The 57,671-nt window shown below is 36.2% G+C and carries 47 protein-coding genes (2 of these 47 cut by a window edge); 25 read left to right on the top strand and 22 right to left on the bottom strand.

Annotation, left to right across the window (positions count from 1 at the left end; translation table 11 throughout):
- The 4 genes from ACE1OF_RS03305 to ACE1OF_RS03290 all read left to right on the top strand — a co-directional run.
- Positions 1 to 456, top strand: the 3' portion of a protein-coding gene (locus ACE1OF_RS03305) for an acyl-CoA dehydrogenase (RefSeq protein WP_448892784.1). It extends 1,350 nt beyond the left edge of the window; the window shows 456 of its 1,806 coding nt (coding positions 1,351–1,806); the start codon falls outside the window, past its left edge; the stop codon is at positions 454 to 456.
- Positions 457 to 522: 66 nt separating this feature from the next.
- Positions 523 to 984: a MaoC family dehydratase gene (locus ACE1OF_RS03300; RefSeq protein ID WP_448892782.1), complete on the top strand. Its 462-nt coding sequence runs from the start codon at positions 523 to 525 to the stop codon at positions 982 to 984.
- Positions 985 to 1,015: 31 nt separating this feature from the next.
- The gene (locus ACE1OF_RS03295) at positions 1,016 to 1,933 is read left to right on the top strand and encodes an SDR family NAD(P)-dependent oxidoreductase (RefSeq protein WP_448892780.1); all 918 of its coding nucleotides are present in this window, start codon (positions 1,016 to 1,018) and stop codon (positions 1,931 to 1,933) included.
- A gap of 66 nt (positions 1,934 to 1,999) precedes the next feature.
- Entirely contained in the window at positions 2,000 to 3,670 is a 1,671-nt protein-coding gene (locus ACE1OF_RS03290) for an AMP-binding protein (protein WP_448892778.1), read from the top strand.
- Positions 3,671 to 3,820: 150 nt separating this feature from the next.
- On the opposite strand, the gene ACE1OF_RS03285 is transcribed toward ACE1OF_RS03290, so the two are convergent.
- From ACE1OF_RS03285 to ACE1OF_RS03265, 5 genes are all read right to left on the bottom strand, one after another.
- The gene (locus ACE1OF_RS03285; protein WP_448892776.1) at positions 3,821 to 4,096 is read right to left on the bottom strand and encodes a YkgJ family cysteine cluster protein; all 276 of its coding nucleotides are present in this window, start codon (positions 4,094 to 4,096) and stop codon (positions 3,821 to 3,823) included.
- A gap of 358 nt (positions 4,097 to 4,454) precedes the next feature.
- Positions 4,455 to 7,604, bottom strand: a complete 3,150-nt coding sequence (locus tag ACE1OF_RS03280) for a bifunctional diguanylate cyclase/phosphodiesterase (protein ID WP_448892774.1) — start codon at positions 7,602 to 7,604, stop codon at positions 4,455 to 4,457.
- Positions 7,605 to 7,805: 201 nt separating this feature from the next.
- Positions 7,806 to 8,666, bottom strand: a complete 861-nt coding sequence (locus tag ACE1OF_RS03275) for a crotonase/enoyl-CoA hydratase family protein (RefSeq protein ID WP_448892860.1) — start codon at positions 8,664 to 8,666, stop codon at positions 7,806 to 7,808.
- A gap of 5 nt (positions 8,667 to 8,671) precedes the next feature.
- Entirely contained in the window at positions 8,672 to 9,367 is a 696-nt protein-coding gene (locus ACE1OF_RS03270; RefSeq protein WP_448892859.1) for a crotonase/enoyl-CoA hydratase family protein, read from the bottom strand.
- Between the two features lie 127 nt (positions 9,368 to 9,494).
- Positions 9,495 to 10,157: a nitroreductase family protein gene (locus ACE1OF_RS03265; protein WP_448892772.1), complete on the bottom strand. Its 663-nt coding sequence runs from the start codon at positions 10,155 to 10,157 to the stop codon at positions 9,495 to 9,497.
- 244 nt (positions 10,158 to 10,401) lie between these two features.
- On the opposite strand from ACE1OF_RS03265, the gene ACE1OF_RS03260 reads away from it, so the two are divergent.
- The 3 genes from ACE1OF_RS03260 to ACE1OF_RS03250 all read left to right on the top strand — a co-directional run bounded on the left by ACE1OF_RS03260 (position 10,402) and on the right by ACE1OF_RS03250 (position 11,515).
- Entirely contained in the window at positions 10,402 to 10,707 is a 306-nt protein-coding gene (locus ACE1OF_RS03260; RefSeq protein ID WP_448892770.1) for an Mpo1-like protein, read from the top strand.
- Positions 10,708 to 10,809: 102 nt separating this feature from the next.
- Positions 10,810 to 11,205, top strand: coding sequence for a universal stress protein (locus ACE1OF_RS03255; RefSeq protein WP_448892768.1), 396 nt, complete (start codon positions 10,810 to 10,812; stop codon positions 11,203 to 11,205).
- A gap of 97 nt (positions 11,206 to 11,302) precedes the next feature.
- Complete coding sequence (locus ACE1OF_RS03250) at positions 11,303 to 11,515, top strand: hypothetical protein (protein WP_448892766.1); 213 nt, start codon at positions 11,303 to 11,305, stop codon at positions 11,513 to 11,515.
- Between the two features lie 154 nt (positions 11,516 to 11,669).
- On the opposite strand, the gene ACE1OF_RS03245 is transcribed toward ACE1OF_RS03250, so the two are convergent.
- Complete coding sequence (locus tag ACE1OF_RS03245; protein ID WP_448892764.1) at positions 11,670 to 13,406, bottom strand: thiamine pyrophosphate-binding protein; 1,737 nt, start codon at positions 13,404 to 13,406, stop codon at positions 11,670 to 11,672.
- Entirely contained in the window at positions 13,406 to 15,052 is a 1,647-nt protein-coding gene (locus ACE1OF_RS03240; protein ID WP_448892762.1) for an FAD-dependent oxidoreductase, read from the bottom strand. The genes ACE1OF_RS03245 and ACE1OF_RS03240 overlap by 1 nt, the downstream gene beginning before the upstream one ends.
- Positions 15,053 to 15,183: 131 nt before the next feature.
- Between ACE1OF_RS03240 and ACE1OF_RS03235 the strand changes: the two genes are divergently transcribed.
- Positions 15,184 to 16,167, top strand: coding sequence for a response regulator transcription factor (locus ACE1OF_RS03235; protein ID WP_448892760.1), 984 nt, complete (start codon positions 15,184 to 15,186; stop codon positions 16,165 to 16,167).
- Between the two features lie 190 nt (positions 16,168 to 16,357).
- Here the strand turns inward: ACE1OF_RS03235 and ACE1OF_RS03230 are convergent, their stop codons facing one another.
- The 3 genes from ACE1OF_RS03230 to ACE1OF_RS03220 all read right to left on the bottom strand — a co-directional run bounded on the left by ACE1OF_RS03230 (position 16,358) and on the right by ACE1OF_RS03220 (position 21,134).
- A complete protein-coding gene (locus ACE1OF_RS03230) occupies positions 16,358 to 16,606 on the bottom strand; it encodes a DUF3297 family protein (protein ID WP_448892758.1) in 249 nt (82 codons plus the stop codon).
- Positions 16,607 to 16,699: 93 nt separating this feature from the next.
- Complete coding sequence (locus tag ACE1OF_RS03225) at positions 16,700 to 19,180, bottom strand: bifunctional diguanylate cyclase/phosphodiesterase (RefSeq protein ID WP_448892756.1); 2,481 nt, start codon at positions 19,178 to 19,180, stop codon at positions 16,700 to 16,702.
- Positions 19,181 to 19,559: 379 nt separating this feature from the next.
- Complete coding sequence (locus ACE1OF_RS03220; protein WP_448892754.1) at positions 19,560 to 21,134, bottom strand: nitrilase-related carbon-nitrogen hydrolase; 1,575 nt, start codon at positions 21,132 to 21,134, stop codon at positions 19,560 to 19,562.
- 244 nt (positions 21,135 to 21,378) lie between these two features.
- Here ACE1OF_RS03220 and ACE1OF_RS03215 point away from each other — a divergent pair, with 244 nt between their 5' ends.
- On the top strand, positions 21,379 to 22,758 hold the full coding sequence (locus ACE1OF_RS03215) for an ATP-binding cassette domain-containing protein (protein WP_448892752.1): 1,380 nt from the start codon (positions 21,379 to 21,381) through the stop codon (positions 22,756 to 22,758).
- A gap of 19 nt (positions 22,759 to 22,777) precedes the next feature.
- On the opposite strand, the gene sfsA is transcribed toward ACE1OF_RS03215, so the two are convergent.
- Positions 22,778 to 23,488 (bottom strand): DNA/RNA nuclease SfsA, encoded by a 711-nt coding sequence (gene sfsA, locus ACE1OF_RS03210; protein ID WP_448892750.1) that lies wholly within the window; start codon positions 23,486 to 23,488, stop codon positions 22,778 to 22,780.
- A gap of 112 nt (positions 23,489 to 23,600) precedes the next feature.
- Positions 23,601 to 23,996 carry a hypothetical protein gene (locus ACE1OF_RS03205; RefSeq protein ID WP_448892748.1) on the bottom strand — a complete coding sequence of 132 codons (396 nt, stop codon included), beginning with the start codon at positions 23,994 to 23,996 and terminating at the stop codon, positions 23,601 to 23,603.
- Positions 23,997 to 24,274: 278 nt separating this feature from the next.
- Here ACE1OF_RS03205 and hrpB point away from each other — a divergent pair, with 278 nt between their 5' ends.
- The 4 genes from hrpB (at position 24,275) to ACE1OF_RS03185 (ending at position 30,571) form a co-directional block, all read left to right on the top strand.
- Positions 24,275 to 26,836 (top strand): ATP-dependent helicase HrpB, encoded by a 2,562-nt coding sequence (gene hrpB, locus ACE1OF_RS03200; protein WP_448892746.1) that lies wholly within the window; start codon positions 24,275 to 24,277, stop codon positions 26,834 to 26,836.
- A 30-nt stretch (positions 26,837 to 26,866) separates the two neighbouring features.
- A complete protein-coding gene (gene mrcB, locus ACE1OF_RS03195) occupies positions 26,867 to 29,224 on the top strand; it encodes a penicillin-binding protein 1B (RefSeq protein ID WP_448892744.1) in 2,358 nt (785 codons plus the stop codon).
- Between the two features lie 227 nt (positions 29,225 to 29,451).
- Entirely contained in the window at positions 29,452 to 29,817 is a 366-nt protein-coding gene (locus ACE1OF_RS03190) for a YebG family protein (RefSeq protein ID WP_448892742.1), read from the top strand.
- Positions 29,818 to 29,839: 22 nt separating this feature from the next.
- Entirely contained in the window at positions 29,840 to 30,571 is a 732-nt protein-coding gene (locus ACE1OF_RS03185) for a M48 family metallopeptidase (RefSeq protein WP_448892740.1), read from the top strand.
- Here ACE1OF_RS03185 and ACE1OF_RS03180 read toward each other — a convergent pair.
- Entirely contained in the window at positions 30,551 to 31,231 is a 681-nt protein-coding gene (locus ACE1OF_RS03180) for an FMN-dependent NADH-azoreductase (RefSeq protein WP_448892738.1), read from the bottom strand. The genes ACE1OF_RS03185 and ACE1OF_RS03180 overlap by 21 nt on opposite strands.
- Before the next feature lie 123 nt (positions 31,232 to 31,354).
- Between ACE1OF_RS03180 and ACE1OF_RS03175 the strand changes: the two genes are divergently transcribed.
- On the top strand, positions 31,355 to 32,245 hold the full coding sequence (locus ACE1OF_RS03175) for a LysR family transcriptional regulator (RefSeq protein WP_448892736.1): 891 nt from the start codon (positions 31,355 to 31,357) through the stop codon (positions 32,243 to 32,245).
- A gap of 189 nt (positions 32,246 to 32,434) precedes the next feature.
- Here the strand turns inward: ACE1OF_RS03175 and ACE1OF_RS03170 are convergent, their stop codons facing one another.
- From ACE1OF_RS03170 to ACE1OF_RS03150, 5 genes are all read right to left on the bottom strand, one after another.
- On the bottom strand, positions 32,435 to 33,916 hold the full coding sequence (locus ACE1OF_RS03170; RefSeq protein ID WP_448892734.1) for a winged helix-turn-helix domain-containing protein: 1,482 nt from the start codon (positions 33,914 to 33,916) through the stop codon (positions 32,435 to 32,437).
- Between the two features lie 127 nt (positions 33,917 to 34,043).
- The gene (locus ACE1OF_RS03165; protein ID WP_448892732.1) at positions 34,044 to 36,344 is read right to left on the bottom strand and encodes a carbohydrate binding family 9 domain-containing protein; all 2,301 of its coding nucleotides are present in this window, start codon (positions 36,342 to 36,344) and stop codon (positions 34,044 to 34,046) included.
- A gap of 168 nt (positions 36,345 to 36,512) precedes the next feature.
- Positions 36,513 to 38,237, bottom strand: coding sequence for an alpha-amylase family glycosyl hydrolase (locus ACE1OF_RS03160; RefSeq protein ID WP_448892730.1), 1,725 nt, complete (start codon positions 38,235 to 38,237; stop codon positions 36,513 to 36,515).
- Positions 38,238 to 38,302: 65 nt separating this feature from the next.
- Positions 38,303 to 38,560 (bottom strand): hypothetical protein, encoded by a 258-nt coding sequence (locus tag ACE1OF_RS03155; protein WP_448892728.1) that lies wholly within the window; start codon positions 38,558 to 38,560, stop codon positions 38,303 to 38,305.
- A 432-nt stretch (positions 38,561 to 38,992) separates the two neighbouring features.
- Complete coding sequence (locus ACE1OF_RS03150) at positions 38,993 to 39,550, bottom strand: helix-turn-helix domain-containing protein (protein ID WP_448892726.1); 558 nt, start codon at positions 39,548 to 39,550, stop codon at positions 38,993 to 38,995.
- Positions 39,551 to 39,615: 65 nt separating this feature from the next.
- On the opposite strand from ACE1OF_RS03150, the gene ACE1OF_RS03145 reads away from it, so the two are divergent.
- The 5 genes from ACE1OF_RS03145 (at position 39,616) to ACE1OF_RS03125 (ending at position 44,538) form a co-directional block, all read left to right on the top strand.
- On the top strand, positions 39,616 to 40,803 hold the full coding sequence (locus tag ACE1OF_RS03145; protein WP_448892724.1) for a benzoate/H(+) symporter BenE family transporter: 1,188 nt from the start codon (positions 39,616 to 39,618) through the stop codon (positions 40,801 to 40,803).
- A gap of 218 nt (positions 40,804 to 41,021) precedes the next feature.
- Positions 41,022 to 41,840: a helix-turn-helix domain-containing protein gene (locus ACE1OF_RS03140; protein ID WP_448892722.1), complete on the top strand. Its 819-nt coding sequence runs from the start codon at positions 41,022 to 41,024 to the stop codon at positions 41,838 to 41,840.
- Positions 41,841 to 41,932: 92 nt separating this feature from the next.
- Complete coding sequence (locus ACE1OF_RS03135) at positions 41,933 to 42,307, top strand: carboxymuconolactone decarboxylase family protein (protein WP_448892720.1); 375 nt, start codon at positions 41,933 to 41,935, stop codon at positions 42,305 to 42,307.
- 129 nt (positions 42,308 to 42,436) lie between these two features.
- A complete protein-coding gene (locus tag ACE1OF_RS03130) occupies positions 42,437 to 43,333 on the top strand; it encodes a TlpA family protein disulfide reductase (RefSeq protein ID WP_448892718.1) in 897 nt (298 codons plus the stop codon).
- A 437-nt stretch (positions 43,334 to 43,770) separates the two neighbouring features.
- Positions 43,771 to 44,538: an EAL domain-containing protein gene (locus ACE1OF_RS03125; protein ID WP_448892716.1), complete on the top strand. Its 768-nt coding sequence runs from the start codon at positions 43,771 to 43,773 to the stop codon at positions 44,536 to 44,538.
- Between the two features lie 124 nt (positions 44,539 to 44,662).
- Here the strand turns inward: ACE1OF_RS03125 and ACE1OF_RS03120 are convergent, their stop codons facing one another.
- Positions 44,663 to 45,256, bottom strand: coding sequence for a LysE family translocator (locus tag ACE1OF_RS03120; protein ID WP_448892714.1), 594 nt, complete (start codon positions 45,254 to 45,256; stop codon positions 44,663 to 44,665).
- 101 nt (positions 45,257 to 45,357) lie between these two features.
- Between ACE1OF_RS03120 and ACE1OF_RS03115 the strand changes: the two genes are divergently transcribed.
- From ACE1OF_RS03115 to ung, 5 genes are all read left to right on the top strand, one after another.
- On the top strand, positions 45,358 to 46,227 hold the full coding sequence (locus ACE1OF_RS03115; RefSeq protein ID WP_448892712.1) for a LysR family transcriptional regulator: 870 nt from the start codon (positions 45,358 to 45,360) through the stop codon (positions 46,225 to 46,227).
- Between the two features lie 609 nt (positions 46,228 to 46,836).
- Complete coding sequence (gene thrA / locus ACE1OF_RS03110; protein WP_448892710.1) at positions 46,837 to 49,323, top strand: bifunctional aspartate kinase/homoserine dehydrogenase I; 2,487 nt, start codon at positions 46,837 to 46,839, stop codon at positions 49,321 to 49,323.
- The gene (gene thrB / locus ACE1OF_RS03105; RefSeq protein ID WP_448892708.1) at positions 49,305 to 50,312 is read left to right on the top strand and encodes a homoserine kinase; all 1,008 of its coding nucleotides are present in this window, start codon (positions 49,305 to 49,307) and stop codon (positions 50,310 to 50,312) included. Before thrA ends, thrB begins: the two co-directional genes overlap by 19 nt.
- A 54-nt stretch (positions 50,313 to 50,366) precedes the next feature.
- Complete coding sequence (thrC, locus tag ACE1OF_RS03100) at positions 50,367 to 51,671, top strand: threonine synthase (RefSeq protein WP_448892706.1); 1,305 nt, start codon at positions 50,367 to 50,369, stop codon at positions 51,669 to 51,671.
- A 10-nt stretch (positions 51,672 to 51,681) separates the two neighbouring features.
- Complete coding sequence (ung, locus tag ACE1OF_RS03095) at positions 51,682 to 52,359, top strand: uracil-DNA glycosylase (protein ID WP_448892704.1); 678 nt, start codon at positions 51,682 to 51,684, stop codon at positions 52,357 to 52,359.
- A gap of 46 nt (positions 52,360 to 52,405) precedes the next feature.
- Here ung and ACE1OF_RS03090 read toward each other — a convergent pair whose 3' ends face one another.
- Positions 52,406 to 53,023 carry a GNAT family N-acetyltransferase gene (locus tag ACE1OF_RS03090; RefSeq protein ID WP_448892702.1) on the bottom strand — a complete coding sequence of 206 codons (618 nt, stop codon included), beginning with the start codon at positions 53,021 to 53,023 and terminating at the stop codon, positions 52,406 to 52,408.
- Positions 53,024 to 53,028: 5 nt separating this feature from the next.
- The gene (locus ACE1OF_RS03085) at positions 53,029 to 55,479 is read right to left on the bottom strand and encodes an Ig-like domain-containing protein (RefSeq protein WP_448892700.1); all 2,451 of its coding nucleotides are present in this window, start codon (positions 55,477 to 55,479) and stop codon (positions 53,029 to 53,031) included.
- 111 nt (positions 55,480 to 55,590) lie between these two features.
- Here ACE1OF_RS03085 and ACE1OF_RS03080 point away from each other — a divergent pair, with 111 nt between their 5' ends.
- Entirely contained in the window at positions 55,591 to 56,955 is a 1,365-nt protein-coding gene (locus ACE1OF_RS03080; protein WP_448892698.1) for an NAD(P)/FAD-dependent oxidoreductase, read from the top strand.
- A 114-nt stretch (positions 56,956 to 57,069) separates the two neighbouring features.
- On the opposite strand, the gene ACE1OF_RS03075 is transcribed toward ACE1OF_RS03080, so the two are convergent.
- Positions 57,070 to 57,671: the 3' portion of a D-2-hydroxyacid dehydrogenase gene (locus ACE1OF_RS03075; protein ID WP_448892696.1), read on the bottom strand. It continues 370 nt past the right edge of the window; the window shows 602 of its 972 coding nt (coding positions 371–972); its start codon lies beyond the right edge, outside the window; it ends in the stop codon at positions 57,070 to 57,072.

The following is a 57,671-nucleotide window of genomic DNA, read 5'->3' as shown; positions in this document are numbered from 1 at the left end:
GATCTAATTACCCGTAAAGTACCCATGAATAAAATGAAAGGCTATTTAGCAACGTTAGATGAAATAGATAAAACTATCGAACAGGTAAAAAAATACCCTAGTTTGAATGAATTCACCGAACAATTAGCGGCCGCAGTTGAAACATTAAAAGTCACTACACAAGCTGTATTAACTTCTATGGCAACTCAAAATATTGATTTAGCGTTAGCTAATTCAGTTAAATACCTAGAATTGTTTGGTCACGTGATTATTGCTTGGTTATGGCTAAAACAAGGGGTTGTTGCAACGAAAGCGTTAGCTGAAAAACCGCACCAAGAGGATCAGTTTTTTTACCAAGGAAAACTACAAGCACTGCAATATTTTTATCGTTTTGAGTTACCAGAAATCACCTTATGGTCAAATTTATTGCTGTCGTCAGACAGCACCAGTTATGACATGCAAGTTGAATGGTTTTAAACGTAAATTAGCTAAGCTCTAATTAACTAGGTTAAAACAAGAATAACAACATAATGGAAGAATAAAATGCCGACAATAATCAACAAAAACGACATAGCAAATTACATTAACTTTCAAGCACAACCAACAGCTTGGCATACAGTAACACAAGCGCAAATCAATAAATTTGCTGACTGCACGCTTGATCATCAGTTTATTCATGTTGATGAAGAAAAAGCAAAACAAACGCTATTTGGCTCAACCATCGCCCATGGTTTTTTATCGTTGTCTTTGTTATCTCATTTTGCCGAAGATTTTAGTGTCATTATTGATGGCTTTTATATGGGGCTAAATGCAGGATTTGACAAAGTAAGATTTTTGCAGCCAGTGAAAGTGAACAGCCGCATTAGAGCGCATGCAAAAACATTATCCATTGAAGAAAAAAAGCCTGGCCAATACCGTTTATGTACAGAAGTTACCGTAGAAATTGAAGATTGTGATACCCCAGCATTAGTTGCTGAATGGGTGTCAGTACAAATGGTCAAATAAAAATAGATTAGTTAAGTTTAAGGAATCAATAATGAGTATTAGTTTTGAAGGTAAAGTAGCCATAGTAACTGGCGCAGGTAATGGTTTAGGTCGCTCTCATGCGCTGGCATTAGCGGCTCGCGGTGCTAAAGTTGTTGTTAATGATTTGGGTGGCGCAAGAGATGGAAGTGGTGCGTCGTCTAAAGCCTCTCAAGATGTGGTGCGTTTAATTGAAGAAAGTGGTGGTGAAGCAATCAGCCATGGTGCAAACGTTGCGAATTTTGACGAAGTACAAGATATGGTTCAACAAACCATGGACAAATGGGGACGTGTCGATATTCTCATTAATAATGCGGGTATTTTACGTGATAAATCATTCACCAAAATGAGCTTAGATGATTTCAAACTCGTCATGGATGTTCATGTAATGGGCTCGGTAAATTGTACCAAAGCCGTGTGGGATATTATGCGTGAGCAAAATTACGGTCGCATCGTTATGACAACGTCATCAAGCGGTATGTACGGTAACTTTGGCCAATCAAATTATGGCGCAGCGAAAATGGCGGTTCTAGGTTTGATGAATACGTTAGTGATTGAAGGTGCTAAAAATGATATTCGTATTAACGCGTTAGCGCCAACGGCAGGTACGCGTATGACCGAAGACTTAATGCCAGAAGAAATTGTCAAAGCCTTTGCTCCAGAAGCAGTAACAGCAGGTATGTTAACGTTATGTGACGATGAAGCACCTAACCGTTTTATTTTATGTGCAGGGGCAGGCGGTTACTCAAGTGCAAGCATGTTTGAAACTGAAGGGTGCTTTATTCCCAAAAATGCCCAAAACCCAGAAACCGTTCGTGAGCAGTGGGGGGAACTAACAGAGCAAACTAATCAAGCAGCATTAGAGTCGGGCGCTAAACAAGGTGAGAAATTTGTCATGAAAGCTATGGCGTACATGCAGTCACAAAAATAAGTATTAAAATAAGTATTAAAACAAGTGTAATAATTATCATTGTTCATTTAGATAAAGGAGATCACCATGGAAAAAATCTGGCTTGAAAAAAGTTACCCCCCTGGCGTTGAATATGAAATTGATCCTGATAAATACAATTCGTTAGTAGATTTATTTACCAAGTATACCAAGTTGTATCAACATAATATTGCGTTTGTTAATATGGATGCAGAACTAACCTATGGTGAATTAGCACAACAAGCAACAGACTTTGCTGCTTATTTGCAACAAGATCTGGGTTTGATGAAAGGCGATAAATTTGCCATTATGATCCCGAATTTATTGCAATATCCTATCGCTTTGTTTGGTGCTTTAATGGCAGGGTTAACCGTGGTGAATGTTAACCCATTATATACAGCTCGTGAACTGCAACATCAGTTAAAAGATTCTGGTACTAAGGCTATTCTTATATTAGAAAATTTTGCCAACGTACTTGAGAAAATTGTTACAAAAACTGATGTTCAACATGTTATTTTAACTGGCGTGGGTGACCGTCTAGGTACGATTAAAGGTGCATTGGTTAATGGCGTTCTGAAATACGTAAAAAAACAAGTACCCGCCCATTCTTTATCAAACACTGTTAAGTTTAATGCGGCTTTGAATAAAGGAGCTAAATTAACATTTAAGCCCATTGAAGTAACAGGGCAAGATCTTGCTTTCCTACAATACACTGGTGGAACAACAGGACCATCAAAAGGTGCTATGTTAACGCATCGTAATATGGTTGCTAATGTAGAACAATCTAATGCTGTAACTAAAAATGTTTATGAAGTTGGTAAAGAAATTATGGTAACGGCATTACCGCTCTACCATGTATATGCATTAACGTCTAACTGCTTATGTTTCATCCCTTTTGGTGGAATTAACTTATTAATCACTAACCCAAGAGATATGCCTGGGTTTGTTAAAGAATTAGCGAAGTATCCTTTTACAGGGATAACGGGTGTAAATACATTGTTTAATGCTCTACTTCATACGCCGGGCTTTGAGCAACTCGATTTTAGTTCACTAAAGTTGGGTTTTGGTGGTGGAATGGCTGTACAACGACCTGTGGCAGACCTGTGGGAGAAAGTAACAGGTACACGCTTATTGGAAGGGTACGGTTTAACCGAATGTGCACCGTTAGTTACCATGAGTCCTTATAACCAAGAATGCTTCAATGGTTCTATTGGTATTCCTGTGTCTTCAACAGATATTCGCTTAATAGGTGATGATGGAGAAGAAGTGGTCTTAGGACAACCTGGGGAAATGTGGGTTAAAGGTCCTCAAGTGATGAAAGGGTATTATAATAGACAGGATGCAACTGATGAGGTATTAAGAAATGGTTGGCTGGCCACGGGTGATATTGCCACGATGGATGAGAATGGCTTTTTTAGAATTGTTGATCGCAAAAAAGATATGATCAATGTTTCAGGGTTTAATGTTTTCCCAAATGAAATTGAAGAAGTTATTGTAATGCATGAGGGGGTGCTTGAAGCGGCAGCTATTGGTGTTTCAAATGAAGCAACTGGTGAGGCAGTGAAAGTATTTATTGTACGTAAAAACCCTAATTTGACTGAACAAGATATTTTTGACCACTGTAATGAAATGCTAACAAACTATAAGCGTCCTAAAATTGTTGAATTTTTAGATGAATTGCCAAAAACCAATGTGGGTAAAGTGTTACGTAAAGAATTACGTTCTAACAATAAAATTTAATGGTATGTTGTTAATAAAGTAAAATTAAATTTTGCATTATATTAGCAAAAAAACTGGAGTGAAATTACTAAAAAAACTTAAAAATATAAGACTTACTATGCCTAGGTGTTTTAATGAGATAGCTTTGCTATTAGTAAAGCTAACGGGCGGCTATGTTTTTTTTAGTCGCTCATTGATACATTCATAAGAACCCATTTCAAATTCACGACAAACCCATGGTCTATTTTCGTATATTGAACATCTTAAGGTATTGCGATCTAAAGCTGAGCACCAGCCATCACTTGAGCGTAACATTGACTCATTACCATACTCATCAATGTTAATATAATGTGTAGGCACGCCAGTATCTGAAATTATTCTCGCTTCTAAACGACAACAACATGCTTGGCAAGTTGAGCAGGTAATTTCGACAGTGGGTATGATCATACATAAAAACAGTAAATTCAATTGACGCTAGCTTACCTTAGCCCAGCGTTTTTTACGAGATAATAGTAATACCAATTTGATTAAATTTCTTCCCAACTCATAGCTTCATTAGCGAGCTTAGAACAAGGAAAATTGATTAAACATAGTTTATTCTATATTTCTTCAATTTTGTGATGTTATCAGTTTGCTAATGAGCTCCCAAAGGGCGAGTTTAAAAGGCTTATATGCGGCGTTATTGATTTTGACAAGGGAATGACCATTCTCTTCAATCAATGCCTTGCCTCTAAGCCTTTTAATTCTCGCTGAGTGGGCAAGAACTTAATCAACTTGGTATCACCCAACAGGCATGATAACTTTTTTAATGTTGGCTTGCGCTGGTGTTATTTTTTTTAATAAATCGACCTGCTGCCTCACTTAATAATGGCTTACTAAAATAATATCCTTGTATTTCATTACAATGATATTGAGTTAGTATGTCATATTGTTGAGCGGTTTCTACGCCTTCAGCAATAACCGTTAAATTCAGCGAATGTGCTATGCCAATAATTGCTTGAACAATAGCTAAGTCGTCCAAATCATTTGGTAGCCCATCAACAAAAGACTTATCAATTTTTAGTTTATTCAGTGGAAAACGCTTCAAATAGGATAATGACGAATAGCCGGTGCCAAAATCATCTATAAATAATTGTACGCCCAATCCCTTGATTTGATGAAGTGTTTCAATGGTTTCTTCAATATTTATCATCATCATACTTTCAGTGATTTCAAACCCTATTTTTGACGCGGGTACACCTGAACTATTGATAGCAGTTTCAATAGTGTAGAGTAAATCCTTTTGAAAAAATTGCCTTGCTGAAAGATTAATAGACATCGTTAGTTGCTCAGCGCCTTCAGAGCGCCAGTGTGCCAACTGTTGACAAGCTTCGTTAATAATCCACTGGCCTATTGGTACTATTAAACCTGTTACTTCGGCCACGGGAATGAAGGTGTCGGGTGGAATTAAACCTTTTGTGGGGTGCTGCCACCGTAATAAAGCTTCAACACCAATAATTTGGTTAGTTTTAACGTCAAATTGTGGCTGATAATGCAATACAAATTGATCATTTGTGAGAGCATCGCGTAGGTCTCTTTCCAAAACTACACGTTCATGAGCATCAATTTGCATTTGCTCAGTATAAAAATGACAACTAGCGCGACCGCTATTTTTTGCACTATACATGGCATTGTCTGCACAGCTGAGTAAACTTGAAGCATCTTTAGCATTATCAGGGTAAATACCTACCCCAATACTTGCGCTTATTGTTACTTCGCAGCTTAATAAAGCAAAAGGTGAGAGTAGTGAATCAAGAATTTTATTAGCAACCTCAGAAACTTCTTCGATAGTTTCAATACAAGGAATCAGCACTGTAAATTCATCACCGCCAAAACGAGAAATAATATCGTTAGAACCAATAATTTCTTTAAACCTTAAAGCTACTTGTTGTAATAGCTCGTCACCTACTGGGTGGCCTGAGGTATCATTAATTAGTTTAAAGTGGTCTAAATCAATGAACATTACTGCTAGACGGTAGGTTGAATGTGCTGCGGTAATAATGGCATCATTAAGCTGTTTATGAAACGCAGCTCTATTGGGTAATTGCGTGATTAAGTCATTATGTGCTAATTGAAAAATATGTTCCTCGGCCTTTTTCTTCTCAGTTATATCACTAAAAATACTCATGTATCGTTGTATATTGCCAGTGCTATCTTTTACGGCTTTTATAATTTGCCAAGAAACAAAGTTTTCTCCATTCTTACGTTTGTTGGTTATTTCACCTTGCCAAAATCCTTTTTCAATAATAGAAACCCAAATGTTTTTATAAAAATCATTAGAATGAATACCTGATTTTATGATTGAAGGTTGACAGCCCTTCACTTCACTTAATGAATAGCCTGTGATTTTTGTAAATTCGGGATTAACACGAATAATGTTAGTGTTAGCATCACAAATTATAATTGCTTCAAGACTTTCATTAAAAACACTTGCCGCTAGCTCAAGCTCTTCTGTAATTTTTCGTCTTTGTACCTCTAAAGCAACTTTATTAGCAAATAAACCCAAAATTGACTTTAATGAATTTTCAATCAACAAAGGCTTAGTGTCCATGATGGCAATAATGCCAATAATATCTCCTGTAGAGGTTTTTAAAGGAGAACCAAAAAAACTCTCTACGCCTAGAGATGCCAGCAATTTGTCATTAGGGTAAAGCTTAGTAGCATGCTCAGGTATAATTTCGACAGTATTATTTAAAATGTCTCTACAAGGGCTTTCTAAATGTGTGTAGGTAAAATTTTTGCCAGCAGTACCTTTATTCCAAAAGGCTAATGTGTGGCTTGCCGTTTTTTTGTCATCAGTAAATAGCCCTATGAAGGCATACTTCGCATTATAAGTTGTTGTTAAAGCTTGTGCGCAGCGACTGTAAAAATCTAAATTTGCAGAATTATCAATATTATACAGTAATGCTTTTAATGAATCGGTCACTTGCCTTTGTTGTTGCATTTCTTTTGCAAGTAGCTCATTAGAAACATTCAAAGCTTGAGTACGAGATTTAACGGTAGCTTCTAAATTTCTTCTACTCAAACGTACAAGTCGATAAGCTTGTTGTCGTTCTGCCTGGCTAGCTGTTAAAAGTAGTGTTGTGAACATCACTGCACCCATATAAATTTGTAAGGTGAACAGTGACTCGCTCCCATTAATTAGAGCAAAGGAACCAAAGGTATTTTCTGTACCAAGAACAGCGGCAGTTGAAATAATGATAACAACTAACGTTGCGCCATGATGATGAAACCGTAAAATGGACCATGCAAGAATGGGTAACAAGACAAAAATCATTAGCTCATTAGAAATATAAAATTGACTCCATTGACTAAAAAAAAGGCTAAGTACGCAAAGAATGGTAAATAACAAAAGTAATGCTTCAAGTAACCGTTTTTTTGTAAAATCTTCACTGGGTACAGAAAGCCAAGTTAATAAAAATGGGGTGAGGATCAATCCACCCACTAAATCACGAAGCCACCAAGTTTTCCACACCAATAAAAGGTTATTTTGTTGAATTAGGTCAGCAAAAAATAAGCTACCGACACCAATAGATGCACTGATCATGGTAGAGCCGAAAAGTGCAATGATAAAAACTGCTGTATGAATGGTCTTGAAAAATGGTCTAGCGCTGGCAAAACGTAAAATAAAGTAACTTGCAGTAACCACTTCTAAAGTATTACCTACCGCGATACTTAAGCTTAATGGTACTGATAATGAATCATATAGACAGGTCAATAGGGCACCGATAAAAATACCTGGCCATAGACGTAAACCACCCCAAAGTATTGCCGCTAACGATAAACCTGTTGGTGGCCATGCAGAATTAACATTACTAGGTTCAAAAGCAAGTAATAGCCCCAATTTAGCAGAAATGATATAAACGAGAGCAAGTAATATTATTTGTGTTATATGCCTAGAAAAAGATAAGTTCATTTCTGATAAATACCGCTATAAAAATATATCTAGTGTTTTATCAGCTTACAAAAAAAGAGTTTGAAAATCAAACAATTAAATAAAGTAAAATAAGTTAAGAGGTTGATCTATAGCAATAATATGGTGATCATAATGTGGTTGACCACCATAAACACTGGCGTGGAAGAGATTATTTAACAAACATTTTTTATCTGATAAGTTTTATAAAATATTTGAATCATCAATTTCATTCAGGTTATCAAATTTAGGCACTCTTTTTTCTGCTTTAGCACTAAAAGTTTCCATCATGTCTGTTTGCGGTTGAAACATACCACTTTGCCAAACAGCCATGTAATCCAAGCTATCACTTATTGAGTGATCGCGCGCGTAGTTGATCATTTCTTTACAGCCTAAAACGGCTAATGGTGAACGAGAAGCAATTTCTGCGGCAATATCCATTACAGCAGCTATCATGCTTTCTTGATCTGGGTACACGTTATTGACTAGCCCTACAGATTCTGCCTCTGTAGCAAGCATTCGGCGCCCAGTATAGGCTAACTCTTTAACTATGCCTGTTGAGATTAATTTAGGTAATCGTTGCAGTGTACCTAAATCAGCTGTCATCCCCAATTTGGTTTCTTCAATACTAAAAAAGGCGTTTTCAGTACAGTAACGGCAGTCGGCAGCACTTATCATATCTACTGCACCACCAATGCAACCACCTTGAATAGCCATTAATACTGGCATACGGGCTTTTTCAAGGGCATTAAAGCAGGCTTGTAGTTTTAAAACAATGTGACGGAGCTGTTCATGCTTCCGCCCAAGCTCTAAGCTTTTGTCTTTTTCACTTTGAGTGAATACAGCTAAGTCCATGCCAGCACAAAAGTGTTTCCCTGTGGACGATAAAACAATTACACGGGCGGCAGCACTATTACTCAACTCATTAATAACGTTTGGTAATTCGTGCCAAAAATCGATATTCATGGTGTTAAAAGCATCAGGACGATTCAATACGATGTGCGCTATATTGTTCTCTATGGTTACTGTCATGCTTTTGTGAGTAGTATTGTTGAGCATCTTAATATTACCTATATAGCGAAGTTCATTTTAGAATCAAGTACTATGGCTGCATCTAAGGCAGTTAATATTGCTTCTCGCTCTTTTAACTTGGTTGCATGGTGTGCAGTCATATTTAATGTTAATAGTTGCTTAGCTGTTGCTATTGCGGTTGTCATTAATTGCTCATGTGTGACTACCGTGTCAACAAAACCAGCTAATATTGCCGTTTCTGGATCGAATAATTCAGCATTGATTACTGAGCGGGTTAAATAGTTAATAGGCACTCTATTTCGTGCTAATTCGATACCTGCTTGGTGCATGGTCATGCCAATAGCTACTTCATTTAGTCCTATTTTAAATGGCCCCTTGCTGGCAATGCGTATGTCGCAGCTTAATAGCAAAAATGCCCCTTTAGCAATAGCGTGGCCTGAGCAAGCACCAATGATAGGAAAAGGGAATGATAACATGCGACGAGCCAAGGTTGAGCCAGCGGTCACTAAGCCAACGGCAGCGGCTGAACTTTCTTTCATGGTGACTAAATCGTAGCCGCCTGAGAAGATGCCTTCTCGACCTGTAAAAATTACCACAGCTTCAGCGGCTTGTGCTTGATCTAATGCATCGTTTATTTCTGAAATTACCTGATGAGAAATCGCATTTACCTTACCATTCTTTAAGGTGATAACTGCCACTCTGTCATTGATCTCTAAATTGATTGATTCCATTATTTTTCCTAAGATTTTATTTTTATATAATCAGTTAGCTTATTATCTATAACTTACCTTTTTTAAGTAAGTGTATTTGTTGAATAGTGGTCATACAAGTAATGATTACTTTTCATTTAGCCTAGATTACTTAACTAAAAAAAGAAACTGCATTGTCAATGTTCTCACGATCTGTTCTGGTGCTATTGATAGCAGATTTTTCATCAGCGTAACCAAAAGACATGCCAAATAAAATTCCACGGTCTTCAGGCAAGTTCAATGCTTTTTTAACAGGATCTGGAAATTGACCTAGGGCGCCTTGCATACAACTTGAAATGCCGTATTCCATCAAAATTAAAGACAAAGTTTGCGCATAAATACCTAGATCTACTGCGCCCATAATATCGAGATATTTGTCCATGGTGAAAAAGGCAACATGAGGTGCATCAAAAAACTGCCAGTTTCTCACCATTGCTAATTGTCGGGCGTGTTTATCTTCACGGCTTACACCAATAGAGCTGTATAAAGCGTTTGCAGAGCCAAACTGACGGTCTCTGTGAATTCCTGCATATTTAGGTAACCAGTTAAAATCAGGGTTTGGCGATGCACCGCTCATCACCACTTTGAGTAACTCGCTTTTTAATGATTCCTTTGTTTTACCTGACACTACATACGTTTGCCATGGTTGAACATTGCAATTTGAAGGCGCACGCTGTGCTTGCTTGAAAATAGTGTTTAAAAGCGATTGTGATACTTGAGTATTCAAATACGCACGCGTTGAATAACGTTTTTCTAGCATAGCGGTTACAGACATAAAAGCCCCTTTATAAAAATTAATTTTGTGATGATGTGACTCAAAACAGCCAACAATAATTAGGCGAATTAATAATGCTAAAGCTGATAGATTTATAAAACCAATGAATAATAGTAATAATTATCTATTCGCAATACATATAGTAAAGGTGGTTAACAGATTAAGTATTGTTATCGTTTAATAGTAAATGTATTTTAAACAAAGTGCTCAAATTCAAGATCATTCAAGCTTTAAGGTGATTGTAATGACAAAAAAATATAACAATTTTACAGAGTTTTATCCGTTTTACCTCAGTCAGCACGCTAACTCGACGTGCCGTAGGCTTCATGTTTTTGGTTCTTGCTGTATTATTTTATTGGTAATTTATGTTGTTATCTTTGGTGGCGTACATTTATTATGGTTTATTCCTTTAATTGGCTATGGTTTTGCTTGGCTGGGACATTTTAGGTATGAAAAAAATAAACCTGCAACGTTTCAATATCCTATTTATAGTTTAATAGGTGACTGGGTTATGTTTAAAGATATCATTATTGGTAAAATAAAATACTAAATTTAATGGCTTAATTATCAATTGATCAACGTAGAAAAAAGGCAGTATTGAACTACAATTAACGAATTATTTATTTTTACTTATTATAGTTAAGGATATCATATGTATAACACTATTCTTTGTGCAATTGAAAACAGTGATGAAGCAGAACAAGTGCTAGAAAAAGCATTTGAATTGTCAACGTTATGCAACGCTAAACTATTCATTACGCACGTTATACCATACACCTTACTACCTAATGATTATCAAAAAGAGTTAAAAGAAAATGCTTTACCTTCAATAGAATCAAAAGCGTTATCTTTAGGGCTATCTTTAAAAAATGTAATGATAAAGTTTGGTAAACCGCATGAGCAAATTTGTGCCTTGGCAGAAAAGAAAAATGCTGATTTAATTGTGCTTGGCACACACTCTAAAAAAGGGCTGCAAGCATTGATAGGGTCTACAGCCAATGGTGTAGCTAACTATGCCAAGTGTGATGTGTCACTTATTAAAGTATGATTTTAGGCTTTACTTTATCATTAATTTTTTGAACTTTATTGGTAATATACCACTCTATTGATAGTAATTTTACACATCTATTTTTTGGCTTATTATAATGAATAAATTTATCAGTTTACTTTTTCTGGGGATATTACTGGCAGGGTGCAGCAATAAAGACTTATACCAAGCTGGGCAAGGGTATCAAAAAAGTAAATGTATTAATCAAGCACAAACAGCAGAACAACATAATGAATGTCTTAATGAGAAAAGAGAGTCTTATGAAGATTATGAAAAAGAACGTCAAGCGGTTGTGAAAAAGTCGCTGTAAAAAGTAAGTGTGTGATTTCCTCATACATCAAATAAAATACGTTACAGGTTTAGATAAGTGGCTTTGCTTTTTTATTTGAAAACAAAGCCTTAAAACAAAGCCTTTGTGACTTTTTATTATATCGCTATATTTTTAACTCATAAAATAATGTTTGCTAGCCTGTCATTTTTCTCACCATAGCTCTGCCAACCATACGTACCTTAGTTGGCAATGGCATACGTTTTAAGTTGGTTTTTACTGCACCTTCTGTAAAGGCCGTCGCTTTAGAGTAATCAATATTAATATCTAAAATCACCGTTTTGTTTTTTTGGGCAAGTTTTCGAGCCTTAGTTAGCTTTTCTTTGATGTTATCATTGTTTTCCATTCGAATATATTCTGCGCCAGTAGCCATGGCTAAACCTTTTAATTTGGTTTGTGGTAGCACGGTACAGGTTTTACGGTTATAAGGAATTTGTTGTGCTTGGGCAATTTGCGATAATTCACCGTCGTTAAACACACTTACCACTAAACCTAAATTTTGGCTTACCGCCGTTGCTAGTTCTGTTGCTGTCATCATAAAGGCGCCATCGCCAACAATAGCGTGCACCTCTTGTTGTGGTTTAGCCATTTTTACGGCAATAGCTGCAGGGGTAGCATAGCCCATGCAGTTAAAGTCTGTAGGCGAAATAAACCCATACGCCTGATGTATTGGCATCAGTTCAGCGGTTAAAAAAGTGTGGTTTCCATCATCAACAACAATATGTGCATCATCGCTAAGTTGTGATCTTAATTCGTCAAAATACAAAACAGGATTAACTTTCTCTTTAGAATCATGTTGATACCAACTTTCACGATAGTCTTTTTTATCACGGGCAATCTGTGCTTTTGTCTCGGTTGCCTCTTTAGGTGAGCCTAGCGCTGTTAATTCGCTAAGTAATTGTTGGCAAATTTGTTTTGAATCGCCCTCAATGGCAATAGCGGTTTTGAAATTGGTATTAAACACTTGCGGGTTAATATCAATATGTATTAAATTTTCGGGTAGATCTCCTCCAAAACTACCTGTGGCAATTTCGCCAAAGCGCGTTCCAATGGCTAATACACAATCTGCCTTATTAAAGGCTTTTTGTGCGGCAGGAGCCGCGGCAGGGCCAAAGCAAAAACCAGCATGTAAAGGGTGGTTGGCTGGAAAAACACTGATTCCTTGTAAAGTGGTAGATACCGCGCTACCTAGATGTTCACTCATTGCGATAAGTTTATCGCTTGCATGCATTGCGCCCCAACCAGCAAATATAACGGGATTTTTGGCTTGCATTAACAGGCTTGCTGCCTCTTTAATTTGCGTGATAGTGTTTGCTGATAAATCAGGTTGTGCAGGTTTTGTGTAGGTGGGTAAATCATTTATAGTTGCTTTATCAAGTTGTAAATTAACAGGAAGCTCGATAAGAACAGGGCCTGGCTCGCCTGATGTGGCAATATTATAAGCGTTGTAAATTGTTTCAATAACGTCGTTGTGACTATTTATTTTAAAAGCAGCCTTGGTAAAGCCCGCTACTAATTTTAATTGGTTTATTTCATGAAGTTGATAACCAAATTTAGAGTCATTGCGAATGCCACCTGTAATAATTAGCATAGGTATTCCATCAAGATAAGCTTCAGCAATACCACTCGCTGCGTGGGTAACACCCGCTGCGGGCACAATGACAAGCGTACCAATTGAGTTGGTTACTCGGCTAATAGCATCTGCCATAAAGCCACCATGACCTTCATGCATTACTAAGGTAGGTGTAATTTGCTGTGAATTATTTAATTCATCATAAAGTTCAGTATTATGAACGCCAGGAATGCCAAACGTGAACTTTACGTCTATTTGCTCTAGTGCGTATCGTGTTAACCATGCGGCTGTTTTTTTCATTATTTAGTTTCCTTGTGTTTAGATACCTTTATTATTGCTTTGGCTGCTTGTTGGGCTGTTAATATGCAACCAGCTAAAAATGTACCTTCTAATGACTTTTCACCGTTTGAGCCACCGCCGCCAAAGCCTGATGCTTCACCAATAGCATATAAACCATTGATTGGAGTTGAGTCATTGCCAAGTACTTGTGCGTTGAGGTTGGTTTGTATGCCGCCTAAACTTTTACGGCAAATAAGTGCAATTTTAATGGCGATAAGTGGGCCATGCTTTTTATCTTGAATTGGGTGAGGCTTACAGGTTCTTAATTTGTCAGTATTCCATTTTCTTGTGTGTTCTATACGCCTTATTTGATCATCATTCCACTGTGAGGGAGGCCTTGCTAAAATAGCATCATAATCATCAAGGGTTTGCTGTAGAGCTGCTTCACTAATTGAGTTTTCAGGTGTTATCGCGTTCATTTTTTGGGTTAACTCACTTACAGAGTTGGCAACAAGAAAATGATCACTTTCTGTTTGCATTTGTTTTACAAGCCGATGATTGCCTAATATGGTTTCTTTGAGCATGGTAAAGAATTTTTTATCGCGAATCATTGGATTATGTTCAGCTCCAGAAATAGCAAATTCTTTGCTGGCTATTTTCCAATTGAGTACTTGCCAAGCATAACCTTGTCTTTGTTGACTCATACGACGACATAACTCATGGGTGTCAAAGCCTGTAACCATAGGTTCTGGACCCATTCGTTTTCCTTGGCTATCTAACCAAAGTGCTGACTTAGAAGGAATTAAACTTAATCCTTGTTGTTCAAATGTTGCTTTCGGGTTTGGAATACCAGCCGCATAATTCCACATTTTATCTAGGTGAGTAACATTTCCACCTATAGTAGAAACCTCATCATGCATAGCGCCATCACAACTGGGATGAGTACCGTTGAGTAAATTATCAGGAGCAGGGGAGAAATGTTTTGGCCAATTTGCTTTAACTTTAGCTAAGTTTCCAGTATAGCCACCTGTGGCAATAATGGTGTTGCTGGCAAAATATTGATTGTTGTTGCTATCTTGGCAGCCAATAATACCCTGCTTAGAACTAAGCAACTTGCTGACTTTGCAGTTAAAATTAAAATGAATATTTTTACCCTTAAATGGGGCAATTGCCTTGAGTATTTTATTGACTAACTCTAGCGATGTTCCCCATATAATATGATAGCGTGGCACTGAATTACCCTCGCCATATGAACCACGCTCTACCCAGTTAACTGCAGGTAAAAATTTTACCCCCAGCTTTTTTACATAGAGATATATATCTTGGTAGCTTCGTTCAACATACAGTTTTGCCCATTGCTTTGGAAAAACATCATCGGCTGAAAAATTAGCAAAGCTATACCAGTCTTTTAATGCTATTTCAGCATTATCTGTAATACCATTACGTTTTTGTTCTGGTGTACCAATAAGCGCCATACCACCAAAAGCACTGCGAGCTAAGCCGCCAATTTTATCTTTATCTTGTGAATCAAGTAGCAATACTTGTTTATTTTGTTTAGCTAATTCGAACGCAGATGTTAATCCAGCTATTCCTGCCCCAATGATTATGGCATCGTAAGATGTTTGAGGTTTTTTATTCTTAGCGCTCTTGTTACCTGATAGAGACATATCACTTGCATCATTTTGGTTGGCATAGCATTATCATAGTACGTGACATATATAGCGCTATAGTAAAAATGACCCAATGCTCATTTACGTAGCGATTATTTACCTTGAATTGATAAGAAGAAGTGGCTTTTGTGCAACTAGAACAATTAAATCAATTTATTGCGACGCTTTATTTAGCAACCAGTAAAATAGAGTTAACTGAATATCGCGACTGGGCTTTAGCTCAACTACAAAATTTAATAGATTTTGACGGTGCTATTTGGAGTAATGGGCATCAACAAACAGTGCGTTTTCATAATCATACGTTAGTTAATGTGCCTGAATCGTTAACTCAGTCATTACTTGAATATTTATCGATAAATCCCATAATAAATAAGCTGTTTGAGCATATGGGATCGCCAATTGACATGCGTGATTTAATCACAGATGAAGACTTTTATCGCTCTGAAATTTATCTTAAATGTTTTAAACCCCACAAAATTGAAAGAATTTTATCTTCTATTCACCTTGATGAGCGTACAGGCTTATTTACCTTGTTAACTCTCTATCGCTTTGAACGAGATAAACCTTTTACTATGCAAGATAAGCAATTGCAAAAGCAAGCCTTATATCATTTACTTACGGCGGCTAAACATGCTCTTTTTCTTCAACTAGAGCATTCGAGTGACAGTCAAAATACAGCGTATAAGGTCACAACATATAAAAATAGTTATAAAGCAATTTGTGATAATCAAGGTTATTTTCATCAAGTACAAACAAGTTTTATTGATTTATTGGAACGTTGTTATGGCAATAAAGGTGGGTCTTCAATGAGTATGCTCAAATTGCCTTTTACATTAGATCTCACTAAAACTGAGTATGAAATTGATGGTTTGCAAGTTAAGCTTAAGTCACTGAAAGATTTGTTTCTTGTTGAAATTTGGCCTCAAGGCCCCTTAGATAGTTTGTCACAACGAGAGCGAGAAATTGTACAAACACTGGCCAAAGGCTTAACTTTCAAAGAGGCAGCTAGGGAGTTAGGTTTATCGCCATCCACTGTGTCAAATCATCTTTATCGAGTGTATCAAAAGCTAAATATTGGCAGTAAAAGTGAGTTGTTGCAGTTATTGGTATAAATTAACCTGAAATTGGCTGAATGAATGCTTTTTTAGCTGGTGTTTATCAAGCTTCATCGTTAAATGTATTTGACGTTAAATTAGATGCACGTGTCTTTACGCGAAAGGAACGGACAATAGCAGAGAAAACGTAACGCCCATTTAGCTATTTTAACTTTTGGCCAAGTAATGAGCGTTAAGAGTTTAACTTTTAACGATAAAACGCTTCAACAGTGCCTTTTACAGTCATTAATAATGGCTGACCACGGCGATCTAATGCTTTGCTTGATGCTATTTTAACCCAACCTTCACTAATACAATACTCATCAACATCGAAACGTTCTTTGCCGTTGAGTCGAATACCTATTTCGTGTTCAAAAATTTCTGCAACATGGTGTGGACTACGGGGATTACCCGAAAGGCGATCGGGTAACTCTGGTAGAGATTTAGTATCGTTCATGTTTGTAACCTACTGTAAATAAAAACTGCGCTATTGTAGATAATCTAAAGCTACCCCTCAATAGTTTGCGTAATAAATGTTTGCCAGGATCTCTTATTTATATTTTGTCGTAAGCACCTCTATGGAGAGTGGGCGATCAAAATAATATCCTTGAATTTTATCACACTTGAGGTGAATGAGGCGTTCATATTGTTCTTTAGTTTCAACACCTTCAGCAACAACAGTCATTTGATAAAGTTGGCCGATTGCGATAATTGTTTTAACTAAAGATTCACTTTGGTTATTAGTTAGCAGCTGATCAATAAACGACTTATCTATTTTGATTTCATTAATGGGTAGATTGTTTAAATAGAACAAAGAAGAATATCCTGTACCAAAATCATCAAGCGACAATTTAAAGCCTGCATTTTTAAGTTGTTGAATAACAGGTTGTACTTTTTTTACATTAGCAATTAATACATTTTCTGTAATTTCTAATGTAATTAATCGATTATCAAAACCTATGTCTTTAGTTGTTTGAAGAAGTTGTTCGACAAACTGAGGCTCAACCAATTGCTTAGGAGAAATGTTAATAGATAACCTAATTATGGTAGCATTTTGTTGATTAAATTTTAAAATATCCAACATAGACTGTTTTATTACGAAGTGGCCAATTTCATTTATCATACCTATATCTTCTGCTACATGAATAAATTCGTCTGGTGATATAGGCCCTAATAATTTATTATTCCATCGAGACAAAGCTTCAACACTCACAAGTTTGCCAGTTTTTACGTTAATTTGTGGTTGATACAGAATAGTTAATTCATTATTGATTAATGCTGCTCGTAACTGTGTGTCAAGAATAAAATCCCGCTTAACTTGCTTGTTAATCTTGTCATTAAAAAATAAAAAGTGTCCTTTTTGTTGCAATTTTGACTTATAAAGAACGATATCAGCTTTACTGATTAGATCTTCTGCTTTATCCCCATCATTTGGATACATGGCGACACCGATACTGCAGCTAGAAGATATTAATTTCCCGTCAATAATGAAATCAGTATTGAAAATTTCACGAATACACTCAACCTTGTGTTCAGCGTCGGATAAGTTATCTAATTCAGGAAAGCAAAAAATAAATTCATCACCGCCAAAACGAGCAACACTTTCACCAGCACTTAGCAGTAGTTTAAACTTTCCTCCCAACACTTTAAGCAAACTGTCGCCGATAGAGTGGCCATAAAGATCATTAATTTTCTTAAAATCATCAAGATCAACAAACACCACAGCAAGACTTTTGTCTTTTTGTTTTGATAATGCCATTCCTTGAGTTATACGATCATCTAACAAGGCTCTGTTGGGTAGTTGAGTTAAAGAATCATGTAATGCTTGGTATTGTAATTGTTCTTTTATTTTATTTAACTCAGTGAAGTCTTTATTTATTTTGCTTTCAAATAATGAAAACCGACGCGCTAAATAATTAGATAACATTATAGAAAGTGTGATAAAAAATAGCGTGAGGAACAGGCTAAGAAATAATATTTTTAGAAATTCACTTTTATTTTGTTCGCTAATATATGCTTCTCTTTTTGCTAAATAACTTTCTATTTCACTAATATAAGTACCAGTACCAATAGCCCACTCCCAATCAGGTAAGCCTTTTATAAAGCTAATTTTTTCTGCTGACTTACCTGTACTTGGCATAATATAGCTAACATAGTTAAGAAAGCCTTCACCCTGTTTAGCAACCTTTATTATATCTTCAATGTTTGAAATACCTTGTGCATTACGTACGTTCATTCTGTTGGTGCCAACAAATTTTTTATTATAGTTAGATAAAATGTTTCCCTGATAATCCAAGACAAAAATATATCCATTGTTACCATAACGAATGCTGTCAATTCGCTTTAATAAACGAGTTTTTATATCATTTTCGACATCAATGACATATTCACCTGTGCCAATAAACCAATCGTAGGGCGCAAAATATTTGCCAAAACCAATTTTTTCAAATTCTTGTCCTTTGTTTTGAGGTTTTACAAACCACCAGTGATAAAATGCTTCGCCTGCTTGTTTGACTATTTTTCCCATATCTCGAACGATGTAATTTCCACGTGTATCTTGTAAATCTCCTTTATAATGTCCCTCCATTGCAGGCAATACAGGGTGCATTACATTAAGGCCCGTTGTTTTGTATATGAAAAAATATCCTCTACCCTGATTAAAACGAATGCTTCTCAGGGCATCGGTGATTAATTTGGTTACTGCAGCTTCGGATTTATGCTTATTTTGTTGGTATATCGTGGTGGCTATGTTATATGCTTGATATATTTGATTTTTAATGTTTTCTTTTAAGGTGTTTTCGGTGTTGTTAATTTCGTAGTTTATCTGTTGGTGAAGTTGGTTAATTTGTGCTTTTATTGTTTCCTTTTCTGTTTCAATAAAATTTTGCTGTAAGGTTTTGATGTCATGGGAAAGCTTGATCTTATTGTCATTAATCACGATAAAATTTACCCAAATAGCAAAAGCCACTACAATGATAGGAGGTATGACTTTAATCAACCTGAGTAGCGTCAGATCTTGGGCTTTACGCATTTGAATATGTTCCTAAGTGAGTAACTAATAATACCAATTTAATTAAATTTCTTCCCAACTCAGAGCTTCATTAACCAACTTGGTATAACCATGTCTAAAGGTACAAAAATTAGTATTATCAATCTATTTCGTCAATAATACTTTAGTCAGCATACTAATTAAATACGGTTATTACAGAATTATTAATTAATGAGAGGTAGTGTGATCTGGGTTAAACTTAGTTTATTACAAGTCGCCATAGGATAAACCAAGGCTTTGGTGATTTTTCCTTGTTGATATTTGACCAAAGGTTGGTTGATAAAGCTGTTACATTTAGTTATTTTGAATGATGATAAACTTTGTTGAGGTAAGAAAGAGAAATCTTTAGCTAAATTGGCTATTAATCCCGTAAATTTCGCACTTTAGTCTTGTTGTTTTTGTCAGAAAAAGCTTGAGTAAAGCTTTTTTCATGACTTGCGGCAATAATGCAAATTCTATGTTCAGCAGCTCGAGATAATAAACTATGTTCAACCTCATTTGGATTTTGAATATCAAAAGGAACCAGTAATAAGTGAATACCTTTTAAGGCTACTAGGCTGACTAATTCAGGTATATTCGCATCGTCAGCCGTTAACATTGCTACTTTAATACAGCCTTGCTCTAAAGGAAGTTCAATAATATTGATATTGTTACCTAGCGTTGTCCATTGATACCTTTGGCAAAAATGCAATTGTGGCTGTAAGGCTATAACTCCACGTTCACTGATTAATACCGATTGGTGTATTCTATTAATAATTAAGCTTGTACAGACGTATTGAAAAGGTCTTAGTACTGCGCTTACCTTTGTAATCATTAATTTGCTTAGTGTTTCTATTTTAATTCGCTGTGTCGCATCAAGAGTGCTTGTTTTGTCAGCAACAAAAAAGAGTTCAGGTAATTGAATAATATCACTTAGGTTGTTATCAATGTAATGGCAGACATCTTCAATTGCCTGCTCGTTAGGTTTGTAAGTAGCAAATATTGCTGCATTGGTAGTTTTTGGCGTATCTTGAGCAATAAAATCACTACTGTCAGCTTTGTTTTGGTTAGTTTGTTTTATTTCTGCTGTAAGTGCTTGATAAAGTTCAGGTCGACGCTGCTTAGCGAGCAGTGTGCCATCTGGACGGCGCTTGTTGTTAAAGCCTATTTCTGAGTTATTGCTATCTAAAGCGATATCGATAAACGCAATACCTTCTTTATTATGGTTTATCTTTACTAATACCTTACCTTCTTGAGATAAAATTTGGCTTTTACCCATTTTATTTGCACTTGCGATGAACAAGTTGTTTTCACACGCTCTAGCTGCATTATGTAAATTGCATTGGTCTAAAGTTGAAGTACACATTGAATGACATAGTAATTGTGCCCCCTGTAATGCAAGGTGTCTAGGTAAGGCAAAAGTCATGCTATCGTAACCTGATAAGAAGCCCAGTGCTCCTATAGAGGTTTTTACCACCTCGGCTGCCTTATTTGCGCTAATAAAATACGTGCTTTCATGCTCTGTTAATGTTTGTTTGTCAGCTTGATGAATAAGTTTTCCAAGAGGGCAAAATAAACAGGACGTTACACTTATCGCTGGCTTTATCGTATGTTCTTGCGAAATAGTGGAAAATTCATTTAAAAGCTCACGTTTTAAGGTGACATTAATGACAATATAACAGTGATGTTTTTTGGCTAGCTTGGCGATACTTTGTAAAAAAAAATCATTAATTGAGAGCGCTTCATTCCAGGCTTGATAGTGGTCAACGTAGCCATTTTGATTATTCTCAAGAAATTCATCTCCAGGGTAAGCATTATGAAATAGCGTATTACAATATTCGGGAAGAACAATGATTGACGGTTTACATACTGCGGCTTCATTTATTACACGAATACAGCTTGCGAGATTTTCTTGAACATTTGAGGTGGTAACAAACTGAGTAATGGCTACGCGCATGAAATCTATTTTCCAAGTAATTTATAATAATTTGAATTTAACAAGGTAAAAGCAATAAGCTTTGTCGAATAAGCGCTTTAATTAATGGTATTATGTAGCCGTACTACGTAATGTTTTTAGAACAAGCGATTGATGAAATTATTTTAGTGTATTTTGATTGTGTTGCGTAGCCTTATTTATAAAGTGATTAACCCACTATTTTATTAAAATTATTACTGAACCTATAATTAAGCTGAATGAAGTTATGATAAATATTACAAATTTTGAGCACCCCAAGTTAGTTGTCAAAAGCTGGCAAGTACTTAAAAATGAAAGCTGGTGTATTTTGGGGCGCAATGGCTCTGGCAAACAATACTTAGATCAACTTCTAACAGGGGAACTACTCCCTGAATCAGTAGGTACATTTAGCATTCCTAATTTAAATAAAGTTGGTATGGTTTCTTTTGAAAGCCAACAAGAGATTTATGAGCACGAGCTTAAAATAGACGCAACAAATGATACGAATGCCAATGATATTGGCACCCCGGCTAAAGATTTTTTGCCCCAAGATAAATTAAATGATCCGCTCATTAATGAATTTGGTTTAAGTCATCGTCTCGAAAGCGGTTACAAGCAGTTAAGCACGGGTGAGGGAAGAAAGCTGTTAATTCTACAAGCAATTTTTAATGGTGTTGAACTGCTTGTTTGCGATAATCCTTTTGATAGTCTTGATGAAGCGTCATGCATTGCGCTGTCACATGCACTTGAACGTTTATCTAAGACAGGTATCAATGTATTGCTCATGTTAAGTAATCGTCAAGATATTCCCACATGGTGCAGTAATATTGCTTTTATTGAACGAGGACAGCTTAACGTTATAGGAAAACTTGAAAGTGATGAAACTAAACGTCAGCTTGACGCATTGTTAACACCTGCACCAGATGATGTGAGTTGGCCTACCAACATACAGCAGTTATGTGACTATCAGTACCCTTATTTAGTTAAATTGAACAAAGGCAAAGTACATTACAATGGTGTTAATGTTTTTGAAAATTTAGATGTAGCTATTAAACCCTTGCAACATACCTTGATCACAGGCGCTAATGGTAGCGGTAAATCAACCTTGATGCAGTTAATTACTGGCGATTGCACTCAATGTTATAGTAATGATATTCACGTGCTGGGCTTTAAAAGAGGATCGGGTGAAAGTATTTGGGATTTGAAAAAGCACATGGGTATTGTTAGCGCGGAATTACACCGACAATACCGAGTCAATGGTGATTTGTTAACCGTAGTGCTTTCTGGCTTTTATGATTCTATTGGCCTTTACCAGCAACCTGAACATTATCATATAGAAATTGCCCAACAGTGGTTGGCCAAAATTGGATTGTTAGCGCAACAACACAGTTCATTTCGTAGTTTAAGCTATGGCGAACAACGTTTAGCGTTAATTGCTAGGGCGTTAATAAAGTCACCTTATCTACTGATTTTAGATGAACCGACTCAAGGTTTAGATGAGCTTAACCGACATAGATTACTTAACTTTTTAGAACATTTGGCTGAACAAAAACATAGTACCATGTTGCTAGTGAGTCATCGAAAAGATGAGTTTTTGCCAATATTTGAGCAGCATATAAAGTTGTAATTATTTGATAAGAGTAAATTTATTCTATTTTCATAGGCTCTGACAAAATGATAGATTCGGGTGATATTTTGGCTTTATACACAAGCACTTCAACTCCTGAACCTATGGCTTCTTTTAACAAATCAGCATATTTTTCATCAATATGCTTGGCTACTTTAAAATGGTGAATACCCGTATGTAAAACGGCGAAGAGTAGTACGGCTCGGTCACCATTTTTAACTATACTCGTTAACTCACGCAAATGCTTTTGTCCGCGAGTTGTGACAGCATCAGGAAAATAACCTTGGTTGCCTTCAAGCAAGGTGACACTTTTCACTTCGACATAGGTCAGGGCCTTGTTTTTATTACCTGCGTTATTGCACCGTAATAAAAAATCGATACGGCTATTTTCGTCACCATACTTCACCTCTCTTTGTAGTTCATCGAAGCCTTGTAACTCAGTTATAGTACCATTTAAAAGGGCTTCTTCGGTAAGTTGGTTGGCTCGTAGGGTATTAACACAAATTAAATGATTTTGTTTAGTTTGAGTTAGCTCCCAACTATAAGGGTATTTGCGCTTAGGATTACTGGATGTGCTATACCACACCGTATCTGCTGGCTCAGCACAACCCGTCATGGCACCCGTATTGGCTACATGTATTGTTGTGATATCGTCATTATTTAAAGCTATGTCAGCAAGAAAACGCTTATAGCGTTTAATTAATATGGCAGGTTTTAGCGTGAGTTTCACGTAAGCTATACTCTGTAGTAAAAGTATATAGCTTACGACAAAAAGTATATTAACCAAATAAAATTATTGAAATAAGGCTATCCCAATTCATAAGGTGAATATATTGATTAAGTTAATTGATAAAACTATCTAGCCAATTTTGTGCGTGATCAGGATTACTAAAAAAATTAAACTTAATTGCGCAGCTTTGATAAATGCGTTGAAGTTGCATTTGTAAAATATCCACATACGGACTATTGCTAATAACTGTCGCGATAGCAATCATGCCATTATCTGCACGATACTGAGTTGTTTCAATTAGTTTTTGTTCCGCTTCAGGTGTAAAAACACTGTGTCCCTGAAAAGAGACTAATGATGCCCAACGGTTACCTATCATATTTTTTGTTATAAGTTTTATATCTTGATAATATTGTTCAGTGGTTACCTCATTAAAGGGACCTCTAGCATTTATCAATAAAATATTATTTTGCTGTTCAATGGTATAACTTCCTTGTGCTGAATGTTGCATTAGTTGTAACTCCTTAAACAAATTTTATCGGGTACTATTGATAGCAATTTTCTATCGGTTTGCCAAGTAAGCATATTTTGGTTATTTTGCAAGTTTTTATAACCTATACTTTTCATAGTGTTATTTTCATTGGGCAAGATAGTTTATATCGTTTATGCGTTATTCGTGGTGAAATACATAGATATATGCATTAATAAGTTTATTTTTATCATGTGAACCCTTAGGTTTGTTAGGTAAAGATTGTTATTATAAAATATAAGCTTATTAATCTTACTGTTATGACTATCTCATTATCATTGCCAATAGAGGCGATTAAAACACAATTTTGCCAAGCACTGTTTGAGTACAATACACTAATCTTATCTGCGCCACCTGGGGCAGGAAAATCAACATGTTTACCACTTTGGCTGCTTGAACATAAAGCATTGTTAACAAAAAAAATCTATTTATTACAACCTCGACGCTTAGCCGTAAAAAATATTGCATCTTACTTAGCCAGCCAACTGAATGAGGCAGTGGGAGAAACGGTCGGTTATCGCTTACGGAACGATACCAAAGTAAGTAAAAATACACGATTAGAAGTGATTACAGAAGGGATTTTGACACAAATCATTCAACAAGATGCTGAACTGGAACAGTGTGCTTTAATCGTGTTAGATGAATTTCATGAGCGTAGTTTACAGGGTGATTTAGCCTTTGCTTTAAGCCGTGATATTCAACAAGGGCTGCGAGAAGATTTAAAAATACTATTGATGTCGGCCACATTAGATATAGATAACCTAGCTAATGCTTTACCTGATGCAAAATTACTGAAAAGTGAAGGCAGAAGTTATCCCGTTGATATTGCCTATCATGCGCCACAAAATAATCATCGCTGGCGAGAACACGCATTAAATATTATTAAAAATCAAGTGATAAGCCACCAAGGGTCTATATTAGTTTTTTTACCAGGTGTTGCCGATATTCGCTTTTTAGATCGTGCATTAACAGAGGCATTGTCGAACGCTATTGAAAATAATTTGTTGCTGTGTTCTTTGTTTGGTGATTTAACATTGAAGCAGCAGCAACAGGCGATTGAACCTTGTAAAAAAGGTGTCAGAAAACTGGTGTTAGCAACCAATATTGCCGAAACCTCGTTAACCATTGAAGGGGTAAATTTGGTGATCGATTGCGGTTTAGAAAAAGTTGCCATTTATGATAGTGCAAGTTTAATGAATAAACTTGTACAAAAGAATATTGCCAAAGCGTCAGCCATACAAAGAGCAGGACGAGCAGGGCGGCTAATGCCTGGCCGCTGTATTCGTTTATATGCGCAAGATGATTTTGAACGTCGTCCTGAGCAAAGCGTTCATGACATTATGCAAGCAGACTTGTTACCTACCATAATTGAGGCAGCGCGTTGGGGAGTCAAGCAATTAGCTGAATTGCCCTTGTTAGAATTACCAACCGTTTTAAAAGAACAACAAGCTTGGCAAGAGTTAAGAGGTTTAGCCATTGTTGACCAAAAAAATAAACTCACAGCACACGGTGAGCAAGTAGCGCAATTTCCTTGTCACCCTCGTTTTGCTCATATGATTATTTCATCGCAGACAACAACAAAGAATAAGCAAACCGACAAGATCACTTTTTTAGCCTGTATTTTGGCAGCACTATTAGAAGACAGAGATATTTTTTCTGTGGAGCAAAGTCGCTTTGATTGTAATATTGCTCATCGTGTGAGTAAGTTAATCTCACTGTTTAATCAACCTTATGGCATGTTAGTTAATATTGTAAAGCAAGTTAATAGTTTAGCTAAATGTGTGGGAATGCAGAATACAAGGCTGTTAGCAACACAAGATTTACCGCTTGATAGCATAGGCGCGCTACTCGCCTATGCTTACCCAGAAAGAGTGGCAAAAGCGCGTGGCGCTTTAGGTGGGTTTGTTTGTGCAAATGGCAAAGGTGTAAAACTAAATGAAGAGGATGCCTTAGCAGGTGAAACATTTTTAGTTATTGCAGATTTAATACAATCTAAAAGTGTGCCAAGGGTACGTTTAGCCGCTAGTGTTGATTTATGCCGATTAGAACAGCAGTTTAAAACGCAAATTAAAGTGCAAAATGTTGCTACTTTTGACGAAGTGAGCGGTAAAATAATTGCCCGTCAGCAAACACGATTGTCGGCATTGATCTTACGAGAATTAGTAAGTCAAAATAAACTAATGCCAGAAGATATAACAGCCATGTGGTGTGAACTTCTCTCACGTAAAGGCTTAAAGTTTCTAAATTGGAAAAGCCAAGATCTTGCATTAAAAGCACGTTGGCAATGGTTAGCGTGTTATTTTCCAGAATATGAATTACCTAAAATAGATGATGAAACATTATTAGCAAACCTTGAAAACTGGTTCAGCCCTTTTGTGGGTGACATAAAATCTATGGATAAACTTGCTAAGTTAGATATTTCTACAATGTTATTATCGCAACTTGATTATCAACATCAACAAATATTAAAACAAGCAGCGCCCAGCGTTTATATAGGGCCAACAGGAAGGCATTGTCCAATTAGCTATTCAACCGAAAAATCTCCGAAAGTCTCTATGCCAATGCAAGAGCTATACGGTGAAACAGAAACGCCTAAAGTTGGCGGTTTAAACGGACAACAAGGTATTCCGTTGTTGTTAGAATTGCTGTCTCCGGCACAAAGACCAATTCAACTAACGCAAGACTTGGTACAATTTTGGCGGGGCAGTTATAAAGCAGTACAAAAAGACATGAAAAGCCGTTATCCTAAACACTATTGGCCAGACGACCCAGAAAATGCCCAACCAACTAATAAAACCAAACGACATTTACACGGTCAATAAAATCATAACTAGTACCAATATTAAAAACTAATGCCAACTAAAAAATACACAGAAAAATCGCCAAAAAAAGATCTTAAGCCATCAAGAACATGGTTGCGAAGGCTTGTTATCACTACAGGTAAACTTATAGTTGTACTTATTTTTGTGTTAGCTATTTTTACCATTTATTTAAACGCCAAGGTACAACAAACATTTGAAGGACAACGTTGGCAAGTTCCGGCACAAATTTATGGTCAAATTGAGCAGTTAACTGTTGGTGAACCGCTTAATTTGAATCATTTAGGAAAGTCCTTAAAATTAAATGGTTATCAGAGAGTCAACACTGTGATGGCCTCTGGACAATATGCCCAATCAGCCAACAGAATTATAATATATCGTCGCCCATTTTCGTTTCCGCAAACGATGACTGTTGTCTCTACCGATGCCATAAAACTCACTATTGACGTGTCTGATGGAAAAATAAGCCAACTATTCAGCGATGATGTTCCTGTTACTTCGCTACCATTAGAGCCTATATTATTGGCTCGCTTAGTGCCTAATAATAAAGAAGACCGGGTACTTGTTGCGTTAGAAAAAACGCCTACGCAGCTACTAGACACATTATTATTGATTGAAGATCGTAACTTTTATCATCACCAAGGTATTTCTCCGCTAGGAATTTTACGTGCTTTGTATAATAACCTAATGGCTGGGCGAACAGTGCAAGGGGGAAGCACCTTAACCCAGCAGTTAGTTAAAAATATGTTTCTAACGCGAGAGCGCACCTTAACGCGTAAATTAAAAGAAGCGATGATGGCCATCATTATTGAAGTGCGTTACAGCAAAGATCAGCTACTTGAGGCATATATTAATGAAGTGTATTTAGGTCAACATTACGCTAATGGTATATATGGTTTTGGTTTAGCGGCTAAATTCTATTTTGGTAAAAGCCTTGCAGAGTTAAATAGCGCACAAATTGCCTTGTTAGTTGCACAAGTGAAAGGGCCAAGTTATTACGATCCTTGGCGTCATCCTACAAGAGCAAAAGAACGTCGAGATTTAATACTTAGATTAATGTTTGAAGAAAACTTTTTATCTGTTAATGAATTTAAACAATCGGTTAATTCTCCTTTATCAATAAGATCAAACAGACGATTTAACCAGCAAGCGTACCCAGCTTATTTACAGTTAGTACAAAAAGAGTTGGATCAATTATTACCTACGTATCAGCAAAAAACTGGTATCAGAGTATTCACTGGTTTTTCTCATCTTAGTCAGCAATTTCTAGAACAAACGGTGACAAGCCAACTAGCCAATTTAGAATCAAAATATCAGCAAAAAAACTTACAAGTTGCAATGCTTGTTACTGATATTCGTAGTGCCGAAATTCGGGCTATAGTGGGTGACAGACAAAGTGGTTATGCAGGGTTTAACAGGGCAATGACGGCTAAACGTCCTGTTGGTTCATTAATTAAACCTGCAATATACTTAGCAGCATTAGAACGTTATGAACAATTCAACTTTGCAACGTTATTGGCAGACGAACCTATAACTCTGACGAATGGCGTTGAGATTGTTAATGAAAAGGGGGCTAAAAAAGCAAAATCATGGAAACCTCAAAATTATGATGGAAAATATCGTCATCAAGTACCGCTAATTGACGGTTTAGTTAATTCACTTAATATTCCAACGGTTAATTTAGGCATGGCTTTAGGGCTTGAAAATGTTGCGAATGTTATTCATATGCTCGGTTTTGACGAGGATATTGTTATGCGTCCATCAATATTACTAGGTGCACTAAATATGTCACCAATGCAGATAAACCAAATGTATTTGGCACTAGCAAACCAAGGATATGCAGAGCAGACACACGCGATAAATACGGTTACTTCAAGCAAAGGAGATACTTTATGGCAATATAAACCGACTAATGCGCAGGTGATTTCAACTAATGCTGTATATTTAATGGATTATGCTTTGTCTGAGGTAACAAAAACAGGTACGGCAAAATCACTTAGTTGGCGTTTGAAAAATAATCAATTGGCAGGGAAAACAGGCACAAGTAATGATTTACGCGATAGTTGGTTTATAGGTTACGATAATAATAATTTAGTAACAACATGGGTTGGCAAAGATGACAACAAACCAACGGGATTAACAGGCAGTAGTGGCGCTTTGGTTTTGTTTGCTGATTATATGAAGCAACAAGGTGTTATTAATAGACAAATGCCTAAACCTGATGCAGTAGCCATGACCGTATTTGAAATAGAAACAGGACACGCTGTTCAGTCGCATTGTGCTAATACTATTAATTACCCTGCTATTTCTGCAGGAATTATATTACAAAAAGGCTGTTTACAACCAAAGGTTGATGAACGCTCGTGGTTTGAAAGGTTATTTAGCGATTAGTAACACAGTTAGGTGGGCAAACAGTTAATAGTGATAATAAATTGGCTGTGGGGTAAAGTTTGATATTACACAATAAAAATACTGTTTTTATGTACAGTTTGTGATTTGTTGTGTTATTGTTTAGCTTAGTAAATGTAAAAACTTATGTAATAACCGTACTAACTTAACACAATAAATGTGCAATAAACTTTATTGTGGTTCTCTTTAATTATGACTAAGGAATTATAATGGCAGTTGAAAGTCGATTCGTCGTCATTAGACACGGGGTGGAGGCAAAAACATTTATGGATAAGAAATCAGCAGATGAATATGACAAAATGTTAGATATGGCTGATAATTTAGCTGATGTCTTTGCACAATCCCCCATAGATCTTAGTGATAGCGCTAGCGAAGAACTAAGTATTTATTTGGCTCAACATCGTGATGATGTATTAGTTGCATTACTTGCGAAAAAACCAAGTAATAAAGCGCCAATAAAAAAAGCAGCAAAAACGGCTAAGAAAAACGCAGAAGCTGCTGAAAAGGCTGTTGATGATAAAAATGCTGCAAAAGAACAGGCACCTAAATCGCCTAAGTTAAGTAAAGCGAGTTAATCGTTTTAAATAAAGTCACAGCATGATGATGGAATATAATCTTGTACGCAGTCGTCGTAAGACACTGTCTTTGCAGATAAAAAGTGGGAAAATATATGTTAGAGCACCTTACCATGTAGATGAGCAGTATATTGACTCATTTATTAAGAAAAAAAAAGCATGGCTGAAAGCTAAAATATCAGAGCAAAAACAAACGGTTGATTTGTGCTGTGATTTTACTCAAGGATCTAACTTATATTTATTTGGTCAACTTGTTACATTGAATATTGTGGCTGCAGATGTAAATACACGGTCAAATGTTACTTTAAGGACATTAGAAAATGGTCAGCAAGCGCTCACTATTACCTTGTCTCAACGTATTCAGCGTAATTTGCATACACCGTTGCAATGGGCTATTGCGATAAAAAGTCAGCTTGAATGTTATTTTGCACAGCAAGCTGAAAAAATAATTCCCCCTAAAGTCAGTTATTATTCAACTCTAACTGGGCTTAATCCTACTTTAATTAAAATAAGAAAATACAGCGCCCGATGGGGCAGCTGTAATAGCAAAGGAGAATTAAGTTTTAATTATTTATTAATGATGCTGCCATTAGATGTTATCGACTACGTTATTGTGCATGAGCTTTGTCATTTACAACATTTAAACCATTCTAAAGATTTTTGGCAGTTAGTTACCCAATACTATCCTCAGCAACTTGCAGCGAAGCAGTGGATAAAGACTCACCAATCGGCTTTACATTGGCAAATGCCTTAGTTTATATATCTGTTTTACTAATGCTTCAATTTCTCTATATGCATCGTTAAGAGACTTCTCATGTCTTGCATCAGCGAACTCTTGATACTCAGCTTTAATCTCATAAAATTCATCTACTCCTAAATACTTACCTACTATTTCGATATGTGGCCCTAGGTGATTCATTTTCTCTCTTACGCCGCCTATTTCAAAACCAAATTCGCCACAAGAAGAAAGAAGAATAAGTTTTTTACCTGACATTATCGGCTCTATAGGAAAGTCACCTCTATCTAAATCAAAAGTAAATGTTTTATTAATGCGTACTACTTGGTCAAACCAAGCTTTAAGTACCGCAGGCATACCGTAGTTGTACATGGGGGAAGAAATGACAATGATGTCAGCTTGATACACCTCATCTATTAATGTGTCAGACAAAGTCAAAAGCGTTTTTTGTTCTACAGTCCGCTTTTTATCGTCTGTAAACACAGCAGCAATCCAATCTTGGTTGATAAAATCAGGAGGGTTTAGCCCTAAATCTCTATAAATAACTTTATCTTCATTATTTAAGGTACGCCATTTGTTGATAAAATGAGCTGCAAGAGATTTTGAAATTGAATTGTATTCTTTTATATCGTTATCAGTTCTTCTTGCGCTTGAATCTATATGTAAAATCGTTGTCATGTTTTTTTATACTCATTAGTTCAGTAAGTTGTAGATATATTTTGATAGTCCTACTACTTATTGACAAACGATGAATACTACCTTATAGATGAATTAAACTTATCTATAAAGTGGTATTTCAATATGCATTCTCGACTTCCTCCTTTAAATGGCATCAGAGTTTTTGATGCTGTGGCTAGATTAGGAAGCTTTAAAAAGGCTGCTGAAGAACTGCATGTAACACCTACAGCCGTTTCACATCAAATTAAAGCATTAGAAGCATCACTTGGGATTTTGTTATTCTTACGAAAAACACGAGCTATACAATTAACTCAAGATGGTAAGGTTTTAGCCGAAACTGTCTATAGTGTATTACAGCAATTGACTAATACTATTAGTGAAATATCGAATACTAAAAATATCATTACCGTAAGCACCACGTCTTCTTTTGCAGCAATGTGGTTAGTACCCAATTTGGGTAAATTTAATCAATTATATCCAGATGTTGATGTTGTTGTACAAACAAGTGAACATGTTGATAACCTAGAAAAAGATAGAAAAATAGATCTGGCTATTAGGTATGGGGTTTATAATGAATCATTGAAAAATTCAACGTTACTAATCACTGAAGACGTAGGAGTATATGCCACGCCTAACTATATTGAAAGCATCACTACATTAGAAGAAGCAAACTTGTTAGAGACTAAATGGCAAAATAAAAATCTTTCTGAAATTTCTTGGCACACACTTCTTATTGAAAACGGTAAAAATAATCTAGAGTATAATATTCGACAATTCACTCAAGAACACCATATTATTCAAGCCGCATTAGCAGGGCAAGGTTTTGCTTTAGTGAGTTCCTTTCTTGTACAAAATGCAGTAGCACAAGGTTGGCTAGTTAAATACAATGTTACTGAGAAGAGTAATAAAGCTAACGGTTTTTGCTATTATCTTGTTATTCCTGAGCACAACCGACAAAGCAAAATTATTATGGCATTTAAAGATTGGATTGTAAGTGAATTGGTAATTGAATAAACACTTTTGGCATTTCGCAGTTATTTTTACCCTAAATAATCGTTAGCGGTGTAAAGAAAATGAGAGTATCTTTTATAATTACTTTGTTTGTTCAGATATTGAAATTAAGCCCAACCTAGCGCATTTTCGCTCTTAATCATAATATCGACAATAGGTTCGTTGCTTAAACAAACGAGCTGCTATTTAATTTTAATCCAGATGATTTTCGAGTTTTATTTTGTACTGCTCTAGCATGGAGTATAAGAACTCTAATTGGATGCTTTTGATACTTCTCTTGGCTTTGGTATAATTTTCTTTGGCCTGTTCAATACCCCCTTGCAGAAAAAATACTTCAGCTAAATGAAGTCGTGTGGAATTTATTCCTATTTGGCTTTGAATAATTTGGTATGCAGACAACGCATTTGTAAAAGCCTCTAAGGCTTTGTTAAGTCTTTTCTGTTTAAGATAAACTAAGCCTTGCTCTTCGGCTACACTGGCTTTTAGGAACCAATCTTGGTGTTTATCGGTAATATTAATTACTTGCTGATAAAATTGTAACGCTTGTGTAAAATCTTGTTTTTCAGCTGAAATTCGTCCTTTAAGTAATTGAATGTTTGCAATTTCCAAGGGAGATTTTATTAAAACATTCGCTGACTCATTTAACAGAACCGTTGCTTTTTCTACTTGATCATCCCATAAGTACAACTTACTTAAATAGATCATGGCAATAACCGAATCAGGGTTCAATGATAGATAACTTTCAAAAAAACTAATGGATGTATGCCAATCCGACTCATAACTAATCATGGCCTCAGCAAATAAAGCATCGTTAAACTCATCTATTGGGTTATATTCACTTTTTTTGAGCGGCTGATTGATAAAGTCGGCTAACTTTTTTGATAATGTGGCAAGTGCAGCATTTATTGAGGTATCAAGGATAACACCTTGCTTTACATCATTTAGGAGGTGAAATTTATATACCAGTTTGTAGTCTGACACATAGCCAAAGATTTCTGTTTCAACGATTAATGTAGCACCAGACACATTGAATAAATTAGCGACATCATTGGAAGAAAACTTTCGTTCTAAACCTACCGTGTACATTAATTGAGGAATGTAGGTTCCCGGATAGATAAAAATTGAATTAGGGAAGCCTTTTAATTTTGCAATAAGTTGTTCCATTGCCCCTAAATAAATCCAATCGTTTTCTCCATAAGGAATACTATTCTTTATTGGTAGCACAAGAATGCTTTGATCGAAATTAACTTCGGAAGTCTCTTTATTTGAAAACAAAATTGTAATTATGATGAAGCAGATGAGTGAAATGGCAGCAATATAATATTTCAATACAGAAGGTGTTGCTAAACTGTTCAGTTTATCTTGCTGTATTTGATTAATAGGCTCTAATTGTGCAGTGAATTGATATCCCTTACGTGGAAAGTTCAGAATAATTTCCGAGTGACCGAATAATTTACGAATTTCCCTAATAGACTGAAAAATAACACCATCATCTACGTTTACATCGTCCCAAATACAGTCCAACAGCTCCTGTTTACTGATAGTATCTCCAGCTCTATTAGCCAGATATAACAGAACTTCTAACGTTTTAGGTCGAATGTTCTGACAGTGGTTATCAGTAGATAACGTACGCGCTTGTATATCAAGAACAAAAGTATCAACGTAGTATTTCATTAAAGCGACATGTAAATAAGAGTGTTATATGATGTTATCAAATAATGTTAGTTAGGATCAGCTAAATTAGTTGCTTAATTTCTCATGCCAACTTGAATTTCTGTCAAACCATTAAATATAAATGTTTTTATAAAGTATGACTTAACTTCAAAAAAATACTTTTTTGGTTCGTTGTTAATCTTTTCGTGGCATCATTATCAACCGCGTTGCTTGATAAGCCTAGGTAAAAAGCTGAAAGCGCATCAAAACGATAAGAGTACACCAGTTGAGACCCTAAGCTTTTACTTTTCTTATCAATATCAAAAGTATAATTACTCGGATTAAAAACCATATTATTATGAATCAAAGACAATCGAACTTTACTGTCACTGTTAAATTGATAATTAATACGTAAGTCAGTTAAATTTACTGTGTATAATTCATCATTTAACACTGTCATTTTCTCAAAGGTATGCTCAAGCCTGATGTTAACAGCATCATTTACATCCCACTGAATAATAGGGAGCAACTGTACCTTCTCTCCTTTACGGTTATTAGCATAATCAACAGCATCACTTTTAAGTAATAAATTACTGATGTAAAAATTAGCAATTGGCCGAATTTCACCATAAATAAAACTAAAATCGATATCAAACTGGTCGCTATTATCGGTTATATTGGTAATACTTGGGTCAAAGCGTAAACCAACTTTGGTTTGTTTTCCTACCCCTGTACTTATTCTCGATTGCATCATACCGTTAAGATTTAACTGAATTTCGACATTATCACTGATGAGTTCATTATCAATATTGGTTTCTTTATCAACACCAACCCAAAATTCAACCTTATTCCACATTGGTGATTCAGGATAATGCACATAACCAGTTCTAATTTGACTTTCTTTAATATCAATTTTACTAACAAAGCCTAAGTCGGCGCGAAAGTCTTCTCCTTTATGTTTATGGTAAGCACTTAACCACCAATTTCTTTTAGTATGGTTAAAATTTACTTGCCACGCAATATCAGTAAGTTCATCGCTACTGTTAACGCGTATACTTGATTCATTGTCACATTTGTAACAAACTTTTTTATAAAAATCAGCAGGGTACTCTGTGTTTGAAGAGAGCAGTTGTGCATCTAAAAAGGTGCTTTCATTGAAACGTAAACGACCATCGATAGAAAAAATATAGTTATGATAGTCTTCACTTTTCCTTACCGTATTGGTTATGCCAAAAGATGATTCATTGCTAAAGTCATAACGATAACGTAGTGCACCGTTAATCGTTTTCTCATCAATATTTACTAAAGTTGAATTAAGATTACCAGGTATTAATAAACGTGTACTTTCATCATTACTTGCGAGTACCGCAAAAGTACCATTACCACTGCGTTGGGTGTATTTCCCGCCAACATCAGGGGCAACAATATTTCGGGTATACACCAAGTTATATAAACTATCAAAATAGTTATGGTTTTCTAGAAAAAATCGTCGTTTTTCTGGTAGGTACAGTGAAAAATTACTGTTGATATTAAGTGGTGCATTATCTAGCTCTATTTGCGAAAAGTCGGGATTAATCGTTGCTGAAAATAAGCTGTCTGAACTGGTATTCCAACTAAAGTCTCCTCCCACTTCAACATCATTTTCACTGTGCCAGTTTTCTTGTGTCGATAAATTTCTTTGTATATTTTTACCCATAACAATACTAGGAACAAAGATCATATTAGTACTTTGTTTAGCTGCCTTAAAACCTTTTATTGGTTGCATTTTGCACAGCGAACAATTATTTTCTCGGTCTTGGCTGACGTTTGAAATCTTATAACTGACCTCTCGCGGATAAAAACGGATAAACTCTGCCGACCAACGTTTAACTCCCGTATCGTCGGCAAAATTAAGTTGGCTTAATGGAATAATAAACTCAGCGGTAAAACCTTGCTCATAGACAGCTGTTTTTGCTTGCCAAACAGCATCCCAATTATCATTATAATTTTGAGTAATGCCACTTTCTATTGAATCAATTTGTACCCCTTTTGTATTGACATAAAAATGATAGGCCAATTTATGGGTATTAAGCGTATCTAGCTTAAATCCGACTAAATCATCATGCCAAATTTTATCGCGATCACGTAAATAAGCTCTTATAAGTTCGGGGTGCGGATCTTGCGCCCTAAAGCCAACATATAAGTTATCACCTGACTCATAAATATATACATCGGTTTGTACTATCGCTTTAGTGTTTTCAAAAGGCTCAATCGTATAATTAAGCGGAAACTGTCGTGCTTTTTGCCAAATCGCTTCATCAAGTTGTCCATCAAGGGTTATCGATTGTTGATAATACGGAATTGATAGTGATTGGGCGTCATTCTTTATTTTAGTTAACGTTTCAGCGGATAGCTTAGTAATGAAAAATAAAGTAAAAACATATAGAAAAATAGGGAGAAAACGTAACATTATCAAATAACCTTAACGTTACCCAAATAACTTTAAACGTTTTTATTCCACGTTAGGCTGTCTGGGTATGGGGCGTAAATTCAAGTTTCATCAAATATTTATATTCACCCGTTTAGTAAAATGTAGGTGGGTGAATATAAATAAAACAGAGTTATAAGCTGAAAGATCCTAATGACTTAAAGGAGCCAATAAAATAATGTTAAATGGCGAGCTAAAATTAACTTCATTGTTATTAACGGTTATTATTTGATTTGAGTAGTAGTCTTTCACTTGGCTACCATTAGGAAAAACATTATGTACAGGCAGTGTTTTCATGCCTTTGTTGACTTCTAAAGCAACCAGGATTTGGTCTAATTCCCCTTTATCTTCATAGGCTCTGCTGAAAACGTAAGGTTTATCACTATGTTTTTTATGAATACCTGCACCAACAGCAATGTGATCATGACGAAAAGAGCCTAATTTTTGCCAATGTGTAAGTAACGCTTGAGTATCTTTCTTTGCTAAATCGTCCCAATTCATAAAAGAACGCCACGTCGCATCCCCCATAGCACCCTCAATAGTTAAGTTTCGTGCTAATTCATCACCATAATAAATTTGTACAGCGCCGGGTGCTAACATCAATTTCAATGCTGTTTCATAAGGACTCTTGCGAGCTTTATCATAAGGTTCAGGGTCATCATGAGAGACAACATAGTTAATTACACCAACTCCGGTAAGAGCACCCTTATTTAATTTTTGTGAGTAAGTGCTAAAAATATCTTCCATGGATCCTTTAGCATGGGTGGCAAAGCCCATGTTGATTAAGCTATCAAAACCAAAATCAAAAAAATCTACTTGTTTATCACCATAATCATAATTTCTGGTGCCTGCGGGGGTATTTTTAAAGCCATTTACGCCAAAGTGCATTACCTCACCAACCATAAAGAAGTCTTTATCGTCTAGAACTAACGTTGGATTTTTTGCTTTCCATTGCTTAAAGGCTAATGATGCTTCCGTTTTTAATACTTGCCAAATTTCAGCTTCAACATGTTTAGCTGTATCAACTCGAAAGCCATCAATACCATACTCTCTCACCCAATCAGTTAACCATTTAACAATGTAGTTTTTTGGGGCTCTACTAAGCTGTGTTCTTTCAAAAAAATCATCAAGTTCAGTAAGCTCTTGTTCAAGTCGACCTTCTAGTCGCCATTTTTCTAATAAAAAATCTGGTAATTCAACATCTTCTTCTGACTCGGTAAGCACATCAGGTATGCTCGTTGCTAATGCACATTTAACATTATGCTCATAACTATGCCATTGGCAGGCTGGGTTGGTTCTAACCCAATTATCAGGCCAAGCAACATCTGAATTTGTTTTTGGTCCAGTATGATTAATAACAACATCGGCTAAAACACGAATACCGTTGGCATGAGCGGTATGAATCATATTTTTCATTTCAGCTTCAGTGCCAAAATTAGGATCAACATTGGTCCAATCTTTTATCCAATAACCGTGAAATGGGTAACTTCTTCCCCAGTCTTCATCCCAGTAACCGTGAACTTGTTCATTCAGGGGTGTCATCCATAAAACATCAACCCCTAACGCCTTAAAATAGCCATCGTTAATTTTATTAGTTATTCCTGTAATATCTCCGCCCATAAAATTTCGCAGCACAGCAGCATCTTGTTTTCGATCAAAAGCCTGATCATTGCTTTTATCACCGTTAGCAAAACGATCTGTTATCATAAAATAGACAATGGCATTATTCCAAAATGGGTCAATCCCTTGCTCGGTCTGTGTTTTACTGTAGTTGTAGGTTTGATTTACTTCGTTATTATTAATGCTATCTTTACTGCTGTTGCAGCCAATTAGCAAAGTGCAGGCAATAAAAGCCCCTAACAAGTAATTTGTCATAATTTTTCTCCAAAAATGAGTTTTAGTGTTTGCCGATTAACGACTTAGTAAACGACTTTAGTTAATTAACGTCGTAACATTTCAGTAGGAAATTTTTGAGTTACGGTATAAATACTTTTATGAATTATTTTTGAAATAAGTAAAGAAATCGTACTAATTGACACTAAATAGTCAGGCAGTAATAACCATGTAAAAAATCGATAAGGAAAATGGTTAAGCCATGAAAAAGAACAGTAAAGTGATAATGCCATCGGCTGAACAACATAAGTATTCGCAGAATAGATGGCTGCGATAAATAGATAAGTTAGATTTTTAAAGCGCATTAAGTCGTTTCCAATATATACGTAAAACTTGAAAACCATTTAGCTCTTTTACGCTAGAGAAGAGAACTTAAAATTTCTTAAATAAACTGAAATTGTTGAAAACATTGATAAAATAAATACGTGACAATAATATAGTAGTCTAAGTTAACTCTTCATAAAAATTAGCGATATTAATGTTAACTAAACACAAGATTGTAAATTAAACGGTAATTAGGAAAGAAGACTGGACACTTAATAATGTATTTCTATCATAACAGCAAAAATATTTGCTTTCGTATCATTGCTACTATCAGTTGAAGTGATTCTTATGCATCATTTTAAACCGCTTTAGACTCTGAGTTGTTATCTAGCAAATAATGACCGCCGTCCACTGTGAGTTTGCAGAAGCTACTGTAGCAGTCACTCTCGTAATGGTATTGGTATGATTTTAATTTAAACTGAAGGTTTATCCTCTCTTGTATAATAAATAATATTATGAAATATAGCCTTGCTTTCTGACAGATTACGATAGCCATGCTTTTGGTTTGCATTAAATTTTACAACGTCACCTTTACTTAAATGGTGCCAATGACCATTCAAAAGATATTCAATCTCTCCCTCAATTACTAAGATTTGCTCAATTACTCCATTATTATGCGGTGCTGAAATTTGCTGATGTAGTGGTGCTAAAGTTAAGGAAAAAACTTCACTTTTTGTTTCTAAATCAAATGGAAATAAAGTAGAAATGGATATGCCAACCTCATTATTAAATATATTTTGAGGTAAGTCATCCCCCTCAATAGCTAGGAAAAAATAGCTCAATGGTAAATCAAAACCTGTGGCTATATTCCATAAACGCGCCACTGTTGGGCTTGACTCGCCTCTTTCAATTTGTCCTAGCATTGCCTTTGAAACATCCGTTTTCTTACTTGCAACATCAAGGCTCCAACCCTTATTGGTTCTCGCCAATTTGAGTTGAGAACCTATTGCATTGTTGACATTTATATTCATGACTTCTCTTGTGCGTTATAACGTATGATGGTACGCTGTGCGCTATAACGCACGCTGGGGGTATTATGAGGATAAAAGGTATATTAGTCAATCAGATAATAAGTGCGTCGGTTGCAGGGTTGCTTGCAGTTATTATTGGGTTTGCTAGCTCCGTCGCTTTAATCTATCAAACAGTTGTCAATTTAGGAGGTGATGCAAGTCTTGCATCCAGTTGGATATTAACTTTAGGGTTATCAATGGGGTTTACTTCTATTGCTTTATCCTTTTATTATCGTGTGCCAATATTGGTTGCTTGGTCAACGCCTGGAGCGGCATTACTTATTGCAAACACTCAACATTTTAATGTTAATGAAGCAATAGCAGGGTTCATGTTCTCAGCATTGTTAATTTTCTTGTGCGGTATTACTGGTTGGTTCGAAAAATTAATGAATAAGCTACCATTTCAGCTTGCTTCAGCAATGTTGGGTGGAATTTTGGTTAATTTTGGCGTTGATGTTTTTAACCAAATGAATGATGAGCCATTACTGGTAATAGCCATGTTTTTTACTTATTTAGTAGGTAGGCGATTATTTCCTAAATTTACCATGTTGTTAGTGCTGGTAATTAGTATTTCACTTGCGTGGCACCTCAATTTAATTACCTTTAGAGGTTTATCTTGGCAGCTAAGTGAATTTAGGTATATTTCACCAGAGTTTAATATCTCTGCAATACTCGGTGTTGGCGTGCCTTTATTTCTTGTTACTATGGCAGCACAAAATTTGCCTGGTATTGCCGTATTAAAAGCACATAATTATAAAGCGCCCGTATCGTCAGTATTGAGTGTTACAGGCTTTGTTAATATGTTTGCTGCCCCTTTTGGTGGTTATGCAATAAATCTAGCGGCAATAACTGCAGCAATTTGTATGACTGAAGATGTTGATAAAAACCCTGAAAAGCGTTACTGGGCAGCAATCTCTGGGGGTGGGTTTTATATATTGATGGCAATTTCTGCTGGATACTTGATGGAAGCCTTTGCATTATTACCGAATGCACTCATCTATTCATTAGCTGGTATAGCTTTATTTACGACGATTAATAGTAGCATTAAACAGGCACTATCTGAGGATAAGATGTCAGAAGCGGCAATAATTACTTTTCTTGTAACCGCTTCAAACTTGACGTTATGGGATATTAGTTCAGTATTGTGGGGGTTAATTGCAGGTACTATAACGCTACTTGTTCAAAGGTTACTAAAGAAACCTAGCTATATTTGAACTAACTAGTGGCAGGCATAATCTTGCAGGAGTCAGACACTTCCTGCCTGATTTTATATCAATATGACAGACTATTGGACCACCGTAGCAGCCAGTCATTATTAGTTAATTAAAAGTAATTTTATTAGCAAAGTTGATATTAGATATTCAAAAACGCAATCTATATAATGCTGGGGGATGAAATGCGAGTATGTTATTTTTGCTAACAGGGCAACTAAATGAAAAATAATAATTTAGATTATATTCTCCCTACCAATTTCCGCACAATGGGCTTAACAATAATAGAGCCACCTGCTTTTATTGCCAGATGGGTGCAGTGCTTTTGGTTGATGGATGGAAGAAAGAGCTCTGAACGCTTTATTGAAGAAAAACTTTACCCCGACGCAGGTACTAGCCTTACTTTTACTGTTAGTGAGAATAATGCCAGCGTTAGTTTTCTTAATAACACTCAGGTAATGATGAAGCGTTGGGATATGTTGAATACGTATGTCAGTATAAGATTTAAGCCCGGAGCAGCCTTTGAGCTTTTGGGATTAGATGTAAGCGAAATTAGGGATATTGATGTTGATTTTACTGATTTAGATTTTACACACAAAATTCACATTAATTTGTTATTAAACACATTACCTACATTAAATATGATTGAGCAACAGCACTTATTGCAGGATTGGTTAATAAATTTAGTCTGTCGAGCTTCTCCCCGTATTAATAAATTGAATACACTTTTTATTCAAGCTTTTGAAAATGTTTTGTCGCCTCTAAAAATTGCAGAACACAGTGGGGTAGGCAATCGCACGTTGCAAAGATATGCTCGAAAGTACCTAGGAACAACGCCAAGTCAATTATATTGCTATGCACAAATACGTAGTGCCAGACAGAAATTAATGTCCACTTCAAATACCATAGCAGCTATTGGGCTAGATTGTGGGTATTTTGACCAAGCACATTTCACCAATGCATTTCGCGAGCATACTTTAGAAACACCATTACAGTATAGAAAACGTAAGTTGTCGCAAATTTCCAATAACATATTTTAGATTCTACTAAAGTGCTTATCTTAACTTTAGGAGAACACTATGCAATCTAACATTACCCCCACCTTGTTGCTCATCTAACTGCGTTAGGTGAGGTGCCAGAAAGCACAGCCTTACCCAAGAAATTACAAGACTTAGTTAAACTACGCGTATCTCAGTTAAATGGATGTGGTTATTGTCAACACATGCATTCAGAAGAAGCTCGTAAGGATGGGGAAACACAAGCAAGATTAGATGTTTTACCTGCTTGGCGAGAGTTGTCTTGTTTCTCTTCAGATGAGAGAGCAGCATTAGCTTGGGCAGAAGCATTAACATTATTGGCTAGTTTGCGAATTGACAATGCTGACTTTTTGGCAGCAAAAAATGCTTTTGGAGAAAAAGTGTTTATGGAGCTGACAAGTATAATTTTACAAATTAATAGCTGGAACCGTATCTCGGCCGGCTTTCTTTTTCAGCCTGAATTAAAATAGTAGATATCATTATAAAAACTACATCAAGCCGAGCTCAGGTTACATTACTTTAGCGTATAAAGAATAAAGTTAATTTAGTTTATTAGGATATTTTATTATGTACAACAAACACCAAAAGTGAGAACGAATATGAAAGTGTTTTTTTATTTTATGGCTATACAAATGGCCTTTTTGTTTCCAGTGATAGCAAGCGAATTTAAGCAAATTGAATTAACAGATTTTAGGTCTAACAAAGTAGTTAACTTATCAATGTTTAACGAATCTAAGCCTATTTACATAAAGCTTTGGGCTACATGGTGTAAGCCATGCATGGAACAAATGCCTCATTTTCAACGTATTCAAGAAAAATACGGTGACAAAATTAATATTTTCGCCGTTAACATCAATATAAATGAGAATATGAAATATATTGATGATGTTGTTACTAAAAATGGATTAACAATGCCTGTTCTTTTAGACAAAGAAGGCAAGCTAAGTGAGGCTCTTGGTTTAGTAGGTACACCATTTAGCGTACTCATAAATACCAATAATAAAATTGTATACACAACACATGAGTCAAATAATGTACTTGATACCTTTATCGATAAGCTGGCAAATGGAAGTAAGCTTGCAGGTGAAGACAGCAAGGTAATTACAGCAGAAGAAAAGAAAAACATTATTAAGCCTTGGAAAGAAGGAAACCATACGTTGTTCTTTACTGCTACGTGGTGTGATTGGTATTTAGAAAACTCAAGACCTGAAATGGCGAATGAATGTAAGGAAGTCCAGTCAAATATTACTAAACTTTACGATAAATCAGAAATTAAGGAGTGGCATGGCTTTGTTAATCATTTATGGACTGATAAAAAAGCACTTACAGATTTCACTCAACTATACAATATAAAACTCCCATTCGACATTGATACGAATGGAGTGCTATTTACTTATTTCAATATTAGAAGCATTCCAACAATTATTAGAATTGAAGACGGTAAGGTGACCAAAAAGATTACGGGTAATGAAATAACAAAGCTTTTTAAAAAATGACCCTGTAATAAAATCTGTGTAACTACCTTAAATTAAGTTAATACACTGATGGGGAATTGCGATGACGAGCGCCAGAAAAAACGTGATCAGTTTCGTTATAAATTTCTGTAGGTTCCAACACCATCATATCGGTATTGTTATCTATTAGGTAGTGAGCTTTGAAGCCAATAGGCTCTTTACTCGCTTCGATACGAAAGCCACTGATACTAAATTTTGCGCGTTCGTTAGTAAGTGCAATAAAAGGTGATATATAATCAAAACCGACATAACCTGAGTCGGCAAAGGGGGATTCGGCTGCATTGGGGAACTCTAATTATTACAGATCACTTAGTGCGTTTACTGGAAATTAGGCTAAAGTTCTTTATGATATATTTTATAATGCATTTTCAGTACAATATTTCTGAGAAGTTTTAGCTATTACAAATAAGGGCTGTATTGTGACTAACAAACTAGTAATCTACGATAGGTTCTCGTGTGATAATTGCGCGGATAAAAATAGTCTTGATTTTGATTTTACAATGGCTTTTCAGCCTATAATCAACTGCAAAACAAAACAGATATTTGGATATGAAGCATTGGTGCGCGGTCTAAAAAACGAATCTGCTTATTCTATTATATCTAAAGTAAACGACGACAATCGTTATCTTTTTGACCAGCTTTGCCGCATAAAAGCAATAAAACTAGCATCAAAACTCAAACTTGAATCCATGCTCAGTATTAACTTTCTGCCAAATGCAATTTACAAACCGGAAAGATGTATCCGTACAACTTTAGAAGCCGCAAAAAAATATAACTTCCCTATCGATAAAATCATGTTTGAATTTACTGAGGTTGAGAAGATTGATGATACGAAATTCATTAAGAATATAATTGAGTATTACGACAAATTAGGGTTTAAGACGGCAATTGATGATTTTGGATCGGGCTATGCAGGTTTGGGCTTGTTGGCAGACTTTCAGACAAATATCATAAAATTAGATATGGGGCTTATTCGTAACATTGACCAAGATAAATCTCGTCAATATATCATTAAAAGTTGCCTTAATTTATTCCGCGACCTAAATATTACTCCTTTAGCAGAAGGTATCGAAACCAAAGAAGAAATGGAGTGGTTAAGAGATGCTGGTATTGAATTGTTGCAGGGCTATCTATTTGCAAAACCTGAGTTTGAAAACTTACCAAAAGTCAATTTTAGTGGCATGTAAATAAGTTCAGTACAGAGCCGTTATTTGCTTGATGTAACTTTTAACTATAATCAAGCAACTCATGTTCGTACCCAATAATATCTATAAAATTCTAATAGCCTCGTTTGAGATTCTTTTGATGAATCTAATTAAATTGTGAGTAAAGCAAGAAACACGAAGTCACAATCAAAAGGCCTCCCATTAACTGATTAAAAAGCTTTAATTTAAACTCGTTATTTAAAAGTATTGCTACTTTATTTCCTAATACAGACCAAGAGAAAAGAGATAAATAACATACTAGAAAATAGATCAATGAAAAGGTTAAAAACTCTTGATGACTATTAGGTACGGAAAACAAAGAAACGCCAACCATACAGGCTATCCATGCTTTAGGATTTAACCATTGCAATAGAAACCCTTGTATAAAAGTTGGTTGTTTCTGCTCTTTCATATCTAATTCTGGTTTTGATGTCATAATTAAATAACCCATATAAACAATAAATAGTGCCCCAACAACGGCTAAGTATTTTAGAAAACTTGGGTATAAATCAATAACTTTAGAAAAGCCTAATCCAATGAATAACAACAGTGATGTGAAACCAATCGTTCCTCCTGAAACGAATGAAAATGTTTTACGTACTCCGTAGCTTGCACCTGAAGATACAATAACCATGTTCACTGGCCCTGGAGATATTGACATAACTAATGAAAATGAAAACATTGCAATAAATAACGACATAACTTCTCCTATATTTTTTATAAACTATACATCTATTTTATTACTTGGATAAGGTGCTATAATTAAGAGTCACTGTTCTAAATACTTTAACAATAAAACAAATGATAGATGAATTACGATCAATAGCTATTTTTGCTGAAACGATAAAACAAGGTTCTTTTCGAGCTGCTGCAAAAGAGCTTAAACTTTCACCTTCAGTCGTTAGTTATCAAGTTACTCAATTAGAAAAATCTGTAGGTACGGCTTTAATTTACAGGTCGACTAGACATTTGTCGTTAACATCTGAAGGGACTGTGTTATATCAGCATGCTTTAAATATGATCCAAGCTGCACATCAAGGATTAAGCCAAATAACTTCAGATAAGCAAGAGCTAAGAGGTACTTTAACCCTTACCCTACCTTCCGCCTTAATCAAATCGGAGATAAGTAAAAAAATATCTCAATTTAGCAAATTACACCCTTGTTTGAATTTTAAATTATTTTACAGCGACAATAGGAAAGACCTTATTCTTAAAGGCATTGATTTAGCATTTAGGGCTGGCGAAATGGATGATAGTAGCCTTATGTCTAAACGAATCGGAGAAATCAATAGAAAACTAGTTTGTTCTTATGATTATTGGAAAGAAAATAAAAGACCTATCTATCCTCATGATTTAACAAAGTGGAATTGGATAAAATTAGATATGCTCCCAAATTACAGAACTTTAATAAATTCTGAGGGGAAAAAATGTGAAATTGGTTTTACAAGTAATATCTGTGTGAACAGTGTTGAAGCTATGACTCAGCTATGTATAAATGGCGCTGGTATAGCTACTCCTCCTGATTTTTTAATCGAAAGAGAAATTAAAAGTAATATTTTAGTTGAATTGTTACCAAACTGGCAAGTTGAACCGATTCCCCTATACGCAGTTTGGCCGAGTAATGTTTTTCAAAATAGCAGTGCGAAACGTTTATTAGATTTTTTAGAATGAAAATATTATAGGTAAATTACGTTATGTTTTTAACCTTTGGCTACTAGCAAAGAAATAATAGGTGATTACAGTGTGTTAGTTAACTTTTTTGTGCTTTACCAGACTAGAATGCAAACAGGGTACTTAAGCAACGGCAAAATTATAGTTGGCTTTTTGTTTGTGTTTCACTTATTTTAGCCACTAAAAGTTATCACTTCAAACTGCGTTACCGATACAAAAACTAATCTGAATCTGTTTTATACGGTTATTATTAATAACCGTTTTGTGGCAAAGTTAGCGTTCGGAGAGGAAACTTCACGTACAGGTATGAGTTAATTAATTATCAAAGTAGGTGCTTTATAACATTTTTGGCGTGTTCTATACATAACTAGGGTATACATGCATAGCCTATAACTTTTTATTATGATCTATGTTGGGCAATAAATGTTGACACTACCGCGTAAATCAGGCATTTTAATTGGCATGAAAATTACCTCTAGCCAAATTACCATTACCACCACCACCCGAATGGGATGATGGTTGCTGGCTAACGTGTAAAAAAAATAATTTTATCGAAGCTCGTAACCTGTAAAGGTTACGAGCTTTTTGCTTTCAAGAAAGGGAAAAAAAATGCGTGTACTTAAATTTGGTGGCTCATCATTGGCGTCGGCTGAGCGTTTTCGTCAAGTTGCTGATATTATCAAAGATAAAAGCCAATCTTCAAAAATTGCTGTCGTTGTTTCTGCGCCTCAAGGTGTTACAAATCATTTAGTTGCCATGGCTGAAAATATTAGTGATGAAGCAAAACTCATTACGGATTTAGGACATTTTAAACGCGCAATTACCACTATTATTGAAGATTTAGCTACGAGCTTACCTGAATTTAATACGCATCATTGTGAGCAAGCGCTTATTAACTATGAGCATCAACTTCAACGTTATATGCAAGGCGCAACAATGTTAACGTATTGCCCTGATCATATTCGTGCTCGTATTATTAGTACTGGTGAACGTTTAAGTGTTGCTATTCTTGATTCAGTTCTACAGTCCTTAGGACTACAAGTTTCATTACTTTCGCCAGAAAAATTTCTTTTTACCAGCGATTCATCATTAAATGCTGTTGCAGACTTAGTACTTTCTAAAGAAAAATTTTCAATTGAATATGAAAAACTTAATCAAGTCGCATTAATGCCTGGCTTTATTGGCATGAGTATCGGTAAAAATAATGAAGAAGGTAGAATTACCACTTTAGGTCGCAATGGTTCTGACTACTCAGCAGCGGTACTTGCTGTTTGTATGCAAGCTGAGTGTTGTGAAATATGGACAGATGTGGATGGTGTTTATAATGCTGATCCTCGCATGATCAAAGAAGCAAAATTACTTGATTATTTGTCTTACCAAGAAGCAATGGAGTTATCGTATTTTGGTGCGAGTGTATTGCACCCTAAAACTATTGGCCCTATCGCCCAATATCATATTCCTTGCCTCATTAAAAACACCAGTAATCCTAACGCGCCAGGTACTTTAATTTCTAACGAAAATGATCAACAAAAACGCGTAAAAGCTATCTCAAACCTTGATGATTTAACTATGGTAAATGTGTCGGGGCCAGGTATGAAAGGTATGGTGGGAATGGCAAGCCGCGTTTTTGCTACCATGAGCCGAGAAAATATTTCTTTGGTATTAATTAGCCAATCTTCAAGCGAATATTGTATTAGCTTTTGTATTCATTCAGCTGATATGCAACAAGCAGAACGTAGCTTGAAGGAAGAATTTGAATTAGAACTTCTTAATGGCTTACTTGAACCTATTGGGCTTAAAAGTGAATTATCTATTGTGTCATTAGTGGGTGATGGTATGAACCATCAACGTGGCGTAGCAGCAAAATTCTTTAGTTCATTAGCTCAAGCCAGAGTGAATGTTGTTGCTATCGCGCAAGATTCGTCTGAACGCAGTATTTCCGTGGTTATTGAACAAAGAAAATGTACTGCTGCCATGAAAGTTAGTCACCAAAATTTCTTTTCTCATAAACCAGCCATTGACGTATTTTTGGTTGGTTGTGGTGTGGTGGGTAGTGAGTTAATTGCACAAATTTCTCGTCAACAAGCCAGTTTGAAAAAGCAAAATATTGCTTTGAAAGTTTATGGTATCGCTAATTCAAAAGGCATGGTGTTTGATAAAGAGGGTATTGATTTAGATAATTGGCAAGATGCACTAGCTCAAGGGGTAGAAAGCAAAAAAGCAGTAGAAGTGAATGCACAAAATATTAAAGCCTTTGTTAATGACAACCACTTAATTAATCCAGTGCTTGTTGATTCAACGTCTAATGAAACGCTTGCGATGAGCTATGTTGATTACCTTGCTGAAGGTTTCCATGTTGTAACACCAAATAAAAAGGCCAATACAGACTCATGGGAATATTATCAAGTATTACGTAGTACGGCACAATCAACAAATCGTCGATTTTTATATGAAACAACCGTTGGTGCAGGTTTACCAGTAATTGATACTTTGCAAAGCTTGATAAAAGCGGGTGACCAACTAGAACGTTTTGAAGGTATATTGTCAGGCTCTTTATCTTATATTTTTGGCAAGCTTGATGAGGGCATGTCATTATCTGCAGCCACTGCTATTGCGAAAGAAAATGGTTTTACTGAACCTGATCCTCGTGATGACTTAAGCGGTATGGATGTAGCGCGAAAATTGTTAATTATGGCGCGAGAATCAGGCATGCAATTAGAGCTTTCTGACATTAAAATTGAATCAGTTTTACCGAGTGATTTTGATGATAGCGGTGATATTGATACCTTTATGAAAAATTTATCAAAGCTTGACGGTAGCGTAAGCGCTCGTTGTGAAGCAGCAAAAGCTGAAGGAAAAGTGCTACGTTATATTGGCAATATTGTTGATGGTAAGTGTCAAGTATCGATTGACGCGGTTGATGCTAGCCACCCACTCTATAGTGTAAAAGATGGCGAGAATGCTCTTGCAATCCACAGTCGTTATTATCAACCATTGCCATTTGTGTTACGCGGTTATGGTGCAGGTGCCGCAGTAACCGCTGCTGGTGTGTTTGGTGATATTTTAAGAACATTATCATGGGAGCAGCAGCACTAATGGCTAGTTCAAGTAAGGTGTCTGTTTTTGCGCCCGCGTCAATTGGTAATGTGAGTGTTGGTTTTGATGTATTAGGTTTAGCGGTAAAACCGATTGATGGTACTTTGTTAGGTGATGTTGTTAGTGTTGAGCAGGCAATAACAACTAATACAGAAGCTCAAGCTGATAGTAGTTTGCAGGTTGTGGGAGCTTTTGCAGATAAGCTACCAACAGCAAAAGAAGATAATATTGTTTGGTCATGTTTGCAGTTATTTAATCAAGCCTTACTGAAACAAGGTCAAGCCATTGTGCCTGTGCAAATGACACTTGATAAAAAAATGCCCGTTGGCAGTGGCCTTGGTTCTAGTGCTTGTTCCGTGGTTGCGGCGCTTGCAGGGTTAAATGCATTTTATGCGAAAAATTATCACTTTAGTTTTGATGAAAAAACCTTGTTAAAAATGACTGGCCAAATGGAAGCACAAATAAGTGGTAGCCTGCATTATGATAACGTTGCACCGTGCTATTTAGGCGGATTACAATTGATGGTGCCTGATCCAGAAGTGATTAGTCGCTTATTACCAGGTTTTAATGACTGTTATTATGTGATGGCTTATCCAGGAATAGAAGTATCCACAAAGGCTGCCCGTGAAGTATTACCAACAAGTTATAGCCGTGCAGATGTGATAAGCTATGGTCAAAATTTAGCAACCTTTGTTGATGCGTGTCATAGGCAAGATAAAGTACAAGCCTTTTCGGTATTAACCGATGTAGTTGCTGAGCCTTATAGAGTTAACTTATTGCCTAAATATCAGCAAGCGCATGATTATTTAATTGCTGAGGGGGCTCATGCTGTTGGTATTTCTGGTTCAGGGCCAACATTGTTTTGTATTTGTGATAATGCTGAGCAAGCCCAAAATTACGCCTTATGGTTAAAAGACAACTATTTACAAACTGACCTTGGCTTTGTTCATGTTTGCCAAGTAGATGCCGAGGGTGCGATAGAAATCTAACTCGATTGGCATATGTAAGTAGAACAATATATTTAAGATTAGTAGGAATAAACAGTGAAATTTTATAACTTAAAAGAAAATGACGAACGGGTAAGTTTTGCTCAAGCCGTTAAGCAAGGTTTAGGTAAAAATCAGGGGCTATTTTTTCCTGAAACAATGCCTAAGTTTGACAATATTGACGAGCTATTAGCACTTCCGTTAGTTGAGCGCAGCGTAAAAATATTACTTCCATTTGTTGAAGAAGATATTAATGAAAAAGAATTAACTGAAATTGTTACCGATGCTTTTAATTTTCCTGCGGTATTACAGCCTATCAGTAACGAACGCGCTATTTTAGAGTTATTTCATGGCCCCACGTTAGCATTTAAAGATTTTGGTGCACGTTTTATGGCGAAATGTTTACAAGCATTTGTTGCCAAAGATGCAAAAGCAACAGGTCAAACAAAACCGTTAACTATTTTAACGGCAACATCTGGTGATACAGGCGCTGCAGTAGCTCATGCCTTTCATGGTATTGATAATATCCGTGTAGTGATTATGTATCCCAAGGGTAAAATTTCATTATTACAAGAGAAAATGTTTACAACCTTAGGGGGTAATATTGAAACGTTAATGGTTGACGGTGACTTTGATGATTGCCAAGCGTTGGTTAAAAAATCATTTGATGACAATGAATTAGCAACAACGATTGGGTTAAATTCTGCCAACTCAATTAACATTAGCCGTTTATTAGCGCAAATTTGCTATTACTTTGAAGCCATGGCTCAGCTTTCTCGTGCAAAAACTGATTTAAGTAATATTGTTTTCTCTATTCCAAGTGGCAATTTTGGTAATTTAACCGCGGGCTTATTTGCTAAAGCGATGGGCGCACCTATTAAGCGTTTTATTGCTGCTACTAATTTGAACGATACTGTGCCGCGTTATTTGGAAACAGGTGAGTGGACTCCACATACAACCGTTGCCACTATTTCAAATGCAATGGATGTTAGCAATCCTAATAACTGGCCACGTGTAGAACATATGCTGAAATCAGGAATTGTTGAAAGTGGCTGTGTTAGTTCAGTTTCTATTGATGAAGAGCAAACACAATCAACCCTTATTGGTTTAAGTAAATTAGGTTATATTAGTGAACCGCATGCTGCAGTTGCTTATAAAGCGTTACAGTATAGTGCCACTGAAGCAGAGTTTGGGGTTTTCTTAGGAACAGCCCATCCAGCTAAATTTAAAGATGTTGTTGAAAGTATTTTGGGTCAACCATTAGGCTTACCGAAAGAGTTAGCCGATTGTGCTGGTGAACCTATTTTGTCTCATGATATGACAAGTGAATTTGCTGATTTGCGTTGTTATTTATTAAAATAAGTTTTTCACAATGATTAAACCACACTGGCAACAAATAATTACGCAAGAGCAACAGCAAGATTATTTTTGCCAGTTACAAGCTGAAATTGTTAAGCAAAGAGCTCAAGGTATTTCGGTTTTCCCAGAAGAAAAGCATGTTTTTAGCGCGTTTGAATTTACTGACTTAGAAGCCGTTAATGTGGTAATACTAGGCCAAGATCCTTATCATGGTATGGATCTTGACAAAATTCAGGCTCATGGACTTGCTTTTTCTGTACAAGAGGGAGTAAAAATTCCTCCTTCATTGGTAAATATATATAAAGAGTTGGCCGCCGATATTCATGGTTTTTTTGTACCTAACCACGGTAATTTAACCGCATGGGCAGAGCAAGGAGTATTGTTGTTAAATACAGTGTTAACTGTACAGCAAGGGTTAGCTCACTCTCATGCTAAATTGGGATGGGAAACCTTTACTGATAAAATTATTGAACAAATTAACCAGCATAATCAGGGCTGCGTTTTTATGTTATGGGGCGCTCACGCACAAAAGAAAGGCCGTAATATTGATAACGAAAAACATCTGGTATTAAATGGTCCTCATCCTTCTCCATTATCGGCTTATCGTGGTTTTTTTGGTTGTCAGCATTTTTCAAAAGCTAATACTTGGCTAGAGCAAAAAGGTAAAAAAGTGATTAATTGGTCACTTTGATTTAAGCAGAAAGTTTAAAGTTAGAGACTGACTGTATGTAAGCTAGTTAAAAACGAATAATCATTTCTGCGGCTTCACAGTGGCAATCGTATCCGCATAGGGAACAATTGTACCCTTGTTTGCTATCTTCATTCCATTTGTCTGGGTGAGACTTAATTAATTCACCACCACAGTGAGTAAAATAGGCAACGGCACTATTATTAGGGCTTTGTTTCCATAAATGGGCGATGCCTGCTTGTGCGCCTTGCATTTTAGCGGTTTTAATTGACAGTTGTAGTAATTTTTTCCCTATCCCTAAACCTCGGTAGTTTTCATCAACCGTATTACATTTAAAATAACAGCATTTGTTTTGTGGCACATGCCATAATTGAGGGGTGCACCATTTATCGACGTGCCAGTGTTCGGGTGTAAACGTAATACGAAAACCAACTAATTGATGTTCGTTTTTTATATGCTCAGTTTCTGGAGTTAAGCTGTTTTTAAGTACTGCCACATAACTACAAGTATTAGCTGTTTTGTCCATGCCTCGGGCGGCCCAATCAATCATGCTTTGTTCATTGAGGTACCCATCACCATGTACTTTATTAGCTAATTCAATAACTCGTTTGAAGTACACTGGTGTTAGTTTCTCATAACTAATTTCTGTTTTTTTTTGTTTTGGCATAGTTTTTACAATAATGTTAAATCACGAGTTAAACTCGTGACAAAACCATTAGGAGAGGTAATTGTTATTGTTAATATAGCGGTTTGAGGTGCGCTGCCTGTCTCTTGCGTAACAGAAAAGTTCATTGTTCTAAAACCAGATTGATTAGTATTAGCAACAGTGTAATCAGTCTTCCCTTGTATTGTGCCTGAACTTAGCGAAATATTAACCGTTGTCCCTTTGGGCATGGTTTGATTAGGGGAGCCTGTATCGGCAAAGGAAAAAATAAAGACTTGGCTACCACCATTAGGTATGTCAGGTAGTGAAGTATTATATCCAGTTAATGAATTAACGTAGGTAGTTCCACCCGTACCATTGGTCAGTTTATATTCAGCAGCTGAGCTAGCCATTACTAACTTGAGTGCTTTTCTTACATGTATACTGCGCATATTTTCAGTTGCGCAGTTTGCACCTTGGCACTGTGGTCCGTTAAACTTGCCGTCGGCAGTGCTAAAACTTCCATCGTTATTAAAATCTAAAAAGGTCTCACCAGTATCAAAACGGCTATTTTCATCATCGTCTCGCCACGCTTCTGACATATCAACAAAACCACTGGGTTTAGGTGCGTAATTATCAAGGCCTGAATCGATATTTGGATCATTGCTTGTACCGACATCCAGAATAGGATTACCATCGGCATCATCAAAAATGTTATTACCGTTAGTATCAAAGAAGGTTTCATGACCTAAGGCGGTGGCTAAAATAGTTACACGGTGATCGGTAACTCTGGGTTCGCTACTGGTCCAAGTAACAGAACAACTACCATTAGTCGTAACGCAGCTTGGTTCAATATTACCCCCTTCAGTTGTAAAATTAACAGTTGTGCCATCAGGAGCAGGGTTGTTAAAGTTGTCAGATAGCCACACGCTTATAATAGATTTTTCACCACTAATATTGTGTGCTTCAGGGTTTAATATGTCAGCAGCAATGGTCATAGAACGTTGCTCTGGTAGTCCTGTGTTTATTGATAATAGATCTGATTGGCTTTGCACGGTAATGTTTTCATCATTAACATCCATGCTTGCAGACGCGGTAACTCGAACAGCAGTAGGTACAGTGCCTGCTGAGATCTGTGTGCTTATAAGACCTTGGCTGTTAGTAAAGCCAGATATTCTGCTTAAATTGATACCGCCAACAGCCGTACTTAAGGTAAAATTTACTTCCTGTTGTGCTAAAACGTTGCCTAATTGGCTTTTTACTTTAAAGGTGAGTGTTGACGTTTCTTGTTGATTTTGTCCACCTGTACCTTTAAGCACTATTTCGCTTGGTTCTGCTGCGATGAATTCAATTGAGCCTAATTGCTCACCATTAATTGTAACGGTTTCGCTAGCGGTGTGTATTATTTCATTCACTGTAACACTAGCAAATATGATGTCATCAGCACCATTTCTACCCGCACAGTCAACATCTTCAAAAGTAGAGTGAGCAGTACCATTGATACTAAGCACTGATTCGTCAATACGGGCGTTACCATTTTGCACACAATTAGAGGTAAAAGTGACAGGGAGTGGAGTAACTAGCAAACCACCATTTTTATCAATTAAATTCACACTCAGCCCTAATGTTCCACCAGCACTTATCATGTTGTCTTCTATTGATAACGCAATTTTTCCTTCAACAAAATTATTTGTTTTGTCAAGGTAACCTATGTGAATATCACTGTCGATAATGGCGTCGGCAGGTAAAATTTGATAATTAAAAGTGCTGTTTATATTTGTGTCTTCGTCAATAGTATAACTGCTGGTTATAACACCCGCGCCAATAACGCTTTCACTACCTGTATCGTCGGCACTTAGGGTAACACTTGCAACACCTTGGCTATTTGTTAAAGCCGTAGCCATATTTAAAGTACCAATGTCAGCCGTAAACATAATAATTTTATTAGCAATACCTTGACCGTTACCATCAATTAACCTTGTAGATATTTGCACCTCTTCATCAGCCTTAAAAACGTTTACTGATTCATTGTTTAGAGTCACTGTTGTTTTAAGGTTAGGAGAAGTATCAACAACTGTTGATTCAACAAACTCATAATCTTTGGTTAGCGTAGTTAATTCATCTATTGTTGCATCAACACTACCTGCACCGAGAATAAGATCATCGTTTGTTAGATAAACAACGGCTAGCCCTTCACTATTGGTTAACTTTGAGGTGATTGCTAATGAACCAACAGAAGCAGAGAAGCTAACGGCTCGGTTAGGCACTACCGCATTATTTTCATCCGTTACTTTAGCTTGTAAGGTTATTATATCGTTTGTGTTAAAGCTGTGTTGCGCCACACCATTACTATCTAAAATTGATAGTTCGATCTTTGTAACAGTTTGAGGTAAATTTTCAGATTCGTCTTCATTATGACCATTACAAGCAACGAGTAAAAAAACAAAAAATGAAACCACTACAAGATAAAGCTTATTCATGCTTTAATTTCCTAGGTACAGTAAGATAAATTTCTTTAGTTAGAATAAAGCGATAGCTAATGAAAGTCTACGAAACCCGTAAACAAATTGACGTAATAATGGAAGAAGAATATGTACGATCCACTGATAGATGGTTCACCAGGTTATGGTGTTACACACACAAATAGTTATTGGGCTGATATTTCGGGTGCAAAAGGTGATAAAAAACCAGCAGACGATGGGCAATTTGCACAAGATATTACTGTAGATGTTGCCATTATCGGAGCTGGATATACTGGGCTTTCATGTGCGTTACATTTGGCTCGTGAGCAAGGAATTTATGCGCATGTTTTTGAGGCTAATCAAACGGCTTGGGGTTGTAGCGGTAGAAATGCGGGGTTTGTATTAAAATCGTCAGGAAGAATGCCTTATACCATGATGCAAAAAAAATGGGGCGAGGAGGTGATGCGCGGCATTTATCACGAGATGTGTGCTGGGGTTGATACTCTTAAGGGGCTGATAAACGAAGGCATAGACTGTGATCAACAAGCAGCGGGTTATATCAAAGTGGCGCATAAACCAAGCATGTTTAAATCATTGCAAGCGCAAGCTAAGTTGCAGCAAGATCTGTTTGATTATGATGTACAAGTGCTTTCAAAGGAAGCATTACATCAACATTATATGGCTGATGAAAATGCTTATGGCGCTATTCGTTATCAAGATGGTTTTGGCCTTAATCCATTAAAATTGGCTTGGGGTTATCAAAAATTAGCACGCCAAGCTGGTGCAAAAGTGTATACATCAACCCCAGTGAGTTTTGTTTCGACTCATACAGGTAAGAATATTATGCTCGCTACGCCACAAGGCACAGTGACAGCAAAAAAAGTAGTTATTGCAACCAATGGCTACACACCTAAAGGTTTTCATCCTTTAATAACTAACAGAACCTTACCTGTGCTTTCGCAAATAATAGTTACTGAGCCATTATCAACAGAGCAATTAGCCATGTGTAATTTTTTAACTAGCAATGTGGTGATGGATACTCGGGCGCTTAAATACTATTATCGAAAATTACCTGATAACCGCATTCTATTTGGGGGCAGGGGAGCTATCACGGGAAAAAATGCTGAAGACCCATATTATGCTCAACGTTTGTTGGCCGTTTTAAAAACAAGCTTTCCTGCGCTTGGTAATTTGAAAATAGCTTATGCGTGGTCTGGTTGGATTTGCATGGCACTTGATGATTTACCGCACTTATTTCAAGGTAAAAAAGGGAGTGTTGAAGAGAATATATTTTACGCTATGGGCTATTGTGGTAGTGGTGTATCTTTTTCAGTACAAGCAGGTAAACGTTTAGCCGAGAAAGTAGCAGGAAAAACACTGCCAAATATTCCTTTATATAATAAAGAATTGCCTAAGTTTCCACTTGCGCCACTGCGCCGAGTTGGGCAGTGGGGCTATTTTCATTATGGGAAAATTAAGGATAAGTATTTATAAATGAATCCAGATTTTTTGTGGGTGGACGGTTATTTTAGTATTCCGATAACCGCCCATCCAAAACTCATATCGTTATATTTTTAAAAACTTAATTAGCTTTTTCTGAAAAAATGGCTAAGTATTATCAAGCCTGTTTAATCTTTCACCACGCTTAAAAGCGGCTATATTGTTACTTAGCATGTGAATTAATCGTTGCTGTGATTCACTGCTTGCCCAAGCAATATGTGCGGTAATTTTCAAATTATCAAGGGTGTTTTGTTTTAATGCGACTAATAAAGGATGATCTTCTGGCGGTGGCTCCTGTTCTAATACATCGAGAACGGCGTAAGCTATTTGCTTATTTTTTAAGGCAGATAATAAATCAACACTATTAACTAACATACCACGGGCGGTATTGATTAACACGGCATTTGGCTTCATTTTAGCTAACACCGCAGCATTAATTAAATTTGTAGTCTCGGCAGTTTGAGGACAATGTAAACTCAAAATATCGGCTTGCGTAATTGCCTGTTCAAAACTTACCCTACCTTTGCGTATTTCTAGACTCTGTGGGCGTTCGCTGATCATCACATTCATATCAAACGCTGCGGCAAGCTTAGCAACAGATTTCCCTAAAAAGCCATTACCAACAATTGCTAACGTTTTGCCTGCAAGCTCGGTAATAGCCTTGCCATGATAGCAAAAAGTATCACTTTTTTGCCATAATCCTTGCTCAG

The sequence above is a fragment of the Colwellia sp. E150_009 genome, assembly GCF_053543955.1.
This window is presented reverse-complemented; position numbering and strand designations above follow the sequence as displayed.

What these genes read in the sequence shown, in the direction of transcription:
- ung (WP_448892704.1), top strand. Translation starts at nt 51,682, where the DNA reads ATGATTAAACCACACTGGCAACAAATAATTACGCAAGAGCAACAGCAA.
- ACE1OF_RS03225 (WP_448892756.1), bottom strand. Translation starts at nt 19,180, where the DNA reads ATGCGTAAAGCCCAAGATCTGACGCTACTCAGGTTGATTAAAGTCATA.
- thrA (WP_448892710.1), top strand. Translation starts at nt 46,837, where the DNA reads ATGCGTGTACTTAAATTTGGTGGCTCATCATTGGCGTCGGCTGAGCGT.
- ACE1OF_RS03290 (WP_448892778.1), top strand. Translation starts at nt 2,000, where the DNA reads ATGGAAAAAATCTGGCTTGAAAAAAGTTACCCCCCTGGCGTTGAATAT.
- ACE1OF_RS03205 (WP_448892748.1), bottom strand. Translation starts at nt 23,996, where the DNA reads ATGCAACATTCAGCACAAGGAAGTTATACCATTGAACAGCAAAATAAT.
- ACE1OF_RS03150 (WP_448892726.1), bottom strand. Translation starts at nt 39,550, where the DNA reads ATGAATATAAATGTCAACAATGCAATAGGTTCTCAACTCAAATTGGCG.
- ACE1OF_RS03220 (WP_448892754.1), bottom strand. Translation starts at nt 21,134, where the DNA reads ATGCGCGTAGCCATTACTCAGTTTGTTACCACCTCAAATGTTCAAGAA.
- hrpB (WP_448892746.1), top strand. Translation starts at nt 24,275, where the DNA reads ATGACTATCTCATTATCATTGCCAATAGAGGCGATTAAAACACAATTT.
- ACE1OF_RS03190 (WP_448892742.1), top strand. Translation starts at nt 29,452, where the DNA reads ATGGCAGTTGAAAGTCGATTCGTCGTCATTAGACACGGGGTGGAGGCA.
- ACE1OF_RS03215 (WP_448892752.1), top strand. Translation starts at nt 21,379, where the DNA reads ATGATAAATATTACAAATTTTGAGCACCCCAAGTTAGTTGTCAAAAGC.
- ACE1OF_RS03280 (WP_448892774.1), bottom strand. Translation starts at nt 7,604, where the DNA reads ATGAACTTATCTTTTTCTAGGCATATAACACAAATAATATTACTTGCT.
- ACE1OF_RS03115 (WP_448892712.1), top strand. Translation starts at nt 45,358, where the DNA reads ATGATAGATGAATTACGATCAATAGCTATTTTTGCTGAAACGATAAAA.
- ACE1OF_RS03255 (WP_448892768.1), top strand. Translation starts at nt 10,810, where the DNA reads ATGTATAACACTATTCTTTGTGCAATTGAAAACAGTGATGAAGCAGAA.
- ACE1OF_RS03240 (WP_448892762.1), bottom strand. Translation starts at nt 15,052, where the DNA reads ATGTCTCTATCAGGTAACAAGAGCGCTAAGAATAAAAAACCTCAAACA.
- ACE1OF_RS03120 (WP_448892714.1), bottom strand. Translation starts at nt 45,256, where the DNA reads ATGTCGTTATTTATTGCAATGTTTTCATTTTCATTAGTTATGTCAATA.
- ACE1OF_RS03285 (WP_448892776.1), bottom strand. Translation starts at nt 4,096, where the DNA reads ATGATCATACCCACTGTCGAAATTACCTGCTCAACTTGCCAAGCATGT.
- ACE1OF_RS03245 (WP_448892764.1), bottom strand. Translation starts at nt 13,406, where the DNA reads ATGAAAAAAACAGCCGCATGGTTAACACGATACGCACTAGAGCAAATA.
- ACE1OF_RS03300 (WP_448892782.1), top strand. Translation starts at nt 523, where the DNA reads ATGCCGACAATAATCAACAAAAACGACATAGCAAATTACATTAACTTT.
- ACE1OF_RS03130 (WP_448892718.1), top strand. Translation starts at nt 42,437, where the DNA reads ATGAAAGTGTTTTTTTATTTTATGGCTATACAAATGGCCTTTTTGTTT.
- ACE1OF_RS03185 (WP_448892740.1), top strand. Translation starts at nt 29,840, where the DNA reads ATGATGATGGAATATAATCTTGTACGCAGTCGTCGTAAGACACTGTCT.
- ACE1OF_RS03175 (WP_448892736.1), top strand. Translation starts at nt 31,355, where the DNA reads ATGCATTCTCGACTTCCTCCTTTAAATGGCATCAGAGTTTTTGATGCT.
- thrB (WP_448892708.1), top strand. Translation starts at nt 49,305, where the DNA reads ATGGGAGCAGCAGCACTAATGGCTAGTTCAAGTAAGGTGTCTGTTTTT.
- ACE1OF_RS03090 (WP_448892702.1), bottom strand. Translation starts at nt 53,023, where the DNA reads ATGCCAAAACAAAAAAAAACAGAAATTAGTTATGAGAAACTAACACCA.
- ACE1OF_RS03160 (WP_448892730.1), bottom strand. Translation starts at nt 38,237, where the DNA reads ATGACAAATTACTTGTTAGGGGCTTTTATTGCCTGCACTTTGCTAATT.
- ACE1OF_RS03080 (WP_448892698.1), top strand. Translation starts at nt 55,591, where the DNA reads ATGTACGATCCACTGATAGATGGTTCACCAGGTTATGGTGTTACACAC.
- ACE1OF_RS03230 (WP_448892758.1), bottom strand. Translation starts at nt 16,606, where the DNA reads ATGAACGATACTAAATCTCTACCAGAGTTACCCGATCGCCTTTCGGGT.
- mrcB (WP_448892744.1), top strand. Translation starts at nt 26,867, where the DNA reads ATGCCAACTAAAAAATACACAGAAAAATCGCCAAAAAAAGATCTTAAG.
- ACE1OF_RS03180 (WP_448892738.1), bottom strand. Translation starts at nt 31,231, where the DNA reads ATGACAACGATTTTACATATAGATTCAAGCGCAAGAAGAACTGATAAC.
- ACE1OF_RS03170 (WP_448892734.1), bottom strand. Translation starts at nt 33,916, where the DNA reads ATGAAATACTACGTTGATACTTTTGTTCTTGATATACAAGCGCGTACG.
- ACE1OF_RS03085 (WP_448892700.1), bottom strand. Translation starts at nt 55,479, where the DNA reads ATGAATAAGCTTTATCTTGTAGTGGTTTCATTTTTTGTTTTTTTACTC.
- ACE1OF_RS03140 (WP_448892722.1), top strand. Translation starts at nt 41,022, where the DNA reads ATGAAAAATAATAATTTAGATTATATTCTCCCTACCAATTTCCGCACA.
- ACE1OF_RS03165 (WP_448892732.1), bottom strand. Translation starts at nt 36,344, where the DNA reads ATGTTACGTTTTCTCCCTATTTTTCTATATGTTTTTACTTTATTTTTC.
- ACE1OF_RS03295 (WP_448892780.1), top strand. Translation starts at nt 1,016, where the DNA reads ATGAGTATTAGTTTTGAAGGTAAAGTAGCCATAGTAACTGGCGCAGGT.
- ACE1OF_RS03145 (WP_448892724.1), top strand. Translation starts at nt 39,616, where the DNA reads ATGAGGATAAAAGGTATATTAGTCAATCAGATAATAAGTGCGTCGGTT.
- ACE1OF_RS03250 (WP_448892766.1), top strand. Translation starts at nt 11,303, where the DNA reads ATGAATAAATTTATCAGTTTACTTTTTCTGGGGATATTACTGGCAGGG.
- ACE1OF_RS03260 (WP_448892770.1), top strand. Translation starts at nt 10,402, where the DNA reads ATGACAAAAAAATATAACAATTTTACAGAGTTTTATCCGTTTTACCTC.
- ACE1OF_RS03265 (WP_448892772.1), bottom strand. Translation starts at nt 10,157, where the DNA reads ATGTCTGTAACCGCTATGCTAGAAAAACGTTATTCAACGCGTGCGTAT.
- ACE1OF_RS03155 (WP_448892728.1), bottom strand. Translation starts at nt 38,560, where the DNA reads ATGCGCTTTAAAAATCTAACTTATCTATTTATCGCAGCCATCTATTCT.